41 protein-coding genes and 3 pseudogenes (2 of these 44 only partly in view) are annotated in these 57,671 nt (G+C 72.8%); 29 read left to right on the forward strand and 15 right to left on the reverse strand.

Going from position 1 to position 57,671, the window contains the following annotated elements:
- The 4 genes from ACIRB7_RS22200 to ACIRB7_RS22215 form a co-directional block, all read left to right on the forward strand.
- A protein-coding gene (locus ACIRB7_RS22200; protein WP_403601286.1) for a non-ribosomal peptide synthase/polyketide synthase crosses the window boundary here: on the forward strand, window positions 1-6,510 show its 3' end. It extends 14,139 nt beyond the left edge of the window; only the last 6,510 of its 20,649 coding nucleotides appear in the window; its start codon lies beyond the left edge, outside the window; its stop codon occupies window positions 6,508-6,510.
- Window positions 6,510-13,997, forward strand: a complete 7,488-nt coding sequence (locus ACIRB7_RS22205; protein WP_403601289.1) for an amino acid adenylation domain-containing protein — start codon at window positions 6,510-6,512, stop codon at window positions 13,995-13,997. The genes ACIRB7_RS22200 and ACIRB7_RS22205 overlap by 1 nt, the downstream gene beginning before the upstream one ends.
- A gap of 77 nt (window positions 13,998-14,074) precedes the next feature.
- Complete coding sequence (locus ACIRB7_RS22210; RefSeq protein ID WP_403601293.1) at window positions 14,075-14,299, forward strand: MbtH family protein; 225 nt, start codon at window positions 14,075-14,077, stop codon at window positions 14,297-14,299.
- A 95-nt stretch (window positions 14,300-14,394) separates the two neighbouring features.
- Complete coding sequence (locus ACIRB7_RS22215; RefSeq protein WP_403601296.1) at window positions 14,395-15,207, forward strand: alpha/beta fold hydrolase; 813 nt, start codon at window positions 14,395-14,397, stop codon at window positions 15,205-15,207.
- A 108-nt stretch (window positions 15,208-15,315) separates the two neighbouring features.
- Here ACIRB7_RS22215 and ACIRB7_RS22220 read toward each other — a convergent pair whose 3' ends face one another.
- Window positions 15,316-17,739: an MMPL family transporter gene (locus ACIRB7_RS22220; protein ID WP_403601299.1), complete on the reverse strand. Its 2,424-nt coding sequence runs from the start codon at window positions 17,737-17,739 to the stop codon at window positions 15,316-15,318.
- 379 nt (window positions 17,740-18,118) lie between these two features.
- Between ACIRB7_RS22220 and ACIRB7_RS22225 the strand changes: the two genes are divergently transcribed.
- Window positions 18,119-19,078, forward strand: a complete 960-nt coding sequence (locus ACIRB7_RS22225; protein ID WP_403601301.1) for an ornithine cyclodeaminase family protein — start codon at window positions 18,119-18,121, stop codon at window positions 19,076-19,078.
- Between the two features lie 123 nt (window positions 19,079-19,201).
- On the opposite strand, the gene ACIRB7_RS22230 is transcribed toward ACIRB7_RS22225, so the two are convergent.
- The 3 genes from ACIRB7_RS22230 to ACIRB7_RS22240 all read right to left on the reverse strand — a co-directional run bounded on the left by ACIRB7_RS22230 (window position 19,202) and on the right by ACIRB7_RS22240 (window position 21,815).
- Window positions 19,202-19,846, reverse strand: coding sequence for a response regulator (locus ACIRB7_RS22230; RefSeq protein WP_403601303.1), 645 nt, complete (start codon window positions 19,844-19,846; stop codon window positions 19,202-19,204).
- Window positions 19,837-21,063 (reverse strand): sensor histidine kinase, encoded by a 1,227-nt coding sequence (locus tag ACIRB7_RS22235; protein ID WP_403601306.1) that lies wholly within the window; start codon window positions 21,061-21,063, stop codon window positions 19,837-19,839. The genes ACIRB7_RS22230 and ACIRB7_RS22235 overlap by 10 nt, the downstream gene beginning before the upstream one ends.
- A gap of 92 nt (window positions 21,064-21,155) precedes the next feature.
- Window positions 21,156-21,815, reverse strand: coding sequence for a DedA family protein (locus tag ACIRB7_RS22240; protein ID WP_403601307.1), 660 nt, complete (start codon window positions 21,813-21,815; stop codon window positions 21,156-21,158).
- A 612-nt stretch (window positions 21,816-22,427) separates the two neighbouring features.
- Between ACIRB7_RS22240 and ACIRB7_RS22245 the strand changes: the two genes are divergently transcribed.
- The 6 genes from ACIRB7_RS22245 to ACIRB7_RS22270 all read left to right on the forward strand — a co-directional run bounded on the left by ACIRB7_RS22245 (window position 22,428) and on the right by ACIRB7_RS22270 (window position 29,248).
- Window positions 22,428-24,122, forward strand: a complete 1,695-nt coding sequence (locus ACIRB7_RS22245) for an acyl-CoA dehydrogenase family protein (protein ID WP_403601309.1) — start codon at window positions 22,428-22,430, stop codon at window positions 24,120-24,122.
- Window positions 24,123-24,280: 158 nt separating this feature from the next.
- Window positions 24,281-26,014 carry an acyl-CoA dehydrogenase family protein gene (locus ACIRB7_RS22250; protein WP_403601312.1) on the forward strand — a complete coding sequence of 578 codons (1,734 nt, stop codon included), beginning with the start codon at window positions 24,281-24,283 and terminating at the stop codon, window positions 26,012-26,014.
- Window positions 26,011-26,424 (forward strand): acyl carrier protein, encoded by a 414-nt coding sequence (locus ACIRB7_RS22255; protein ID WP_403601314.1) that lies wholly within the window; start codon window positions 26,011-26,013, stop codon window positions 26,422-26,424. The genes ACIRB7_RS22250 and ACIRB7_RS22255 overlap by 4 nt, the downstream gene beginning before the upstream one ends.
- Entirely contained in the window at window positions 26,421-27,803 is a 1,383-nt protein-coding gene (locus tag ACIRB7_RS22260; RefSeq protein ID WP_403601317.1) for a condensation domain-containing protein, read from the forward strand. Before ACIRB7_RS22255 ends, ACIRB7_RS22260 begins: the two co-directional genes overlap by 4 nt.
- Window positions 27,800-28,474, forward strand: a complete 675-nt coding sequence (locus tag ACIRB7_RS22265) for a 4'-phosphopantetheinyl transferase (protein ID WP_403601320.1) — start codon at window positions 27,800-27,802, stop codon at window positions 28,472-28,474. Before ACIRB7_RS22260 ends, ACIRB7_RS22265 begins: the two co-directional genes overlap by 4 nt.
- 126 nt (window positions 28,475-28,600) lie before the next feature.
- Complete coding sequence (locus tag ACIRB7_RS22270; RefSeq protein ID WP_403601323.1) at window positions 28,601-29,248, forward strand: NADH oxidase; 648 nt, start codon at window positions 28,601-28,603, stop codon at window positions 29,246-29,248.
- Here the strand turns inward: ACIRB7_RS22270 and ACIRB7_RS22275 are convergent.
- Both ACIRB7_RS22275 and ACIRB7_RS22280 read right to left on the reverse strand, forming a co-directional pair.
- On the reverse strand, window positions 29,245-29,856 hold the full coding sequence (locus tag ACIRB7_RS22275) for a response regulator transcription factor (protein WP_403601326.1): 612 nt from the start codon (window positions 29,854-29,856) through the stop codon (window positions 29,245-29,247). The two genes, ACIRB7_RS22270 and ACIRB7_RS22275, sit on opposite strands and share 4 nt — an antisense overlap.
- Window positions 29,857-29,933: 77 nt before the next feature.
- A complete protein-coding gene (locus tag ACIRB7_RS22280) occupies window positions 29,934-31,214 on the reverse strand; it encodes a sensor histidine kinase (protein WP_403601329.1) in 1,281 nt (426 codons plus the stop codon).
- Between the two features lie 137 nt (window positions 31,215-31,351).
- On the opposite strand from ACIRB7_RS22280, the gene ACIRB7_RS22285 reads away from it, so the two are divergent.
- Window positions 31,352-31,708, forward strand: coding sequence for a transposase (locus tag ACIRB7_RS22285; protein WP_403601332.1), 357 nt, complete (start codon window positions 31,352-31,354; stop codon window positions 31,706-31,708).
- A gap of 117 nt (window positions 31,709-31,825) precedes the next feature.
- Here the strand turns inward: ACIRB7_RS22285 and ACIRB7_RS22290 are convergent, their stop codons facing one another.
- The 5 genes from ACIRB7_RS22290 to ACIRB7_RS22310 all read right to left on the reverse strand — a co-directional run bounded on the left by ACIRB7_RS22290 (window position 31,826) and on the right by ACIRB7_RS22310 (window position 37,943).
- Window positions 31,826-34,312, reverse strand: coding sequence for a TOMM precursor leader peptide-binding protein (locus ACIRB7_RS22290; RefSeq protein ID WP_403601334.1), 2,487 nt, complete (start codon window positions 34,310-34,312; stop codon window positions 31,826-31,828).
- On the reverse strand, window positions 34,309-34,503 hold the full coding sequence (locus ACIRB7_RS22295; protein ID WP_403601337.1) for a hypothetical protein: 195 nt from the start codon (window positions 34,501-34,503) through the stop codon (window positions 34,309-34,311). Before ACIRB7_RS22295 ends, ACIRB7_RS22290 begins: the two co-directional genes overlap by 4 nt.
- Before the next feature lie 220 nt (window positions 34,504-34,723).
- Window positions 34,724-35,782 carry an ArsR/SmtB family transcription factor gene (locus ACIRB7_RS22300; protein ID WP_403601340.1) on the reverse strand — a complete coding sequence of 353 codons (1,059 nt, stop codon included), beginning with the start codon at window positions 35,780-35,782 and terminating at the stop codon, window positions 34,724-34,726.
- Window positions 35,783-36,010: 228 nt separating this feature from the next.
- A complete protein-coding gene (locus ACIRB7_RS22305) occupies window positions 36,011-36,631 on the reverse strand; it encodes a pyridoxamine 5'-phosphate oxidase family protein (RefSeq protein WP_403601343.1) in 621 nt (206 codons plus the stop codon).
- Between the two features lie 70 nt (window positions 36,632-36,701).
- Window positions 36,702-37,943, reverse strand: a complete 1,242-nt coding sequence (locus ACIRB7_RS22310; protein ID WP_403601345.1) for a globin domain-containing protein — start codon at window positions 37,941-37,943, stop codon at window positions 36,702-36,704.
- Between the two features lie 502 nt (window positions 37,944-38,445).
- On the opposite strand from ACIRB7_RS22310, the gene ACIRB7_RS22315 reads away from it, so the two are divergent.
- A complete protein-coding gene (locus tag ACIRB7_RS22315; RefSeq protein ID WP_403601348.1) occupies window positions 38,446-39,174 on the forward strand; it encodes a DUF4097 family beta strand repeat-containing protein in 729 nt (242 codons plus the stop codon).
- A 69-nt stretch (window positions 39,175-39,243) separates the two neighbouring features.
- Here the strand turns inward: ACIRB7_RS22315 and ACIRB7_RS22320 are convergent, their stop codons facing one another.
- Both ACIRB7_RS22320 and ACIRB7_RS22325 read right to left on the reverse strand, forming a co-directional pair.
- Window positions 39,244-39,906: a response regulator gene (locus tag ACIRB7_RS22320; RefSeq protein ID WP_403601350.1), complete on the reverse strand. Its 663-nt coding sequence runs from the start codon at window positions 39,904-39,906 to the stop codon at window positions 39,244-39,246.
- Window positions 39,903-40,853 (reverse strand): histidine kinase, encoded by a 951-nt coding sequence (locus tag ACIRB7_RS22325; RefSeq protein WP_403601828.1) that lies wholly within the window; start codon window positions 40,851-40,853, stop codon window positions 39,903-39,905. The genes ACIRB7_RS22320 and ACIRB7_RS22325 overlap by 4 nt, the downstream gene beginning before the upstream one ends.
- Before the next feature lie 279 nt (window positions 40,854-41,132).
- Between ACIRB7_RS22325 and ACIRB7_RS22330 the strand changes: the two genes are divergently transcribed.
- On the forward strand, window positions 41,133-41,603 hold the full coding sequence (locus tag ACIRB7_RS22330) for a cation:proton antiporter regulatory subunit (RefSeq protein ID WP_403601352.1): 471 nt from the start codon (window positions 41,133-41,135) through the stop codon (window positions 41,601-41,603).
- Window positions 41,604-41,610: 7 nt separating this feature from the next.
- Window positions 41,611-42,948 carry a cation:proton antiporter gene (locus tag ACIRB7_RS22335; RefSeq protein WP_403601355.1) on the forward strand — a complete coding sequence of 446 codons (1,338 nt, stop codon included), beginning with the start codon at window positions 41,611-41,613 and terminating at the stop codon, window positions 42,946-42,948.
- Between the two features lie 62 nt (window positions 42,949-43,010).
- On the opposite strand, the gene ACIRB7_RS22340 is transcribed toward ACIRB7_RS22335, so the two are convergent.
- Window positions 43,011-43,469, reverse strand: coding sequence for a carboxymuconolactone decarboxylase family protein (locus tag ACIRB7_RS22340; protein WP_403601358.1), 459 nt, complete (start codon window positions 43,467-43,469; stop codon window positions 43,011-43,013).
- Window positions 43,470-43,555: 86 nt separating this feature from the next.
- Here ACIRB7_RS22340 and ACIRB7_RS22345 point away from each other — a divergent pair, with 86 nt between their 5' ends.
- The 13 genes and pseudogenes from ACIRB7_RS22345 (at window position 43,556) to ACIRB7_RS22405 (ending at window position 56,516) form a co-directional block, all read left to right on the forward strand.
- Entirely contained in the window at window positions 43,556-44,431 is an 876-nt protein-coding gene (locus tag ACIRB7_RS22345) for a sigma-70 family RNA polymerase sigma factor (protein WP_403601360.1), read from the forward strand.
- A gap of 270 nt (window positions 44,432-44,701) precedes the next feature.
- Entirely contained in the window at window positions 44,702-47,032 is a 2,331-nt protein-coding gene (locus ACIRB7_RS22350) for a collagenase (RefSeq protein ID WP_403601363.1), read from the forward strand.
- Window positions 47,033-47,177: 145 nt separating this feature from the next.
- A pseudogene (locus tag ACIRB7_RS22355) lies at window positions 47,178-48,293 on the forward strand (NAD(P)/FAD-dependent oxidoreductase); the annotation flags it as partial.
- Between the two features lie 189 nt (window positions 48,294-48,482).
- Window positions 48,483-48,740: pseudogene (locus tag ACIRB7_RS22360) on the forward strand ((2Fe-2S)-binding protein); the annotation flags it as partial.
- Between the two features lie 256 nt (window positions 48,741-48,996).
- Window positions 48,997-50,427 carry an FAD-dependent oxidoreductase gene (locus ACIRB7_RS22365; RefSeq protein WP_403601830.1) on the forward strand — a complete coding sequence of 477 codons (1,431 nt, stop codon included), beginning with the start codon at window positions 48,997-48,999 and terminating at the stop codon, window positions 50,425-50,427.
- 88 nt (window positions 50,428-50,515) lie between these two features.
- Entirely contained in the window at window positions 50,516-51,430 is a 915-nt protein-coding gene (locus tag ACIRB7_RS22370) for a dihydrodipicolinate synthase family protein (protein ID WP_403601366.1), read from the forward strand.
- A 50-nt stretch (window positions 51,431-51,480) separates the two neighbouring features.
- Window positions 51,481-52,485 (forward strand): proline racemase family protein, encoded by a 1,005-nt coding sequence (locus ACIRB7_RS22375; protein WP_403601368.1) that lies wholly within the window; start codon window positions 51,481-51,483, stop codon window positions 52,483-52,485.
- 88 nt (window positions 52,486-52,573) lie between these two features.
- Window positions 52,574-53,284, forward strand: coding sequence for a GntR family transcriptional regulator (locus tag ACIRB7_RS22380; protein WP_403601371.1), 711 nt, complete (start codon window positions 52,574-52,576; stop codon window positions 53,282-53,284).
- A gap of 51 nt (window positions 53,285-53,335) precedes the next feature.
- Window positions 53,336-53,485, forward strand: a pseudogene (locus tag ACIRB7_RS22385) (MarR family transcriptional regulator); the annotation flags it as partial.
- Between the two features lie 76 nt (window positions 53,486-53,561).
- A complete protein-coding gene (locus ACIRB7_RS22390) occupies window positions 53,562-53,993 on the forward strand; it encodes a cell division protein SepF (RefSeq protein WP_403601373.1) in 432 nt (143 codons plus the stop codon).
- Between the two features lie 55 nt (window positions 53,994-54,048).
- The gene (locus ACIRB7_RS22395) at window positions 54,049-55,440 is read left to right on the forward strand and encodes an ATP-binding protein (protein ID WP_403601375.1); all 1,392 of its coding nucleotides are present in this window, start codon (window positions 54,049-54,051) and stop codon (window positions 55,438-55,440) included.
- A gap of 82 nt (window positions 55,441-55,522) precedes the next feature.
- The gene (locus tag ACIRB7_RS22400; RefSeq protein WP_403601376.1) at window positions 55,523-55,903 is read left to right on the forward strand and encodes a nucleotide pyrophosphohydrolase; all 381 of its coding nucleotides are present in this window, start codon (window positions 55,523-55,525) and stop codon (window positions 55,901-55,903) included.
- 127 nt (window positions 55,904-56,030) lie between these two features.
- Window positions 56,031-56,516 carry a DUF6099 family protein gene (locus ACIRB7_RS22405; protein ID WP_403601379.1) on the forward strand — a complete coding sequence of 162 codons (486 nt, stop codon included), beginning with the start codon at window positions 56,031-56,033 and terminating at the stop codon, window positions 56,514-56,516.
- 35 nt (window positions 56,517-56,551) lie between these two features.
- Here the strand turns inward: ACIRB7_RS22405 and ACIRB7_RS22410 are convergent, their stop codons facing one another.
- Window positions 56,552-56,917, reverse strand: coding sequence for a hypothetical protein (locus tag ACIRB7_RS22410; protein ID WP_403601381.1), 366 nt, complete (start codon window positions 56,915-56,917; stop codon window positions 56,552-56,554).
- Window positions 56,918-57,168: 251 nt separating this feature from the next.
- Between ACIRB7_RS22410 and ACIRB7_RS22415 the strand changes: the two genes are divergently transcribed.
- A protein-coding gene (locus ACIRB7_RS22415; RefSeq protein WP_403601384.1) for an LLM class F420-dependent oxidoreductase crosses the window boundary here: on the forward strand, window positions 57,169-57,671 show its 5' portion. Its footprint extends 421 nt past the window's final position; 503 of the gene's 924 nt are visible here — the first part of the coding sequence; the start codon lies at window positions 57,169-57,171; its stop codon lies beyond the right edge, outside the window.

The raw sequence follows: 57,671 nt of genomic DNA on the forward strand, positions 1-57,671 counted from the left end.
CGTGGTGTGGTGGCGGAGCGGTTTGTGGCGGTGGCGTTGCCGAGGTCGGTGGATCTGGTGGTGGCGTTGCTGGCGGTGTGGAAGGCGGGGGGTGCGTATCTGCCGTTGGACACGGAGTATCCGGCGGATCGGCTGGCGTACATGCTCGCCGACGCCGACCCCGCGCTCGTCGTCACCACGAGTGAACTCGCCGCCGAGCTCCCGGACTTCGCTGTTCCGAGACTTCTGCTCGACGACCCGTCGCTTCCCGCGGAGCTCGACACCGCCGAGGCGAACGCGCCGACACTCACCGGATCCGCATCCGACAACTCCGCGTATGTGATCTATACGTCGGGGTCGACGGGTCGGCCGAAGGGTGTGGTGGTTCCGCAGGGTGCGTTCGTGAACTTCCTGGTGTCGATGGGTGACCGGTTCGGTCTGGGGTCGGGTGACCGGCTGCTTGCGGTGACGACGGTCGGTTTCGACATTGCGGGTCTTGAGTTGTTCGTGCCGTTGCTGAGTGGTGCTGCTGTGGTGGTGGCTGCTCGGGATGTGGTGCGGGATCCGGCGGGTCTGTGCCGTCTCGCGGTCGAGGCGGAAGCGACGGTGATGCAGGCGACGCCTTCGTTGTGGCGTGCGGTGCTGGCGGAGGATCCGTCGGTCGTGGAGCGGCTGCGGGTGTTGGTCGGTGGTGAGGCGTTGCCGTCGGACCTGGCCGTTGGTCTGGCTGAGCGTGCGGTGTCGGTGACGAACCTGTACGGGCCGACGGAGACGACGGTGTGGTCGACGGCGTGGGAGGTGACGAAGGACAACGCGAGGGCTCCGAGGATCGGTCGTCCGATCGCGAACACGCAGGTGTTCGTGCTGGACGGTGGTCTGCGGCCGGTGCCGGTGGGCGTTCCCGGTGAGCTCTACATCGCGGGCGAGGGTGTTGTGCGCGGTTATCACGGCCGGCCGGGCCTGACGGCGGAGCGGTTCGTGGCTGATCCGTTCGGGTCGGCGGGGTCGCGGATGTATCGCACGGGTGACCTGGTGCGGTGGACCAAGGACGGAGAGCTGGAGTATCTCTCCCGGGTCGATGACCAGGTCAAGCTGCGTGGTTTCCGTATCGAGCTCGGCGAGATCGAAGCGGTGCTCGCGGCTCACGAGAAGGTCGCTCAGGCGGCGGTGCTCGTACGGGAAGACCGCCCGGGTGACAAGCGCCTCGCCGCATACGTCGTCCCGGCTCAGAATGGCAACGGCCCGGTGGTCGCGGAGCTGCGTGCGCTGGCGGCCGAGCGGCTGCCGGAGTACATGGTGCCGTCGGCGTTCGTGACGCTCGACGCGTTCCCGCTCACCCCGAACGGGAAGCTCGACCGCCGCTCCCTTCCCGCGCCCGACTACGGAACCGAGTCCGCCGGCCGTGCGCCGCGTTCCCCGCGCGAGGAGATCCTCGCCGGGCTGTACGCCGAGACCCTCGGACTGACCGGTGGCGTCTCGATCGACGACGACTTCTTCCAGCTCGGCGGGCATTCCCTCCTCGCGACGAAGCTCGTCAGCCGCATCCGGAGCGTCCTGGACGTCGAACTCGCCGTCCGGCAGATCTTCGAGGCGCCCACGATCGCCGCACTCGCCACCGTGCTCGACGCGGCCACCGGCGCGCGCGGCAGGGTGGTCCGTGCCGTGCGGCCGGCACACGTGCCTCTGTCGCACGCCCAGCAGCGGCTGTGGTTCCTCCAGCACCTGGAGGGGCCGAGCGACGCGTACAACATGCCGGTCTCGGTGAACCTGACCGGTCAGGTCGACGAGGAGGCCCTGCGCCTCGCCCTCGCCGATGTCGCGGCCCGGCACGAGAGCCTGCGGACCGTCCTCGCCGAGGGCAACGACGGCTCCGCCTACCAGATGGTCCTCGCTCCCGCGCTGGTGCGGGTGCCGCTGGTCGTCGAGCACGCCGCCGACGAGGCGGCGGCCGACCGGCTCATGCGGCGCGCGGCCGGCTACGTCTTCGACCTCGGCTCCGAGGCGCCCCTGCGGGCCTGGCTCGTCCGACTCCCCTCGGAGACCGGGGACGGTACGACCGACGACGGTGCCACCGGGGAAAGGGGGGAGCGCGAGCGCAGCGCCCTGCTGCTCCTCACGCACCACATCGCGGGTGACGCCTGGTCGCGCGGCATCCTGGTCCGCGACCTCACGGCGGCCTACTCGGCCCGTGTTCTGAGCGGTACGGCCCCGGTGTGGGAGCCGCTGCCGGTGCAGTACGCGGACTACAGCCTGTGGCAGCGTGAACTCCTCGGTTCGGAGGAGGACGCGGACAGCGAGGTCTCGCGGCAGCTGGCGTACTGGAAGGAGACCCTGACGGGTCTTCCCGAGGAGCTGGTGCTCCCCTTCGACCGGCCTCGGCCGGCGACCGCCTCGTACGAGGGCGACCGGGTCACCTTCACCTTCCCCGAGGGGCTCCACGAGCGCCTCACGGGAGTCGCCCGCGAGCACCGCGCCAGCCTCTTCATGGTCCTCCAGGCGGGTCTGGCGACGCTGCTGAGCAGGTTGGGCGCGGGCGAGGACATCCCCCTCGGCACCCCGATCGCGGGCCGTACCGACGACGCCCTCGACGACCTCGTCGGCTTCTTCGTCAACACCCTCGTCCTGCGGACCGACACCTCCGGCGATCCGACGTTCGCCGAGCTGATCGCGCGTGTACGGACACGGAACCTGGAGGCGTACGCCCATCAGGACCTGCCGTTCGAGCGGCTCGTGGAGGTGGTGAACCCCGAGCGGTCCCTGGCCCGGCACCCCCTCTTCCAGACCATGCTCAGCTTCGACAACGGCGCCCGCGGAAGCGCCGGCACCGCACTTGCCGGGCCCGCCGGACTCACCGTCGGCGGACGCCAGGTCGGCGCCCCCTCCGCCAAGTTCGACCTGTCCTTCGAGATCGTCGAGCACACCCCGGAGACGGCCGGCACCGCCCCCGCCCTGAGCTGCGCCCTGGACTTCAGCACCGAGCTGTTCGACCGGGACACCGCACAGGGCATCGCCGACCGCTTCGTCCGCGTCCTCGCCGCGCTCGCCGCCGACCCCGGCTCCCGGGCCGGTGACGTGGAGATCCTCGACGAGGCCGAGCGGCGCCGGATCCTCGTCGACGGGAACGCCACGGACGTCGACCACCGCGACCGCACACCGGTGCACGTGCTCTTCGCCGAGCAGGCCGCCGCCCGGCCCGACGCCGTCGCCGTCACCTGGTCCGGCGGCACGCTCACCTACCGTGAGCTCGACGAGCGGTCCAACCGGCTCGCCCACCACCTGACCGGCCGGGGAGTCGGTGCCGAGACCCGGGTGGCGGTGCTCCAGGAGCGTTCGCCGGAGCTGGTCGTCTCGACGCTCGCCGTTCTCAAGGCGGGCGGCGTGTACGTACCGATCGACCCGAACCAGCCCGCGTCCCGCTCCGAGTTCATCCTGCGCGACACCGGAGCGGCGGCCCTGCTCACCGACCGGGAGCCGGGGGAAATCGGGTTCGCCGTCGGCGTGGACGTCCCGGTCCTGCGCGTCGGACCCGGCACCGGAGCCGCACCCACCGGCCCCGGCGCGGACGGCACGCCCGGAAGCGGAAGCCGCAGCGGCCTCGGGATCGACCTCTCCGCCGAGCCCGCCGACGACCCCGGGGTCGCCACGGACGCCGAGCAGCTCGCGTACGTCATGTACACCTCGGGCTCCACCGGCACCCCGAAGGGCGTCGGCAACACCCATCACAACGTCGTCCACCTGGCCGCCGACCGCTACTGGCGCGGGGGCAACCACGAGCGGGTCCTGATGCACTCGCCGTACGCCTTCGACGCCTCGACCTTCGAGATCTGGACCCCGCTCCTCACCGGAGGCGCGATCGTCGTCGCACCGGCCGGCCGGCTCGACGCCGGGGACCTCGCGACGGCCATCGCCGACGGCGGGGTGACCGGACTCTTCGTCAGCGCCGGACTCTTCCGGGTCCTCGCCGAGGAGCGGCCCGAGTGCTTCCGGGGCGTACGCGAGATCTGGGCCGGCGGTGACGTCGTCTCCCCGGCGGCGGTCCGGCGGGTCCTGGAGACCTGCCCGGGCACCGTCGTCGCCAATGAGTACGGCCCCACCGAGACCACCGTCTTCTCCACGGTCAACCAGCTGCGCACGCCGGAGGAGGTGCCCGAGGCGGTCGTGCCGATCGGCCGGCCCCTGTGGAACACCCGGGTGTACGTGCTCGACGCCCGCCTCCGGCCGGTGCCCCCGGGCGTCGCGGGCGAGCTGTACATCGGCGGCGCCGGCGTCGCGCGCGGCTACCTCGGCCGGACCGGCCTCACCGCCCAGCGGTTCGTGGCCGACCCGTTCGCGGGCGGCGGCGAGCGGATGTACCGCACGGGTGACGTCGTACGCCGACTCGGCGACGGACGCCTGGAGTTCCTCGGCCGCGTCGACGACCAGGTCAAGCTCCGCGGCTTCCGCATCGAGCCCGGCGAGGTCGAGGCGGTCCTCACCGGCCGCCCGGAGGTCGCCCAGGCCGCGGTGATCCTGCGCGAGGACCGGCCCGGCGACAAGCGCCTCGTGGCGTACGTCGTCCCGGCGGCCGCCGGGAACCAGGACGCCCTCCTCGCCCCCGTCACACAGGAGGCACCGCCCGTCGACCACGACGACCTGCGGGCCCACGTGGCGGCCGCCCTCCCCGAGTACATGGTCCCGTCGGCGGTCGTCACGCTCGACGCCCTGCCGCTCACCCTGAACGGCAAGCTCGACCGGCGCGCCCTGCCCGCCCCCGCCTACGGCGCGGACCGGGACGGCGCGGACCGGCGCGGCCCCCGCACCGAACGCGAGAAGGCCCTGTGCGCCCTCTTCGCCGACGTGCTCGGCCTCGACGACGCCGGGATCGACGACAGCTTCTTCGACCTCGGCGGCGACAGCATCATGTCGATCCAGCTGGTCAGCCGGGCCCGCCGGGCCGGACTCGAACTGTCCGTACGGGACATCTTCGAGCAGCGGACCGTCGCCGCCCTCGCCGAGGTCGTCACGGAGACCGGCGGCACGCCCGCCGAGGAACCGGGCGCCGGCATCGGAGACGTACCGCTGACGCCGATCATGCACTGGTTCCTCGAACGCGGCGGGCCCTCCGACCAGTACAACCAGTCCCGGCTCGTCCAGGTCCCCGCGGCGCTCACCCACGCGCAGCTGCGCGCCGCCCTCGGCGCGCTCGTCGACCACCACGACGCCCTGCGGGCCCGGCTCTCCCCGGCGCCCGAACGGCGCCTGGAGTTCCGCGCGCCGGGAGCCGTGGACGTGGACGCGGTCCTGCGCCGCGTCGACGCGGCCGGACTCGACGATGCGGCGCAGCGCGAGCTGGTCGGCAGCGAGACCCGGGCCGCCCGCGAGCGGCTGGACCTCGCCACCGGTGACGTCGTCCAGGCGGTCTGGTTCGACCGGGGCCGGGAGCTGCCGGGCCTGCTGCTCCTCCTCGTCCACCACCTGGTCGTCGACGGGGTGTCCTGGCGGATCCTCGTACCGGATCTGGCGGAGGCGTACCGGGAGGTGAGCGGCGGCCGCACCCCGGCCCTCCAGGCCGTCGGCACCTCGTTCCGTCGCTGGTCGCAGCGGCTGACCGAGGAGGCGGCGCGGCCGGCGAGGGCCGCCGAGGCAGGCTGGTGGCAGCAGGTGCTGCGGCCCGGCGACCCCCGGATCGGCGCGCGGGCGCTCGACCCGGAGCGGGACACCTACGGGACGGCGGAGCACCTGACGGTGACGCTGCCCGAGGAGGTGACCGAGCAGCTCCTGACCCGGGTGCCGGCCGCGTTCAAGGCCGAGGTCAACGATGTGCTCCTGGCCGCGTTCGCCCTCGCGTGGGCGCGCTGGCGGGGCACGCCCGCCGCAACGGCCCTGATCGACCTGGAGGGCCACGGACGCGAGGAGGAGCTGGTCGGCGACGCCGACCTGTCCCGTACCGTCGGCTGGTTCACCAGCCTGTACCCGGTGCGGCTCGACCCGGCGACCGCCGATCTGGCGGACGCCTTCGCGGGCGGCCCCGCCGCCGGCGCGGCGCTCAAGCAGATCAAGGAACAGCTGCGCGCCGTCCCCGACAAGGGCATGGGCTACGGCCTGACGCGTCACCTCGACGCGACGACGGCCGCCGGCTTCGCCGGACTGCCCCGGCCCCAGGTCGCCTTCAACTACCTGGGCCGCTTCACGACGGCCGGCACCCGGGACGCGGGCACCGCCGCCGTGCCCGACTGGACCGTGCTCTCGACCGCCGCCGGAGCCGGCGGCACCGACCCGAGGGTGCCGCTCGCGCACCCCCTCGAACTCAACGCCCGTACCAACGACGGGCCCGCCGGGCCCGAACTGTCGGCCACCTGGACCTGGGCGCGGGAGATTCTCGGCCGCACCGAGGTCGGGGAGCTGGCGGACCTGTGGTTCCAGGCCCTGAGGGCGCTGACCGAGCACGTGGAACGCCCCGACGCGGGCGGACTGACCGTCTCGGACGTGTCCCTGAGCCTCCTGAGCCAGGACGAGATCGAATTGCTGGAAGACGAGTGGAGGACCTGGTGATGGCGACGCAGGCGATGACGAAGACGCCCGCGCGGACGAAACCGCAGTCGGGGCTGCAGGACATCCTGCCCCTGGCCCCTCTCCAGGAGGGACTGCTGTTCCACAGCGTGTACGACGAGGCCGCACCGGACGTGTACCTCGTGCAGCAGGCCATCGACCTGGCCGGTGACCTCGACACCGAGGCCCTGCGGGCCGCGTGCCGTGCGCTGCTGCGGCGCCACGGCAACCTGCGGGCCGCCTTCCGGTACGCGGGGCTCCAGCGGCCCGTGCAGATGATCCCGCACGAGGTGCGGCTGCCGTGGGAGGAGGTGGACCTGACCGGTCTCCCCGAGGCCGAGCGGGCGGCGGCCGCGGACCGGGCCGTCGAGGAGGACCGGGCCCGCCGGTTCGACCTCGCCAAGCCCCCGCTGATGCGGTTCACGCTCATCCGGCTCGGCGGCGGACGGCACCGCTTCGTCCTGACGAACCACCACATCCTGCTCGACGGCTGGTCCCGCCCGATGCTGGTGCGCGAACTCCTCGCGCTGTACGCCTCCGGGGGCGACGACAGCGCCCTGCCCCGGATCCGTCCCTTCCGCGACTACCTCCAGTGGCTCGCGGGCCAGGACAAGGGAGCCGCGCTCGACGCCTGGCGCGAGACCCTCGCCGGGCTCGACGGCCCCACCCTCGTCTCCCCGCAGGCCGGGGAGCGGACGCCGGTCGTCCCCGGGCGCCTGGAGACCGAGGTGGACCGGCCCACGTACGAGGCGCTCACCGCCCTCGCCAGGGAGCGGGCCCTCACCCTCAACTCCCTGGTGCAGGGCGCCTGGGCGGTCGTCCTGAGCGGTCTGACCGGCCGCGACGACGTGGTCTTCGGCACCACCGTGTCCGGCCGGCCGCCGGAGATCCCCGGCATCGAGACGATGGTGGGCCTCTTCATCAACACCCTGCCGGTACGGGTCCGGCTGCGGGCCGACGAGCCCCTCGTCGACACCGTGCGGCGGGTCCAGGACGAGCAGACCCGGCTCCAGCCGTACCAGCACACCGGCCTCGCCGAGGTGCAGCGGCTCGCCGGGTCCGGCGAACTCTTCGACACCACCATGGTGTTCGAGAACTACCCGGTCGACATCGGCGCCGAGAACGACCGGCCGGGCGGCATCCGGGGCGTCACCGTCACCGGCAGCCGCAACCGCGACGCCACCCACTACCCGCTCGCCCTGGTCGCCGTCGGGCGCGGCGGACTCCGGCTCCGGCTCGACCACCAGCCCGACCTGATACCGGAGGAGACGGCGCGGTCCGTCATGGACCGGCTGGTGCGCGTGCTGCGCTCCGTCGCCGCGGATCCGGCCCTGCCGCTGGGCCGCCTGGAGCTGCTCTCCGCCGGCGAACAGCGGGCCGTCCTCGACCTCGGCCGGGGCGCGGACACGCCCGTACCGGAGACGAGCCTGCCCCAGGCGTTCCGCGCCCAGGTCCGGCGCACCCCGGACGCCGTCGCCGTACGCTGCGGGACCACGGCCTACGACTACGCGACGCTCGACGTCCGCTCCGACACCCTGGCGCGGCGGCTCGTCGGCCTCGGCGTGACGGCCGAGACACCCGTCGCGCTCCTGATGGAACGCTCCGCCGAACTGGTGGTGGCGGTGCTCGCCGTCCTCAAGGCGGGCGGGACGTACGTACCCCTGCGGCACACCGACCCCGCCGACCGCCTGCGTCAGGTGGCCGACCTCGCCGGAGTCGGTCTTGTCCTGACGGACGGGGAGCACGAGTCGCGCGCGGCGGAACTGGGCGTGGCCCGGCTGACACTGGGGGAGGAGCCGACGGAGGCGGCGGCCCCGGCGCCGCCGGGCACGGCGGAAGTCGCGCCGGGCGCCCCGGCGGCCCTCGTCGCCGAGACGGCGCTTCCCCATGACCTCACGGGCGACCGGCTCGCCTACCTCATGCACACCTCCGGGTCGACCGGCACGCCCAAGGGCGTCGCCGTCAGCCACCGGGCCGTGCTGGAGCTCGCGCACGACCGGTCGTTCGCCGGTGACGCGCACCGGCGGGTCCTCGTCCACTCGCCGCACGCCTTCGACGCCTCCACCTACGAGCTGTGGGTGCCGCTGCTCTCCGGCGGCACCGCCGTCGTCGCCCCGCCCGGGGACCTCGGCACCGCGCGGCTCGGCGAGCTCGTCGACGAGTTCGGGGTGACCGGGCTGTGGCTGACGTCCGGCCTCTTCCAGCTCGTCGCCGACGAGGCCCCCGAGGTGCTCGCCGGCGTGCGCGAGGTGTGGACCGGCGGTGACGTCGTGCCCGCCGCGGCCGTGCGCCGGGTCATGGCCGCCTGCCCGGAGACCTCCGTCGTCGACGGCTACGGCCCCACCGAGACGACGACGTTCGCCGTCCGGCACCGGCTGCCGGCCGGCGGCCCCGTCCCGGCGGCCGTCCCGATCGGCACCCCCCTGGACAACACCCGGCTGCTCGTCCTCGACGCCGGACTGCGTCCCGCCCCGCGGGGCATGGCGGGCGAGCTGTACATCGCCGGAGCGGGCCTCGCCCGCGGCTACTGGCGGCGCCCCGGACTCACCGCGGAACGGTTCGTCGCCGACCCGTACGGCCCGGCGGGCGCACGGATGTACCGGACGGGCGACCTCGTCCGCTGGACCCCCGCCGGCACCCTCGAATACCTCGGGCGCGCCGACGAGCAGGTCAAACTGCGCGGGTTCCGCATCGAGCTGGGCGAGATCGAGGCCGTCCTCGGACGCCATCCCGGTGTCGCCCAGGCCGTCGTCACCGTGCAGGAGCCGCGCCCCGGCGACAAGCGGCTCGTCGCCTGCCTGGTCGCCGAGCGGGGCACCGACCCCACCCCGGCCGAGCTGCGGGCCCATGTCGCCGCGGAACTCCCCGACTACATGGTGCCCGGCGTGTTCCTGACCCTCGACGCGCTGCCCCTGACGGGCAACGGCAAGGTCGACCGGCGGGCCCTGCCGCAGGCGGAGGCCGCGCCGGTGACCGGCGGGACCCGGCGACTCCCGCGCACCCCCCAGGAGGACATCCTGTGCGGGCTGTTCGCGGAGCTCCTCGGCGTGCCCCAGGTCGGCGTCGACGACGACTTCTTCGAGCTCGGCGGCCACTCGCTGCTCGCCACCCGGCTCGCCGGGCGGGTCCGCTCGGTGCTGGGCGCGGAGATCGCCGTACGCCAGCTCTTCGAGAACCCCACCGTGGCCGCCCTGGCCCGCGCCCTGGACACCGCCGGTGCGGCCCGGCCCGCCCTGGAGCCGGCCCGTCCGCGCCCCGAGCGGGTTCCCGCCTCCTTCGCGCAGCGCAGGCTGTGGTTCCTGCACCGGTTCGAGGGGCCGAGCCCCACGTACAACATCCCCTTCGCGATGAAGCTCACCGGCCGGCTCGACCCGGCCGCGCTGCGGGCCGCGCTCGCCGACGTCGCCGAACGCCACGAAGCGCTGCGGACCGTCTTCGCGGAGGACGCCGAGGGCCCGTACCAGATCGTGCGGGACAGCGCCGACGCCCACCCCGAACTGACCCGGGTACCGGGGGTCCTGGCCGCCGACCGGATCGACGCGGAGCTGGCCGCCGCGGCCGCGTACCCCTTCGCGCTCGACCGTGAACTCCCGTTGCGCGCATGGCTGTTCGAGACGGGCTCCGAGGAGCACGTGCTCCTGCTGCTCGTCCACCACATCGCGGGCGACGGCTGGTCCGTCCCGCTGCTCGCCCGCGACCTCGTCACCGCGTACGCCGCCCGGCACGCCGGCGACGCCCCCGGCTGGGCCCCGCTGCCCGTCCAGTACGCCGACTACAGCCTCTGGCAGCGCGCGGCACTCGGCACGGAGGACGAGCCCGACAGCCCGGTCGCCCGCCAACTCGCCCACTGGAAGCGGACCCTGGCCGGGCTCCCCGACGAACTGCCGCTGCCCACGGACCGGCCCAGGCCCACCGTCGCCACGCACCGCGGGGACCGCGTCCTCTACGAGGTCCCCGAGGCGCTGTACGGGAAGGTCCGCGCCCTGGCGCGCTCCGTGCAGGCCAGCCCGTTCATGGTGCTCCAGGCCGCCGTCGCCGCCCTCCTCACCCGGCTCGGCGCCGGCACCGACATCCCGCTCGGCACCCCGATCGCGGGCCGCACCGACGACGCCCTCGACGACCTCGTCGGCTTCTTCGTCAACACCCTCGTGCTGCGCACCGACACCTCGGGCGACCCCACGTTCAAGGAGCTGATCGGCCGCGTCCGCGAAACGGACCTGGCCGCCTACGCCCACCAGGACCTGCCCTTCGAGCGGCTCGTCGAGGCGCTCAACCCCAAGCGGTCCCAGTCCCGGCACCCGCTGTTCCAGACGATGCTCACCTTCAACAACACCGACCGGAGGCCCGGCACGGAAGGGGAGGCGCTCCGGCTCCCCGGTCTCACCGCCGCCGCACTGCCCTCCGCCACCGGCTCGGCCAAGTTCGACCTGCTGCTCTCCTTCGCGGAGCGCCACACGCCCGACGGCACCCCCGACGGACTCGGCGCCGGCCTCGAGTTCAGCACCGACCTGTTCGACCCCGACACCGCGCGCACCCTCGTCGACCGGCTGCTCCGGCTGCTCGACGCGGTGACCGCGGAGCCGCAGCGCCGCCTCGGCGAACTGCCGCTGCTCAGCGCGGCCGAGCGGGATCGGGTGCTCGCCACGGGTGCCGGGCCCGACCGTCCCCTCGCCGAGGACGGCGGGCTCGCGGCGCGCTTCGAGGCCGCCGCCGGACGCGCCCCGGAGGCCGTCGCGGTGGACACGCCCGAGGGCGCGGTCGACTACCGGGAGCTCAACTCCCGGGCCAACCGCCTCGCCCGGCTGATGGCGGCCCGGGGCGTCGGCCCCGAGAGCCTCGTCGCCGTGGCCATGCACCGCTCGGCCGACCTGGTCACCGCGCTGCTCGCCGTCCTCAAGACCGGCGCGGGCTATCTGCCCGTCGACCCCGGCTACCCGGCCGACCGCATCGCGTACATGCTCGCCGACGCCCGCCCGGCGCTCGTCCTCACGACGACCGACCTCGCGGGCCCGGACGGCCTGGGTGAGGCCCTGACGGGCGCACTCCCCGCTCCCGGCCTGACGCCGGACGCAGACTTGTCGGCCGCCCGCGGCCTGACGCCGGACGCCGAACGGTCGGCCGCCCGCGGCTTGACGCCTGACGCCGACGCGCGGGCGCACCCCGCCCCCCGTCGCCCTCTCCTCGTCGACGCCCCCGGCACGCTCGCCGCCCTCGCCCTCCTGGACGACGGCGACCTCGCGCCGGGCGAGCGCGTCGCCGCGCTCGACCCCGCCCACCCGGCGTACGTCATCTACACCTCCGGGTCGACCGGCCGCCCCAAGGGCGTGACCATGCCGGCGGGGGCCCTGCTCAACCTGCTCGACTGGCACGAGCGGGAGATCCCCGGCGGTCCCGGCACCCGGGTCGCCCAGTTCACCGCCGTCAGCTTCGACGTCTCCGTCCAGGAGATGCTGTCCGCGCTCCTCGCCGGCAAGACCCTCGTGGTCTGCCCCGAGGACGTCCGCCGCGACCCGGCCCGGCTGGCCCGCTGGCTCCAGGACCGCCGTGTCCACGAGCTGTACGCCCCCAACCTCGTCCTCGACGCGGTGTGCGAGGCGGCCACCGCGCAGAAGCTGCCGCTGCCGGACCTCACCGACCTGGTCCAGGCCGGCGAGGCCCTCACCCCGCACGGCGCCATCCGGGCGTTCTGCGCGGCCCGGCCCGGCCGCCGGCTGCACAACCACTACGGTCCCGCCGAGACCCATGTCGTCACCGCCGCCCGGCTCCCCGAGGACCCCGCCGACTGGGCACCGGGCGCGCCGCCCATCGGCGGGCCCGTCGACAACACCTCCGTACGACTGCTCGACGGGTGGCTGAACCCGGTGCCCGAGGGCGTCCCCGGCGAGCTGTACATCGCGGGCGCGGCCCTGGCCCGTGGCTACGTCCACCGGCCCGGTCGCACGGCGGAACGGTTCGTCGCCGATCCGCACGGCCCGGCGGGCGCCCGCATGTACCGGACCGGCGACCTCGCCCGCTGGAACCGCGCGGGACAACTCGTCTACCTGGGCCGGGGCGACGCCCAGGTCAAGATCCGCGGGTTCCGCATCGAGCCCGGCGAGGTGGAGGCAGTCCTCGGCACCGCCCCGGGCGTCGCCCAGGCAGCGGTCGTCGTACGGGAGGACCGGCCCGGCGACCGGCGCCTGACCGGCTACGCGGTCCCCGCCGACGGGGCTCGACCGCACCCCTCCGAGCTGCGCGAGCACCTCGCGCGCCGGCTGCCCGAGCACATGGTTCCGGCCGCGTTCGTCCTCCTCGACGCCCTGCCCCTCACCCCGAACGGCAAGCTCGACCGGGCCGCGCTCCCCGCCCCCGACCTGAGCAACGCCACCCGGTCGAGGCCGGCCACCACGCCCGAGGAACACGCCCTGTGCACGCTGTTCGCCGAGGTCCTCGGCGTCGAGGAAGTGGGCGCGGACGACGACTTCTTCGAACTCGGCGGCCACTCCTTCCTCGCCGCCCGGCTCGTCGGCCGGGTCCGCGAGGAACTCGCCACCGATCTGCCGGTCCGGGCCGTCTTCGACACCTCGACCCCCGCCGGTCTGGCCCGGGTCCTGAACGGCGGGGCACCGGGCGCCGAAGGCGAGAACGGCACGGACGGCTCGACCGGCTCGGACGGCTCGGCCGGCGAAGGGGGCGCCGCCGGGGGCCGCCGCGCCACCCGGGGCCTGCTGCCGCTGCGCACCCGGGGCACGGAGGCACCGGTCTTCTTCCTGCACCCGGGCGGCGGCTTCAGCTGGTGCTACGCCGGACTCGTCCGCCATCTCGGCCCCGACGTCCCGGTGTACGGCATCCAGGCCAGCGGCCTCGACGGCTCGGGCGCGCTGCCCGCCTCCATGGACGAGATGACCGAGGACTACCTGGCCCGGATCCGCTCCGTCCAGCCCCATGGGCCCTACCGGCTGGCCGGCTGGTCCTTCGGCGGCCTGGCCGCGCACGCCCTCGCGACCCGGCTGCGGGCCGAGGGGGAGCGGATCGGACTCCTCGCGCTGCTCGACGCCTACCCGCCGGGTGAGGACGCCGTCACCGCCGACCCCGTGGAGCACGAGGTCGTCGCGCACAACCTTCAGGCGATGGGCTTCACCTTCGACATGGCGGAGCTCGTAGCAGACCAGAAAGCCGTTCTGCTGCGTTTCCGTGAGTTCCTGCAGAGCGGAAACCAGAACCTCCGGCATCTGGAGGCCCAGGACATCCTGGCGCTCAAGGACGTGTATGTGAACAATGTCCGCCTCATGCGGCGTTTCAAGCCGGAGTTCTTCGACGGCGACCTCCTCTTCGTCTCCGCCGAGAAGAAGTCGGAGGCGGACAGGTCAAGCCGTCTGAATGTCCACTTGTGGCAACCCCTCACCGGGGGGTCGATGGAGGTCTGCGCTATAGAATCGACCCACGGAAATCTGATGACGGACGCCCGTCACATGGCCCGCATCGGGCGTTTCCTCGCAGAGCGACTGTGACGCGCGAGGGAATTCGAATGGCGCGAAGAATCCCCACGACAGATCCCTGGACACATCCTTCGACAAGGAGCGATCGCATGAGCAGCAACCCCTTCGAGGACCCGGAGGGCACCTACCTCGTCCTCGTCAACGACGAGGGTCAGTACTCCCTGTGGCCGGCGTTCGTCGAGGTGCCGGAGGGGTGGCGCACCGCCCTGGCGGCGACCACGCGTGACGCGGCGCTCGACCACATCAACACCCACTGGACCGACATGCGCCCCGCCAGCCTGGTGCGGGAGATGGAAGGCGCGGACGCCGCCTGACCCCACCGTGTGGCCCGCCCTCCCCACGCCGACCGGCGTCCGGAGGGCGGGCCACACGCTTTTCCGCACAGCCACCCGAGAAGAGGGGAACGAACATGCCTGTCGTGCCGGTCAACGGAATACGTCTGAACTACGAGGACACCGGAGAGGGCGACCCGGTGGTGATGATCCAGGGAACCGGTGCCGGACGCACCGCCTGGCACCTGCACCAGGTGCCCGCGCTCACCGCCGCGGGATTCCGCGTGATCACCTTCGACAACCGCGGAATTCCGCCCACCTCGGAATGCCCCGAGGGCTTCACCGTGCAGGACATGGTCGGCGACGTCGCCGGGCTCGTCGAACGCCTCGCTCTCGGCCCCGCCCGGATCGTCGGCACCTCCATGGGCGCCTTCGTCGCCCAGGAGCTGTCCCTGGCCCGGCCCGACCTGGTCCGGCAGACCGTCCTGATGGCCACGCGCGGCCGGACCGACGCCCTGCGCGCCGCGCTCACGCGCGCGGAGACCGAGCTGCACGACTCCGGGGTGATCCTGCCGGCCCGCTACGCGGCCGTCCTGCGCGCCCTGAAGTTCCTGTCGCCGCGGACCCTCGACGACGAGCGGGAACTCACCGACTGGCTCGACCTGTTCGAGCTGGCCCCGCCCGCGGGCCCCGGCCTGCGGGCGCAGATGGAGGTGAGCCGCCTCGAGAACCGGCTCGCCGCGTACCGGGGGATCCGTGTGCCCTGCCAGGTGATCGCCTTCGCCGACGACCTGGTCACCCCGCCGCATCTGGGCCGGGAGGTCGCGGACGCGATCCCGGGCGCCGTGTTCGAGCTGATCGAGGGCTGCGGGCACTACGGCTACCTGGAGGACCCGGCCGCGGTGAACAAGGCCATGGTGCAGTTCTTCACCGGGCCGACGGCCGGCTGAAACGCCTTCGTCCGGGCCGCGATGAGCGGCCCGGACGGAGAAAAGAGGAGGGAGAGGTGCCCGACGGGGGATTGCGGGCACCTCTCCCTCCTCGTCGGAGGGACCCTCCTACCGCTGGTAGGGGTCGGGTCGGCCGTCGTGGCCCTGCTGCTCCTGCTGCGTCCAGCCCTGCGGCGGGCCGTACGAGCCCTGAGAGCCGTACGTCTGCTGGGGGGTGTACGCCTGGCCGTAACCGGACTCCTGCCCGTAGCCGGACTCCTGGTTGTAGGACGGCCCCTGGCCGTAACCGGAACCCTGGCCGTAGGACGGCCCCTGGCCGTACTGCGTCGCACCCGCCGGTACCGGCTGCGGGAGGCGAAGCTGCCGGGTCTCGTCGGAGCCGGCCGCGTGCTGGCCGCGGCGGGCGGAGTTCAGGTTGCCCGGCCACCAGTTCCACCGGCCGAGGGCCGTCATCAGGGCCGGCAGGACGAAGATGCGGATCACCACGGCGTCCAGCAGGATCGCCGCCGCCAGGCCCACGCCCAGCTGCTTGAACTCCACCATGCTGAGGGTGCCGAAGATCGCGAACACGGCCACCATGACGATCGCCGCACTGGTCACGACGCCGGCGGAGCGGGTGATGCCCTCCCGGACGGCGTCGCGGACGTCTGCCCCGTCGAGGGCGGCCTCCCGGATCCGGCTCACGACGAACACGTGGTAGTCCATCGAGAGTCCGAACAGCACCACGAAGAGGAAGAGCGGGAGCCAGGAGACGACCGCCCCGGAGCTGTGGAAGTCGAGCAGGCCCTCCGCCCAGGTGTTCTGGAAGACCGCGACGAGGACACCGAAGGAGGCGGCCGCCGACAGCAGGTTGAGGAGGATCGCGGAGAGCGCCACGGCGAGAGAGCGAAAGATGATGATCATGGTGGCGAAGGTCAGCAGCAGGATGAAGCCGACCACCCACGGCATCCGGTCCTCCAGGTGGCCGGTGAAGTCGGTCCCCTGGGCGACCTTGCCGCCGACCGCGCCCTCGGCGTCCTGGACGGGTGCGATCGCCTCGGGCACCCAGGCCCGCAGCAGTTCGAGGGACTCCCGTGCCCCGTCGCTCTTCGGTGAGTGAGGGGTGCCGACGGCGACGGTGTGCACGCTCTTGTCGGCCGACGCGCGGATCGTGGGCGTCTGGTCGTGGGCGAACAGCTCCTGACCCTCGGTGCGGCTCAGCAGGGTCTTGAGCGCGGCCTGGACCTCACCGGCCCGCTCGGCGGGGGCCCGGACGGCCACCTGGTGCACGGTGCCCTTGCTGGGGAAGGCGGAGGTCAGCCGGTCCATGGCCTGGACGACCGGGATGTCGCGCGACAGGTCGTCCGAGCCGGGCTGCTTCAGCTTCATGTCGAGGGCCGGCAGGGCGAGGGCGAGCAGCGCGCCGACGGAGACCACGAGGGTGAGCACCGGCCGTACGAGGGCGGGGCGCAGCAGCACGGGCCAGAGCCGGGATTCGTTGGAGCGCATCGTGAGCCGCCACAGCAGCGGCACCTTCGGCCGGTCGACCCAGCGGCCGAGCTTGGCGAGGAGCGCGGGGAGCACGGTCAGCGAGGCCAGGACGGCGACGGACACGACGATGATCGACCCGGTGGCCAGGGAGGCGAAGGTGGCCTCCTGGGCGAGGTAGAGGCCGGCCATGGAGACGATGACGGTGGTGCCGGAGACGACGACCGTGTGCCCGGAGGTCTCGGCGGCGATCTCGATGGCGTCCAGGTGCGAGGCGCCCTTGTGGCGCTCCTCCCGCTCCCGCTTGAGGTAGAAGAGCGAGTAGTCGACGCCGACGGCCATGCCCATGAGCAGGATGACGTTGCTCACCGCGCTGGTCTCGGGCAGGACGTGCGAGGCCAGGGTCGACAGGCCGATCGCGGCGCCGACGCAGGACATGGCGAGCAGGACCGGCACACCGGCGGCGATGACCGCGCCGAAGACGACGAGCAGGATCAGCAGGGTCAGCGGAAGGCTGATCAGCTCGGCCTTCTTGAAGTCCTCGCCCAGGGTCTCGCCGAGCCCCTTGGCGGTGGATCCGGTGCCGACCTGGTCGATCCTGATGCCCTCGTGGGCCTTCTCGGTCGCCGCGCTCGCGTCGAGCAGCGGCTGGACCCGCGTGTCGGCGTTCTCGGTGTCGCCCTTCATGGTCACGGGGAGCAGCAGGGCCTTGCCGTTGGGGGAGGGGAAGGCGGTGCCGACGCTCTCCACCTCGGGCAGGGCCTTCATCTTCCCGGCGAGCTCCTCGGCGGCCTTCCGCCCGGTGGCGAGGTCGAGCTTCCCGCCGTCCGCGGCGCTGATGAGGACGTTCTCCTCGGGCTTCTCGGTGAAGTGCCCCGAGGCCGTGATCCGGCCGGCCCGGCCGGACTCGCCGACTCCCGACTCCTCGTCGCTGATCTTGTTCGTGCCGGCGGCTCCGCCCAAGAAGAGACACAGCGCGACGAAGACCACCCACAGGCCGATGGCGGACCACGGATGCGTGGCGCTCCATCGCGCGATCCGTACCGTTGCCGGTTTCTTTCGCACCTTCTGTTTCCTTCCATTGCTGCGGAAACCGCTGGGGCGGCTGCCGTTGTGATGAGTGGAACGCTAGTCACGGGCGGAGGCCGAGGACACGAGGTAAACCGCCTGGGTAGGCCCAGTTTTCCGCACCCTCAGCCCTGCGGGTTCCCGTAACGAGGGCCCTGCGGTTTCCCGTAAAACTCTGAACAAAAATCTTGACCTGAGTAAAAGCAGGCGGCTAGCTTCATTTTCCGATTCACCCTTCGGGGCCGCACGGCAAATCGAGTCCGGCGGCAGGAAAATGCCATCTCGTGGCGTTAGTCAAGGGGAAATAATGGAAACTGTTGTCCTCACGCGGCAGCATATTGCCAAGATCGTCAATGAAAAGGGATTCGACGATTTCATGGACCGGATGATCGCCCGCCTGGGCGAGGCCTTCCGGGAGGGCGGTTTCGGGGGAGTCACCCCGGCCCGCGACGGGTTCGTGCGAGGCCCGGGGGACACGGCCATCCTGGAGTGGATGCCGCATCACCGGCCCGGTGAGTCGATCACCATCAAGACCGTGGGCTACACGCCGTCCAATCCGACGGAGTTCCGGCTGCCCACGATCATCGGGACCATGACCCGGTACGACGACATCACGGGCCGGCTGCTCGCGGTCTGCGACGGCATCCTGCCGACGGCGATCCGCACCGGCGCCGCCTCCGCGATCGCCAGCGGGCTCCTCGCCCGCCCGGACAGCCGGGTCCTCGGACTCGTCGGAGCGGGTGCGCAGGCGGTGACCCAGGCGCACGCGCTGAGCCGGGTGTTCCCGCTGGAGCGGATCGTCGTCCACGACATCGACCCGGCGCACGCGGAGTCCTTCGCCGAGCGGGTGGAGTTCCTCGGGCTCGACGTGAAGGTGGGCTCGGTCGCCGACGTCGAGGCCGAGGCGGACATCATCTGCACGGTCACGTCGGTGGCGGTCGGCGACGGCCCGGTGCTGCTCGGCGAGAACCTTCGCCCGCACGTGCACATCAACGCCATCGGCGCCGACCTCATAGGCAAGTTCGAGGTGCCGCGGCGCGTGCTGAAGTCGGCGTTCGTCACGGCGGACCACCGGGGCCAGGCCCTGCGCGAGGGCGAGGCCCAGCAGCTGGTGGAGTCCGACCTCGGACCGGACCTCATGGAGCTGTGCGCGCGACCGGAGCTCGCGGCGGAGCACCGGGACGGCATCACCGTCTTCGACTCCACCGGGTTCGCGCTCGAGGACCACGTGGCCTTCGACGTCCTGCTCGAACTCGCCGCCGAGGCGGGCCTGGGGGACCACCTCCAGATCGAGCAGCTGCCGGAGGACGCGCTCAACCCCTACGCCTTCGCGTAGGCGTGCCGCGGGCCGTCCCCACCGCCGCCATCGGCGGGGACGGCCCGTTCCGCACCGGCGACCGGGCTACGACTCCGGGCGACGGAGCACCCGGCCCACGACTCCGGCGACGGAGCACCCGGCCTACGACTCCAGGTAGCGGAGCACGGCCAGGATCCGCCGGCTGTAGCCGGTCGTGTGGGACAGCTCCAGCTTGTCGAAGACGGTGTTGAGGTTCTTCTCCACCGAGCTCAGCGAGATGTGCAGCTTCTGCGCGATGGCCGTGTTCGTGTGGCCCTGTGCCAGCGCCTCCAGGACCGTGCGCTCCCGGGGCGTGAGGCGTGCCAGCGGGTCGCCGTGCGTGGTCCGGATGACCAGTTGCCGTACGACCTCCGGGTCGATCGCCGCCCCGCCGGCGTGGATCCGCTCCAGGGCGTCGAGGAACTCCTCGACCTGCGCCACCCGGTCCTTGAGGAGGTAGCCGACCCGCTCGGCGTTGGACGCGAGCAGCTGGGCCGCGTAGTTGCGCTCGATGTGCTGCGACAGGACGAGCACGCTGACCTCGGGGAAGCGCTCCCGGATCTCGACGGCCGCCCGCAGCCCCTCGTCCGTGTGCGTCGGGGGCATCCGGATGTCGACGACGACGATGTCGGGCCGCTGCTCCTCGACCTCCTTGAGCAGGGTCACCGCGTCCCCCAGCGCCGCCAGGACCTCGTGGCCCTCCTCGACGAGCAGCCTGACCAGGCCCTCGCGCAGCAGGGTCGAGTCCTCGGCCAGGATTACGCGCATGGAAGCTCCGCGGTGATGGTGGTCGGTCCCCCGAGGGGGCTGTGGATGTGCAGGACGCCGTCGAGCGCGGCCACCCGGCTGCGCAGCCCCGTGAGACCGCTGCCGGTCTCGTTCGCGCCGCCCGTGCCGTCGTCCTCGACCCGTACGGTGAGCCGCGGCCCGTCGAGCGTCACCGCCACGGAGATCGCCGAGGCGGCGGAGTGTTTCGCCGCGTTCGTCACGGCCTCCGACACCACGAAGTAGGCGGCGGTCTCGACCGGCCGGGGCAGCGGGGCGCCGACGTCGAAGCGGGTCCGCAGCGGAATGCTGCACCGCTCGGCGACCCCGCCGATCGCCTCTTCGAGCCCGAGGCTGTCGAGCGCCGACGGGTACACCCGCCAGGCGACCTCGCGGAGTTCGGTCAGGACGCCCTGGGACTCCTCGTGCGCCTGGAGCAGCAGCGCGTCGGCCTGCTCGGGGTTGCGGCCCCGGCGTGCCCGGCCGATCAGCATGGCGAGGGCGACCAGGCGCTGCTGGACCCCGTCGTGCAGATCGCGCTCGATGCGCCGCCGTTCGGCGTCCACGGCCTCGACGACCGCCGCCCGGCTGGTGGCGAGTTCGTCGATACGGCGCTGGAGCAGTTCCCGCTCGGAGGGGCCGAAACACTCGCGGGCGGTACGGGTGTCGAGGGCGGCCAGCGAGTACAGGCCCTGGACGTTGAGGAAGAGCAGCACGCTGCCGAGGAGGACCTGGGTGAGCAGCTCGTCCCAGCCGAGGGTGCCCCGGACCGCTCCGTTGACCAGGAGGCCGGCCAGGGCGGCGCCGAAGACCAGCAGTCCGATGACGAATCCGCAGAGCAGACCGGTGTAGCTGCGGATCGCGAGGTAGCGGAGGATCTTCTGGTCGGAGGCCTTGTAGTGCTCCGGGAAGAGGTCGCCGTAGAAGGCGGACCGGCGGACCCGTTCGAGGCCGACCAGGCGCCGGGCGCCGGCCATCAGGATCTCCAGGGCGCCTGGCCGGGTGCGCGGCCACAGCAGGAACGGGCCGAGGGACACGCCGACGACGAGGAAGTAGAGGGCGCCGACCAGAGCGGTCGCGCAGCCGACGAGGGTCCCCAGGCCGCGTCGCGGCCAGGACGGGGTGGTCGTACGGGTGACGGTCTCGTCCTCACCGGAGCCGTTCCCGCCGGGCTCGGCCGGCGGTCGGTCGGACGCGGTGCTTGCTAAATCCCCTTGCACGGGGCCCGAGACTAGTGCGCCCGTACGGCCCGGGCAAGATCGCCCGGGCCGTACGGGGAGCGCGGTCCTGCTGTGCGGCTGGGTGTCGGGAGTCATGAGGTGCGTCGGTGGGTCTGGCCGCGGCTGCGCAGCCGGACCGCCACGTAGGCCGCGATGGCGACGACGACGAGGACCAGGACGGCCTTCGACAGGACACCGACGTAGGTTTCCACGACGTCCCACTGGTCGCCCAGCCAGTAGCCGGCCATCACCAGGATGGTGTTCCAGATGAGGCTGCCGAGGGTGGTGAGCATGATGAACAGGGGCATCGGCATCCGCTCGACCCCGGCGGGTACCGAGATCAGGCTCCGGAAGATCGGCACCATCCTGCCGAGGAAGACGGCCTTGGTGCCGTGCTTGGCGAACCACTCCTCGGTCCTGACCAGGTCCGAGGCCTTCACCAGGGGCAGCTTCCCCCAGATCGCGTGCATCCGCTCGCGGCCGAAGAGCACTCCGATGTAGTAGAGCGCCACCGCGCCGACCACCGAGCCGAGCGTCGTCCAGAACAGCGCCGAGGCCAGGCTCAGTACGCCCTGACCGGCGGCGAAGCCGGTCAGCGGCAGGATGATCTCGCTGGGCAGCGGCGGGAAGAGGTTCTCCAGGGCGATGGCCAGACCGGCTCCGGGGCCGCCCATCGTGTCGACGAGGTCCGCGGCCCAGCCGGCGACGCCGTCCGCGGGCTCCTTGGCGAGTGCCATGGTCGTGAGGTTCATGAGGGACTCCAAGCTGGCGGGGACGGTGGGGCGGGGGCCCCGTTCTTCTTCCTCCACGCTAGAAATCGCTGACCGGCGCCGGTATGAGGGTTGCCGCCCACCCCGGTGGTGTTCTCCGCACTTCCCACCCTGCGGAAAACCGCAGGGTCGGGGTGCGGGGGCCCCGCCGGAGGTCCCCGCCGAGGTCCCCGCCGGAGGTCCCGTCGGTCGGCGGTCTCAAGGACGGTCCGACGGCCGCGCCGGCGGCCGACCACAGCCCGTGCCGACGGCCGCGCTGACCCGTTCCTGCCAGGTCCCCGGGAATCCCTGTTCCTTCCCGCGGGGCCGGGTCTACGTTGAATCCCGTTCGAGCCGCACACGGCCCGCACGCCGGATCACCACCGCAGTACGTCTCGAAGTGCCCCGGATCCCCGCCGGGCGCGGACGACACCGGAGCCCGCCCTGGCCACCACCCCCCGAACGGCGACGACGGTCAAACCCCCCCGACCGCCGTCGTCCCGACCGCCGGGGTCTTCGCCGCAGCGCCGCCCGCGCACCCCCACAGCGGCGAAGACCCCGGACGTCCCCCTTCCACAGCGGCCCGGCAGGCCCACGACTCCCGGGGAACCCACCGTGTCCCATGTCTCCCTCACCGCGTTCGACACCCTCCTGGACGGCTCCGACCAGGCGTTCGGGCCGTTCGGCGCCGCCGTCAACGCCGAGCTCGACCGGCGGGAGGACTTCCCCGCGGAGGCCTGCGCCGCGCTCGACGCCCTGGGCCTGCCCGCCCACTACGTCGACGTCCGGCACGGCGGCCGGCTGCGCGACATGCCCGAACTGGTCGGCCTCCAGCGGGCCGTGGCCCGCCGGGACCTCACCGTCGCCGTCGCCCACGGCAAGACCTTCCTCGGCGCGGCCCCCGTCTGGCTCGCGGGCCGCCCCGACCAGGCCACCCGGCTCGCCGAGTCCGTCCGGCACGGCGCCGTCGTCTCCTGGGCGCTGACCGAACGCGACCACGGCGGGGACCTCCTCGCGGGCGAGCTCACCGCCCGGCCCGTCTCCGGCGGCTGGCGTCTCGACGGCGAGAAGTGGCTGATCAACAACGCCGGGAGGAGCCGGTACGTCTGCCTCCTCGCCCGCACGCGGGACGGCGGCGGGCCCCGTGGCTTCAGCGTGTTCCTCGTCGACAAGTCCCGTCTGGCGCCGGGCTCGTACCGGATTCTGCCCAAGGTCCGGACCCACGGCATCAGGGGCGCCGACATCAGCGGCATCGCCTTCGACGGGGCGGTCATCGACGACGACGCCCTCGTCGGCGAGGCCGGCACCGGTCTCGACACCGTCCTGCGGACGCTCCAGCTCACCCGCATCCTGTGCACGGCGCTCTCCCTCGGCGCCCTCGACCACGCGCTCGACGTCGCCGTCCCCTACGCCCGGGGCCGCAACCTCTACGGACGCGACCTCGCGACGCTGCCCCGGGTGCGCCGCACCCTGGGCGAGGCCGCGGCCGCGCTCGACGTGGCCGAGACCGTGGTCGACGTCGCCGCCCGCTCCATCCACACCCTCACCCCGGAACTCGCCCTGGTGTCCGCCGTCACCAAGGCCCTCGTGCCGAACCTCGTCCAGGACACCCTGGACCGGATCACCGAACTCCTGGGTGTACGGGGCTTCCTGAGCGAGGGATACCTGGACGGCTCGTTCGCCAAGCTGGAGCGGGACCACCGGATCGTGGCGGTGTTCGACGGCAGCACCGCCGTCACCCGCAACCTGACCGCCGACCACTTCCCCTCCCTGGCCCGGGCCTGGCGGACGGGTCGCGCGGACCGGGCGGCACTCCCCGCCACCCTCACCGGACCACTGCCGCCCTTCACTCCCGAGCGGCTACGACTCCTCTCCGGCGGCAGCACCCTCGTCGAACTCCTCCCGGAGGCCGCGGGCACGGTCCGCCGGGCCGCCCGACAGGGGCTGCTCCCCAGGGAGACGGCCAGGATGGCCGCGGACCTGGAAGCGGTGACCCGGTCGGCGCACCGGAGCATGGAGTCCCTCGACCGCACCCCGAGAGACGTCCCCCAGACAGCCTTCGACCTGGCCGAACGGTACGAACTGTGCTTCGCGGGAGCGGCGGTGCTGCACCGCTGGACGTCGGGCCCGCGCACCGCCGAGGACGGCCTCCGCCTCCGCGCGGGACTCGCCCTGGTCCTCACCCGCCTCGGCGTCCCCTGCGACGAACGCCGCTCGGAGGCCCACGACCGGCTGGCCGACGGCCTCCTGGGCCAGGCCCACCACTCGCCGACACTGCCGTCACCGCGACCCCAGGGGAGCGCACGATGAGCCCGACGCGGCCCCCAGGAGCCGCGCCCGGCACCCCGGCACGACCGGCTCCCGCTCCTGCCGTCCCTCCGGCTCCCGCTGTCCCTCCCGCTCCTGCCGTCCCTCCGGCTCTCGCTCACTCTCCCGCGCCCGCTGTCCCCGCCCCCTCCGTTCAGCCCGTGCCCGCCCGGCTCCGCGCCCTTGAGCGGCTCCTCGGCGATCCCGGCGACCCCACGAATCCCGTCGGCCGGCACGCCGTCCTCGACGCGGACGAGCGCGGCGAGATGCTGGCCGCCGGCGAGGACGCCCTCCACGCGTACGGCCTGCACGCCGAGTTCGTGCCCGCCGAGCTCGGCGGGCGGCTCACCCGGCTCGACCACCTCGTCGACGTCATGCGGGCCGTCTACCGCCGCGACCCCTGCCTCGGACTCGGCCACGGCGCCGCCTCCTTCATCGCCGCCGTCAACATCTGGACCGCCGGAGACGCCGAACAGCGCGCGGACGCGGCCCGGGTGCTCTGCCGCGGCGGGCGGATAGCCGTCGGCTACCACGAGCTCGCCCACGGCAACGACATGGCCCGCACCGAGTTCACCGCCCTGCCCCGGGGTGACCGGCTCGTCCTCGACGGGCGCAAGGAGGTCATCACCAACGCCCGGCGCGCCGACGCCCTCGTCCTCCTCGCCCGCACCTCCACCGCCCCCGGCAGCCGCAGCCACTCCCAGGTCCTCGTCCCCGTGGCGGACGTTCCCGAGGGCCGCCTGACCCATCTGCCCCGGTACCGCACCACGGGAATGCGCGGGGTCCAGCTCGGCGGCTTGTGGTTCGACTCCTGCCCGCTGCCGGCCACGAGCGTCCTGGGCGGCACGCCGGGCCGCGGCCTGGAGACCGCGCTGCGGTCCTTCCAGATCACCCGCACCACCCTCGTGTCCATGTCCGTCGGCATCGTCGACACCGCCCTGGACACGGCGCTGCGCCATGTACGGAGCCGCCGGCTCTACGGCCGGACGGCGGCCGACCTCCCCCATGTGCGGTCCGTCCTCACGGGCGTGTACGTCGACCTCCTCACCGCCGACTGCTTCGCGACGGTCGCGACCCGGGCCCTGCACCTGCTGCCGGGCGAGACCGCGATCCACGCGCAGGCCGTGAAGTACGTGGTCTCCGGGATCCTCATGGATGCCATGAACCGGCTCTCGGGAGTCCTCGGCGCCCACTTCTACCTGCGGGAAGGCCCCAACGCCCTGTTTCAGAAGCTGCTGCGGGACATCCAGCCCGTCGGCTTCGGGCACGCCGCCCGCGCGGCCTGCCAGACCTCGCTGCTGCCCCAACTGCCGCTGCTCGCACGCCGGGCCTGGCGCGAGTACCGGACACCGCCGGCGGCGCTGTTCGCGGCGGGGGAGGAGCTGCCGCCGCTGGATCCCGGGGCGCTCGCGCTCAGTGCCGGCGGGCGCGAGAGCCTCAGCACCTCGATCGCGGCCGGGCTGGGCGACCTGCCGGACGGCGGAGGACCCGCGTACGGCCTGCTGCGCGCCCACGCGGAGCGCTTCGCGCGCGAACCGGCCCGCCTCGCCGAGGCCTGCGCCGCGCTCGATCCCGGTGAGCTGTCGGTGGCGGCGAGCCCGTACGCGTACGACCTGACGAGCAGGTACACGACGCTCCTGACGGCCGCCGCGTGCGTCGGGACCTGGTCGTGGGCCCGCCGCGCGGGTACCCCCGAACTCTCGGAACCGGACTGGGCGGCGGCGGCGCTCCACCGCCTGAGCACGCCGCGGGGCGTGGCACCGCGTGCCCTGCCGCGTCCGCTGGAGGACGCGCTGTGGGAGCGGCTCGTCGAGCGCCACCGGACCGGCGGCGGGTACACGCTCCTGCCGCGCGCCCCTCATCACCCCGCCGACGCAGAAGGAAGTACGCCGTGAGCCCCACCTGGAACGACACCTCGAGCCACACCCGTGACGTCGCCGTGAGCGACACCCGTGACGACGCCGAGTACCGCACCGAGCCGGAGACGGCGGCCACCCGGGCCTGGCTGGCCGGGCGGCTGGCCGAACACCTCGGCATGTCCCCGGCGGACCTGTCCTTGGACACCCCGCTCAGCGAGTACGGCCTGGACTCGGTCTACGCCCTCTCCGTGGCGGCGGACCTGGAGGACCGGCTGGGCGTCCTGGTCGACCCGACGGTCCTCTGGGACAACCCGACCCTGAACGCCCTGTGCGAGGCGGTCGAGCGATCCGCCGCGCCCGCGACTCCTCCTCCCGCGACTCCTCCGCCGGCGGGTCCGGCCGTGTCCGCCGTCGAGGCGCCCGGCGCCCGCGTGGCCGTCCGGTGACCGGCGCGACGACACCCGCGGCGCCGACCACGACGGCCGGTGGCCCCGCGGCCGTGCCGACCCTGGCCCGGGGGCGACCCCAGCCCCTGGCCGCCGCGCAGCTCGGGATCTGGGAGAGCCTGCGGCACGCGCCCGAGGCCCCGCTCCACGAGTGCGGCGTCGCGCTCACGCTCACCGGCGCGCTCGACCCGCTCGCCCTGCTCCGGGCCGTCACGCGCGCGCTCGACGAGTCGGAGACCCTCCGTACCCGCTTCCACCCGACGCCGGACGGGCCGCGCCGTACCCCGGGTCCGGTGCCCGCTCCGGCCCTCACGGTCACCGACCTCCGTCGCGCGCCGGACCCCGGGGCGGCGGCCGACGCGCGGATGCGGGCCGCCCTGGCCACGGCGACCGACCTCGCCCGGCAGGACCCGTGCGCGCACGAGCTGTTCCTGCTCGGTACGGACCGGGCGGTGCTGTTCCTCCGCTACCACCACATCGCCCTCGACGGTTTCGGCCAGTACCTGTACCTGCGACGGCTCGCCGAGCTGTACGAGGCCTTCGAGAACGGCCGGACCCCGCCGGTCACCGCCGCCGTACCCCTCGCCCGGCTCGCCGCCGACGAGGCGGCCTATCGGCGTTCGCCGCAGCACGCGGAGGACGCCGCCTACTGGCGCGCCCAGTACGCCCGACCGCTGCCGCCGCCCCGTGCCGGCGACCAGGGCGCGCCGCCCGGGCCCGCCGTGTCGGACACCGTCGTCCTCGACGCCCACCGGCTGTCCGACCTCCTCGGCGAGGGGCCCGCGCCCTTCGGCCGCGAGGCGGCCACCCTGATCGCCGCCACCGCACTGTGGCGGTACGACCGGCACGGCCGTACCGACCTGGTCGTCAACCTGCCCGTGACGGGACGCCGTTCACGTGCCGAGCTCGACACACCCGCCCAGCTCGCCAACGAACTGCCCCTCCGGCTCACCGTCGACCCCGCGGCGGGGTTCACCGATCTCGTACGGCACACCGCGACGAAGGTCCGCGAGGCCCTGCGCCACCAGCGTCACCGGGGCGCCCTGCCGCCCCGTACGGCCGGAGCGCCGACCGCGCCGCAGGTCAACGTCATGACCTTCGGCGCCCTTCCGGGCTTCGGCTCGTGCCGGGTGACCTGCCGCCAGTGGCCGGTGGGGTTGGTCGCCGACATCGACCTCAACGTGTACCGGGAGCCGTCCCCGGCCGGGGACGGCGACGCCGCCCCCGGCGGCCTCCCGGCGCCCGGGCTCCGTCTCGAATTCCGCGCGAACTCCCATCGGTACGGCCCCGACGACGTCTCCCGTCACCGGCGGCGGTTCCTCGAACTCCTCGGCGCCGCCGGCGGCCGGCCCGACCTCCCCCTGGCCAGGCTCCTGTGATCGGAACTCTTCTGCCGCCCCCGGTGTCCGTGGCCGAGAGCTTCGGAGACCCGCCCGGACTGACCCTCCTCGGCCCGGAGCGCGAGGCGGTCCGCACCGCCGCGCCCAAGCGGCGGACCGAGTTCACCACCGCCCGCTGGTGCGCCCGCCGCGCGCTCGCGGGCCTCGGCATGCCGCCCGTCCCCATTCCACGGGGGCGGCGCGGCGCGCCCGTGTGGCCGCCCGGCATCGTCGGCAGCATGACCCACCACGACGGCTACCGCGCCGCCGCCGTCGCACGGCGGGCCGACGCCCACTCCCTCGGCATCGACGCCGAACCCCATCTGCCCCTGCCCGACGGAGTCCTGGAGCTCATCGCCCTGCCGACCGAGCTGCGCAGGATCGCCGAGCTGTCCGCCCGTCACCCTCTCGTCCGGTGGGACCGGCTGCTGTTCAGCATGAAGGAGTCGGTCTACAAGGCCTGGTTCCCGCTGACGGACCGATGGCTCGGGCACGAGGACGCCGACATCGCCATGGATCCCGCCGGAAGCTTCACCGCACGCCTCTTCGCCTCCCATCCCAGGGTCCCTCCCGAGGGGTTCACGGGACGCTGGACGGTGGACCGGGGGCTCGTCGTCACCTCCGTCCTGGTGCCTCCGTACCCGACGGCGTCGGGAGGAGAGCCGAGGTGAGCGGCCCGGACAAGTAGGGAAACCCGTATGAGATCTTCATGCGCGCGGTGTGTTCACTGACCTGTCCCGCCGGCGCCGGTCCGCCGATACTTGCAGGAGGCATCCGTCTGGACCGGGAAGGTCTCATTGAGCGACACGGATGAGCATCAGGTGGTGCACCTCTGGTCGTTGGACGAGGACGTGGTTCTCCTCGGGGGAGACAACGACTCCGTGACCGTCCTCAGCGGACGATGGGGTGCCCAGCGGCTCAAGACCGACGGTCTCGTACGCGAGGCCCTGCGCCGTATGCAGCTGGGGCCGGTGCGGCTGACCAACGTGGGTCGGACATCCGACTCCGGCGCCCCCGGCCATCTGGTCCTGCTCCCCGTCCTGCGGGAGCTCGCGCACCTGGTCGTGCGCACCATCGCCATGGACGACCTCCTTGGCCCGCTTCTCTCGGTGCACCCGCTCCACAGGGACGCCGCGTTCCGGCTCGGCACGGTGCCCGCGGGCCTGCGGTTGCGGCTGGTCGTCGGCACCTCTCTGGTGCTGCGCTCCGACGGCCTGGCGATGGAGGTGCGGGACAGTCCCTACCGGGTGGTGGTGCACCGCCCGGAGGCGGTGTGGGTCGTGGGCATGCTGACCCTGCCCTGCCGGCCGGAGGACGCGGTGGCCGCGCTGCCGCTGGCGCCGGGCATCACCCGCGGGGTCATCGGGTACCTGCTGGCAGCGGGCATGGCGGTCCCGGTGGACCCGCCGGGACCGCCCGCGCCACCACCCCCGGACAGGCCCTAGACCAGCCAGCCCGCCTCCCGCGCCGCGCGGATCGCGTCCACGCGGTTGCGCGCGTTGAGCTTGGAGACGATGGTCGTCAGGTAGTTCCGTACGGTCCCCAGGGAGAGTCGCAGCACCTTGGCGATCTCGGCGGGGTCGCGCCCCTCGGCGGCCAACTGGAGTACCTCCGTCTCCCGTTCGGTGAGCGGGGTCTCCTCGCTGTTCCAGGTGTCGAGGGCCAGCTGCGGGTCGATCACCCGCTGGCCCGCCGCCACCCGCCTTATCGCACTGGCCAGTTCACCCGGCGGCGCGTCCTTGAGGAGATAGCCCGACACCTGCGCCATCAGCGCGCGGCGCAGTGTGCCGGGGCGCCCGAGGTTGGTGAGGATCAGGATGCGGCACTCCGGCATCCGTTCCCGCAGCCGCGCGGCCGCGCTGAGGCCGTCGAGGCCGGGCAGGTCGATGTCGATCACGGCGACGTCGGGGCGGTGTTCGAGCGCGGCCTGGACGATCTCGTCACCGCGCGCGAGCTCGCACACGACGGTGAGGTCCTCCTGGAGGCTCAGCAGCGCCACGAGCGCGCCGCGCACCATGTGCATGTCCTCGGCCAGCAGAATGCGGATGTCCATGGCGGTAACTCCTCTGGGCCTTGTGGGCCCGTGGTGACGGCGCGGAGGGTCTCCGCTGAGGGGCGGTGGGCGACGATTCAGGCGGCCGGGCCGGTACACGGCAGCGGGGACGACTCCTCGGCCAGGGGGCGGCGGCCGGTGCCCTCGCGTGACTCACGGGGAGCCGGGACGAAGTCGACGGGGGCCTCAGCGGTGAGCTGAAAGGTTCCTTCGGACCCATGGGCGACGGTGAGCCGGCCGGAGACGGAGCGCAGCCGCATCGCCAGGTTCTGCAGTCCCGCACCGCTGTCGTGCGAGGTGTCGCGGTAGACCGGGGCCACTCCGTCGTTGGTGACGACCAGCCGCACCCGTCCCGCGTCCTGCACCGCCTCGATGGAGCAGACGGTGGCACGGGAGTGGCGCAGCATGTTGGTGATCCCCTCGCGGAGCACGGCGGCCAGGACCGTGTTGACCTCCGGGCCCAGTTCGTCGAGGCGGACCTCCGTGGTCACCTTCACGTCGGTCGCCTCCAACAGTTCGGTGACCGAGGCGAGTTCGCTCTGCAGTGACATCTCGCGCAGTCCGCGCGAGACGCGCCGTACATCGGCGAGGGACTGGCGGGAGAGTGCCAGGACGTCCTCGACCTCCGCTTTGGCGCGCTGCGGCTGGGTGAGGACGAGCCGGTGGATGAGCTCGCTCTTCAGCGTGATGGCGGAGAGGCTGTAGCCCAGGAGGTCATGGAGGTTGCGCGAGATCCGCAGCCGTTCCTTCGTCACGGCCATCCGTGCCAGCTCGTTCTTCGTCTCGTGCAACTGGCGGACCAGTGACGCGAGTCGGGAGAGCCCGTAGACCACGAGGCCGGTGAGCAGGGTCGACTGGAAGAGATAGATGCTGTCGATCAGCGGCCGCCCGTCGATCGCGGGCGGTGCCAGCATGCTGAGGCCGACGGCCCCGTACATGGGCCAGGCGAACCGCGGGGACAGGAGCAGCAGGAGGGAGCCGGCGAGGAAGCCCGCCATGGCGCCCCACTGGGACTCGAAGGCCATGACCGGAAAGTAGGTGAGGACGGCCTGGGCGCTCAGTGTCACCCGCTTGCGGAGCGGGGACACCTGGTCGGCCCCCGGGCGGGAGTGCTGCAACTGGAGCGCGAAGATGGCGCCCAGGCACAGCAGGCAGATCGCCATGGGTAACGGCCCGAGCCCGGTGCCGGCGATGTTGAGGGCCGTGATGCCGAGGTAGCTCAGCAGCGCCGAGGTCAGGATGACCGTCGCGAATCTCGGAGCGATCGGGATGTGCTGGGCCGCCGCCCCCTCCGGTCTCTCCTCGCGGTCCCGTCGACCGGTGACGTCGTCATGGCTGAGCTCATCGGGAACTGGCATTGTCCTCGCGGCCTCTTCTGTTCGCACCCCTGTGCACACTCATGTTCGATCATAAGCCTCGTGGGTGAATTATGGCCGGAGCAAGGAGAGTTAGGGGTTGTCTCATGTGGTACCGGCGAGTACGGCATGATGCCTCCGTGCGCGCCGAACTGTCCTGCCGGCTGGTGCCGGACCCCCTGTGGGAGATGACGGCTCCCCTGCTGCCCCGGTTCTCCCTGCGCCCCCAGGGCGGCGGCACGGCGCCGCTGTCCGAGCGGGCGGTCTTCACCGCCGTGGTGTACGTCCTGGCCAGCGGCTGTCCCTGGCGGCTGCTGCCGGAGGGCTTCGGCGTGTCGTCCGCCACCGCGCACCGCCGTTTCACGGTCTGGTCGAACTCCGGACTCTGGGCCGCGCTCGACCGGACGGCCCTGGCGACCCTCGGTCCCGGATGCGAGGCCGCCTGGGTGGCGGCGATCGTCGACGCGGCCAACCTCCGCCGCTGCGAGGCCGGTTGAAATCCCCACATGCGATCAGGGACCATCAGAGGCCGACACAGCCCACCGGGAGGGGTCGACCGGTATGCCGGCCGGCCCCTTCACGGACACCGCTTCCGAGCCACGTGAGACGGACTCCTACACGAAGAGCGGTACCGGGTTGAGTTCTTCCCGGGACAGCGGAGATCTCCGGCGCCCGAGTGTGACCGGTACGTCGAACAGCCGCCCCGGAGCGAACCGGGCCCAGAATTGCCGCATCCCGGGAACGATGACCTTCACCACCGGAATATCGAGATCCGCTCTTGTCTGGTCGAGGACCAGGAGTTCCATGCCGCGCTCCCGGGTCAACTCCGTGATGAGGTGCACGTCGTCGAGGAGATCCCTGGTCGGGACGTACGTCCAGTCCTCGGGCCGGCGCGGCCGCACCACCGGATCGGGCGTGAGATAAGGCCGGTTCGCCGCCGTCGCGGTACGCCACCAGTCGAGTGCCTCGGGATCATCGACGCGGTATCCCGAGTTTTCTCGAGTAACCCCACTTACGGCCGGGAGGAGTTGTCCCATTTCGGTGAGAGCGCGCCGCAGGGCCACCTGCGGATCGAAGTGGGCACCGAATCCGAAAATCACGTCTTCGGCGGGCTTGTCCGTACGGCGGGACAGAGCGGCCATCACCGGAATGCCGAAATCCGAGGTGAGGTCGAGCACCCACACCGAGCGCTTGAGCGCCCGGTAACCCGCCAGCAATCCCGGCACGTATTCCCCGGGGAAAGCGGAAAGGTCCACGCCCGGCTGCCGGGTCCGGTTGTACCACCACAGGGCGACCGCGTCCCGCTCCACCAGCTCCAGGAAGCCCTGGACCAGCGCGTCCTCACGTGTGCTGCCCGCCGCGTTGCCGTTCGAGTCCGCCCACAGTCCGTCGGGACCCGCCTCGGGACCGAAGTACAGCATCGACGTCGGCAGCAGCCGCTGCGTCCGCCCGGTGAGCGACCAGACCGGGGTCCACTCGGTGGGGCGTGCCGGGTCGAACGGTTCGGGCACGAACTGGAAGCGCGACCGGCGCGCGTTCCACCGGGCGCGGTCCCTGAACTGCCCCTCGTCGTAGAGCTGGCAGTCGTTGGGATGGATCGCCACCGGACCCAGACCCCGCAGCGAGTCACGGACCACCGGCTCGTCGCCGTGCCGGGTGCCACTGTGCCGCTCCACCGCCTCGCACAGGGCACTGACCCGGGCCTCGGTCTCGGTCAGCCCCTTCCCGCCGCTCAGACTGCGCAGCCCGGCCCGCAGCCCCGCGAGCGAGCGGCCCGGCATCGCCAGGTTGTGACCCGAGAGGAAAGTCTGGAGGAAGGCCGGACTGCCCGGGGCGCGACGGATCTCCTTGACGACCCCCGTCACCGGATCGACCAGGTGCCCGTACCGCTCCAGCATCTGCTCCGGCGTCAGTGCCCGGTGCCCGTTGCCGGCGCCGGACACCTTCGGCTGCGACCCCGGTGTGAACGGGGCACGGACCCGCCGCGCCACCAGCCCCGGATCACCGCACGACCGGCACTGCGGGATACGGGCGACCGGATGGACGGTCGTCGTCAGCCGCGCGGTGTCGAGCGTGCGTACGGACGACTGCTCCGGACTCCGCAGCCCGCCCAGCCACTTGGCGGCCTCCAGGGCCGCGAGGTGCAGGGCGAGCGCGCGGACCACGGGCAGCGTCGCCGGAGGCAGCGGCACCGGGCCGGGCTGCCCCAGCGAGTGCTGGAGCAACCCCTCCGAGAGCCGGTGACCGCGCAGCCGGGAGGCGAGGCAGTGCCAGCAGGGCCCGTCCCCGGGCTGGAACACCGGCCCGATCCAGGGATCCGACCAGCCGAGCCGCACCGGAAGCCAGGCCGTGCCCGCCCGCCGGTGCGCGCCGTCCACCTCGGCGAGCCCGGGGGCCAGGAAGTCGTCGCAGAGGACGACCGACAGCTCCGCCGGGGAGGACGTGTCCGTCACCGGACTGAGCCCGGCACCGCGCAGCGCCTGGGCGAACTCGGTGGGCTCCGTGTCCGTCAGGGTCACGACCCGCACCCGCGCCCGGGCGAGTGCGTCCGGCACGCGCCCGCCGTCGAGCCCCAGCAGATCCCAGAACGCCTCGGCGGCGGCACAGGCCCCGTCGCGCCCGGCCCGCTCGGTGGCACCGGCCCCGTCGTGCCCGGCCCGCTCGGCGGCACCGTGACGCGAGCCCCCGGAGCCACCGAGCGCTGAACCCGTGGACCCGCCGATCGGCCCGACGACCGAGACCCGGCCGACGGGCGGCTCTCCGTCCGGCCCCCGCCCACCGGGCGAATCGGCCGCCGGTCCCGCAACGGCGGGGCGCACCCGGAGCAGCCCCGCCGATTCCAGCGCGCGCAGCGAGCCGAGGACCTCGTCGGCGGAGAGGACCCGCGAGGCCTCCCGCAGAACGGCCGCCGTGCTCCTCGTGCCGTCGAGCAGCGGCGCCAGTACCTCGGCGTGCTCCCCGCGCAGCGCCGTCAGCCCCCGCTGGGACACCAGATACACCGCCTGCCCGGGCACCGTCTCGGGACGCAGATGGCTCTTGAAGCCCACCCGGTCCGCGTCGGCAGCGCCCAACGGCAGTTCGTTCCCCCGTATGACGGTCATGCGCTGAGCCGTGGACCCGACGTCTGGACGGGGGCGGACTGGGCGGCCATGACGCAGATGGTGAACAGAGCCACGGACTGCGGCGCCACGGTGTCGATGTCCTCGATCACCAGACCGGCGGCACCGGCGCCGGAGGCCGAACCGAGGGAGGAGTCGCCGGCGAGGGGGCGGTTCGTGCGGATGTCGCTCATCGGAAAGGAATCTCCTTGGTCGAATCGTCGAATCGTCAGATCGCGATCGGCGCTGAGGTGCACCGTGCTGAGGCGCTGTGCTGAACCTTGGTGTGGTGTGGGTGTGGCGCCCGCCAAGATTCTGCAAAATGCGGTACGGCGCAGGACAGTGCTGCGGTCACTGCCCACATGTGAAGCTGTCACGCCCGGACGGTGAGCGAGGCCGCCGGACGGAGCGGACTCAGGCCGTACGGAACGCGCGCGGCACGGCCATGCCCCGGCCCGCACCCACCCCCGCGCCCCCGCGCCCGCCTCCCGATCTGGACGCCCGGGGGCCGCCGCTCCCGGCGCCCGCGCCGCCCCGCGCGTCACGGGCGGCGGTGAAGGACAGCACGTTGAGCGGCTGCCCGCCGAGCAGGGCCATGCCCAGCGGGGTCACGGTGTGCAGGGCGCTGCTGCCCACCCTGCGGGTGGTGATCAGACCGGTCTCGCGCAGGACGGCGGCGTGGCGGCTCGCCACCCCGGGCGAGACCCCGAGCCGGGCCGCGAGTTCCGAGTTCGTCGACGTGTCGGTGAGCACCCGCAGCGCCGCCGCCCGGGTCTGCCCCACGAGCGCGCTGAGCGCCCGGACCTCGCCGTCCTCGTCACCGTCGTCCGTGCCGGCCGCGGGCACGACCTCGTTCCAGCCCCCCGTCAGCTCCGGATCGGCCGCGAAGACGAGTACGGTCTGGCCGCTCTCCCGCTCCCGCACCAGGACCCGGCCCGCCTCGCCCGGCAGGAACACGGAGGGCTTGAGGACGAGCCCCCGGCCGTCCAGGTGGACGTCCCTGTCGGGCCCGCCCGCCACCTCCAGGACCGGGCCCCGCCAGGAGATCCGTGGGTGCAGCGTCGACAGGAGCCCTTCTACTCCGCCCGCGGCCGCCTCCCGGCAGTGCGCGTGGCACACGGCTTCCAGGCGCTCGAGCATGCGTTCCGCGTACGGGAGGACCCCCGCGCGCCACACGTCGAGGGCCAGCCGGTCGGCCTCCGTCCGCTGCGCCGGCACCCCCCGGTCCCGGCCCGCCGCTTCGAGGAGTCTCAGCAGCGGCGTCTCGAACCCGGGCGCGGGGGCCACGGGCAGCGCGGCCCGGCTGCTGCCCCGTATCGAGTTCCGCACCGCGATCCGCCACCGCGCGTACACGTCGCCGTGCGCCGGTCGTACGAGCAGTCGGGTCGCGAAGACCCCCTCCAGGAGCGACCCGAGACTGCTCCGCAACCGGACGCGTGCAAGGTCGGTCCCCGTGAAGTGAATCCGCTGCATCGATGCCGCCCCGTTCGGTGTCGTGTGAGAACACCACGACACTGCGCCGCCGACGCTCGCGGGGACAGTGCCTGCGTACCGGTGCCGGTGTGCGTGCGTCACCTGTCCCCACATGAGGACCTCAGGTCGCCGACGGCCGTTCATCTCCTGAAGTGCTGTATCAGCAGGGTCGGTTCAGTGGAAGCGTGCTGAACGATGCTGCGTCGCACCTGTGCCGTTCAGGTGAACTCACTGTGGGAAGGCCGCATCGGTGGCGTGGCGGGGCCCGGTGAAGTAGTGCGCGTCCTTGGGGCGGGCGGGGTCGTGCGGGGCGGGGTGGGAGGCCTGGGTGAGGTGGGGGATGTACTTGGAGCAGTGGATGTACGCCTCCTCGACGCTGAGGTGCACCCACAGCTCGGGGCCGCGCCCCGGGGCGACGTCGGAGGGCAGTTCGGGGTGGAGCGAGCGCAGGGTCGTGTCGGTGTAGAGGCGGGCCACGCCGTTGACGTGCAGGCCGATGCGGTCCTGGGTGAAGTCCACGAAGAGCATGCCGAGATGAGGGTTCTCGCTCATGTTGCCGGCGCTGGCGAGTACGCCGTTCCCCCGGAACTCCGGGTAGGCCAGGGTGTGTTCGTCGATCACGTGGACGAATCCCGGCGGGCCCGCCCGGAAGCTGGCATCGCACTCTCCCCGTGAGTCGGAGGTGGCGAGGAACACCATGGACTGGCGGCCGATGAACTCCCGCATGTGGGGCGTGAGGCAGGGTCGCACCTGCTGGTCGTAGAACCGGTGGGCGCGGTCGGCGGTGCCCAGCTGCTGCTGCAGAAGGTGTTCGCCTGCTGAACCGAAGGGCGTCGGGTGCGAAGACACGGGGATTTCTCCTGGCAGGGAGGGAGGGAAGGAAGGAGGGTGGGGGAGGGGGGCGGGGCCGGCAGGGGCCTCAGGTGGCGGCCAGGGCCGAGGTGTCGAACGGGTCGTGGTGGATGCGCTCCGGCGACGTACCGGTGTGTGTGAGCGTCTCTCTGGCGGACGTGACCATCGGGGCCGGACCGCTGAGGAAGACGTCGTGCTGGTACCACGGCCCGTACTCGGCGAGGACCTGCGGCAGGGACCCCCGGATCCCGGGGATGTACTCGTCGGAGACCGCGCCCCTGACCGTCAGCCAGTGATGCCGCTGGGCCATGCGCAGCATGTCGTCCACCCCGTACAGCTCGGCGCCGGTGCGGGCGCCGATGAAGAGGTTCACCTGGTGCCGGCCGCCGCGCCGGGCGACCTCCTCGATGAGCGCGCGGATGGGGGCGAGACCGGTGCCGCCCGCCACACAGAGCAGGTCGTTGTGGACGGCCACGTCGAGGACCATGTCGCCCATCGGCGCCCCCAGCCGGACCACGTCGCCCGGGGCCGCGTGGTGCACCAGCGCGTTGCTGACCGTGCCACCGGGCACGGCTCGTACGTGGAAGGTGAGGGTGCCGTCCTCGCGGGGCGCGTTGGCGGGGGAGTAGGAGCGCCACTGCTTGGGGTACCAGGGGGTCTCGACGCTGACGTACTGGCCGGCGGCATGCTCGTAGGGCATGTGGGGCTGCACGGTGACCGCGGCGATACCCGGCCCGCAGGGGACGCGGTGCACGATCGTGGCGGGCCAGACGGCGGGGCGCGTCTGCGCGTCCTGCTCGGCCGCGCCGATCATGACGTCGGCGACCACTCCGTACGCCTTGGTCCACGCGGCCGCCATCTCCTGGGTCCAGGCGGGGCCGGCGTAGCGGGCGAGGGAGGCGAGGAGGCATTCGCCCACGGCGGGGAAGTGGTCCCGGAGCGCGCCGAACTTACGGTGGTCACGTCCGAGGTGTCCGCAGAAGCGGACCAGGTTCTCGGGGTCGTCGACCAGGTCGACGATCCGCAGCAGCGCGCGCAGCAGGCGTCCGCGCTGGGCGTCCATCCCCGACGGGAACAACGGCCGCACCTGGGGGTAGCGGGCGAAGAGGATCGCGTAGAAGTAGACCGTCATGTCCGCGACCATCGGCTCGACCACCGTCGCGGAGGCGCGGACGAGCTCGATCTCGTACGCCGACAGGGGCGGCTCGGCGACCTCCGGCTCAAGGGGGTACTCGACCGGTGCGGGGGCCTGGTCCTCCGGGGAGGGGGGAACGGGCGTGCTGCCTGGGCGTCTGATCCGGAACCTCAAGGGACCAGAGCTCCGTCACCCGGTATTCGAGACGGCCGGGGCCGGGCGGGCCACAGGGTGGCCGCGCCGGCGGGTCGGCGCCCCCGACGGGCACGACGGGAGGGGACTTCACTGGCAGACATGGGTCCTCTAGACGGGACGGGGCATCGAAGCGGACTAAGCAGCTCCGGACGCTACCCGATCACGTAGGTGACTCAGAAGTAGGTTGGCGATATGGGGAAGGGACGACCTGTTCCGCCCCGAACGGGCACATCTTGTGGACTTGCCCCTTCCGGCGCCTCGGCTCTTCGGCAGAGAGCGGCAGGCGGGCCCGGCGGCGGCCTCCGGCACCGCCCGTGGTCACCGCTCCGGGGTACGGGCAGCCCGCTCCCGGAGCCGGGGGTTGGCCCCATGGCCGCTCCGTCGCACGTGCCATAGCCTCGCAGAGCGGCGGGACCACCAGGGGCCCGGACCGACTTCCCCCGTGCCCGTTCGGGCCACTCTCCAGAACTGAGGGACCTTCATGCGTCAGTTACTCCGTGGCGCCGGGATCTTCGCCGTGTCCGGCACCGCCGTCGTGTCGCTCGCCTCCTGCGGAATGGTGCAGGGGAAGACGTACGAGGACGACAGCACCCTCTCCGGCAAGATCACCTCGGTCCGCCTCGACAACGGGTCGGGCGGCGTCACGGTCAACGGGGTCAAGGACGGCGCCTTCGCGCTGCACCGCAAGATCGAGTTCCAGGGCGAGCGGCCCCAGGGAGCCACCCACCGGATCCAGAACGGTGTACTGGTCCTCGGCGGCTGCGGCAACCGCTGCTCGGTCAGCTACACCGTCGACGTGCCGGCCGGCATCCCGGTCAGCGGCGAGGTCTCCAGCGGAGCGATCCGCCTCGCCCAGGTCGGTTCGGTCGAGGTGACGACCAGCTCGGGCCGCGTAGAGATGACCGGGGTCACCGGCACCGTCCAGGTGCGGACCACCAACGGCCAGATCAACGGCACCGGCATCAAGGGCGACCGGATCCAGGCGCGGACCTCCAACGGCAAGATCAACCTGGCCCCGGACACCCCGGCCGACGTCCGCGCCCAGACCTCCAACGGCGACGTCACCCTCACCGTGCCGCGGGCCGCCTACAAGGTGACCGTCGACTCCGACAACGGCGACCGGACCATCGACGTGCCCAGCGACCCGGCCGGCACGTACGAGCTCGGGGTGCGCACCAGCAACGGCGACATCACCGTCAGGAACAACTGACAGGAACAGCTGGAAACGGGCGGCCCGGGTCGCGGGCATCAGTTCCTCGATCACGAGATCCCGGAGTGCCTACGGCTCGACCAGGCCCACCCGGATCGCGTACCGCGTGAGTTCCAGGCGGTCGCGCATGCCGAGTTTCTGGAGGAGATTGGCGCGGTGGCGTTCCACCGTCTTGGGGCTGATGACGAGGAGGTCGCCGATCTCCTTGGAACTGTGGCCCTCCGCCACGAGTTTGAGGATCTCCTCCTCACGTTCCGTGACGGCCTTGGCGGGGAGCGGTCTGCCCTGTTCCGCGTGGTCGAGGTAGGTGCGGATGAGGGCCGTCTCGGCGCCCGGGTAGATGAACGGCTCGTCGCGGACAACGGCCCGGCACGCCTCGACCAGGTCGCGGTCCGCCACCGACTTCGGCACGTAGCCGCTCGCTCCCGCCTTGAGCGCCTCGAAGAAGTACTGCTCGTTGTCGTACATCGTGAGCATCAGGATCCGCAGCTCCGGCTGGAGGCGGCTCAGTTCGCGGGCCGCCTGGAGGCCGGTGCGCAGCGGCATGGAGATGTCCAGGACGGCCAGGTCGATCCGCTCGGAGCAGGCGAGCGCGACCGCCTCCGCCCCGTCCGCGGCCTCCGCGACGACCGTCAGGTCCGGCTCCGCGTCGAGGATGAGGCGTATTCCTCCCCGTACCAGCGCGTGGTCGTCCGCGAGCAGGACGCGGGTGGGGGAGTTCGGGTCCTTCATGACGCCACCCTGTCGCTCGTGGTGTCCAGCCGGACTTCCGTCCCGCCACTCGCGCCCTCGCGGACCGACAGCTCCGCGCCGATCAGCAGGGCGCGCTCCCGCATCCCCCGGAGGCCCGCGCCGTCGGGCGCCCCGCCGATTCCCCGGCCGTCGTCCTCGACCAGGAGGCCCACCCCGCCGCCGGGCAGGCGGCGCAGGCTCAGGCCGACCCGGGTCGCGCCCGCGTGACGGGCCGTGTTGGTCAGCCCCTCCTGCGCCACGCGGTAGAGGACCAGTTCCGTCTCGTGGTCGAGCTTCGGGAGCCCGGACTCGATGTGCGGCCTGACCGTCAGGCCCCGCGTCGAGAACTCGGAGGCGAGCGACCTGAGCGCGCTGTGCAGGCCCAGCTCCTCCAGGACCCCCGGCCGCAGGCGCCGCGCGATGCGCCGGATCTCGTCCAGGCCCGCCCGCGTGGTCTCCTGCGCCTGGTGCAGTTCCGTCCGCAGCTCGGCGGGGGCGTGGTCCGCCGCGTGCTTCAGCTGGAGGAGTACCGCCGTGAGGGTCTGCCCGACCTCGTCGTGCAGTTCCTGCGCGATGCGGTGACGCTCGGCCTCCTGCGCGGAGAGCGCACGCGCGCTGCTGGCGGCCCGTTCCGCTTCGAGCCGGCCCAGCATCGTGTCGAACGTCCGCGTGAGGTCGGCGATCTCGCCGCGCCCCGCCACCGCCGACCGCCGCCCGGGCTTCGACAGGTCCGCCGTCCGCATCGCCCGGGTGAGGCGCTGGAGCGGCGCGAGGCCGACCCGCAGGAGGAAGGCGTTGGCGAGGAGCATCGCGACCAGGCCCGCCACGAGCACGACTGCCTCACCGAGGAGTACGGGTGTGGAGACCGTGACGGGGCCGAACAGGAGCAGGACGGCGACGAGGAGGACGGAGGCGTTGAGGAGGAAGATGCGCCAGTACAGCGTCACTGCCCTCGCCCCTCCGCCGTCTTCCTCGATGCCACCGTCGGCTGCGATGACGCCGCCTGCTTCGATGCCACCGTCTTCGTCGATCTGCGCCACGCGCCGGTCCCTTGTGCCTCTGACCTGCGGTGGGACTCTTCACCCCGGCCCATCCTGACCACTTTCCCGGGCCCTGTCCATCCGTGCCGACACCCATGTTCCGGAGCTCCGGACGGATGACACCATGGCCCGCGTCACGACCACTCACGTACGACAGGAGGGGACGGGCCAGTGCCTGCTCCGCGGATGAGAACGACACCCCTGCCCGGCATCGGGGTCCAGTACGACCTCACCACCCGGGAGCACCGCCAGCTGTCGGTCATCGCGCACCGCGACGGGACCCGCACCGTGAACGTGTACCGGGCCGACGACCCCGACGCCTGCGCGCAGTCCCTGCACCTCACCGAGGCCGAGACGGCCTCGCTGATCGACGCGCTGATGCCCGCCCACCACAGCCCCAACGTCCTGCACACCACCGACCTGGGGCTCGTCGCCGAACGCGTCGAGCTGTCCGCCCACTCGTACTGGAACGGCCGGCTCCTCGGCGAGACACGGATGCGTACCGAGGCCGGCGCCTCCATCGTCGCCGTACTGCGCCGCTCCGGCGCCGTACCGTCCCCGACGCCCGCCTTCCGGCTCGCCGGAGGTGACACCCTCATCGTCATCGGCACCCGCGAGGGCGTCGACGCGGCCGCCGCGATACTCGGCCGGGAGTGAGGGCGGCGTGCACTCCGCGGTCTTCCTGATCGAATTCGGCGCCATCATCCTCGGCCTCGGCCTGCTCGGCCGCTTCGCCGGCCGGTTCCGCTTCTCCCCGATACCCCTCTATCTCCTGGCGGGCCTCGCGTTCGGCAAGGGCGGTCTGCTGCCGCTCGGCGCCAGCGAGGAGTTCGTGGCCATCGGCGCCGAGATCGGGGTGATACTCCTGCTCCTCATGCTCGGCCTCGAGTACACGGCGAGCGATCTCGTCTCCAACCTCAAGACCCAATACCCCGCGGGGCTCGTCGACTTCGCCCTCAACGCCCTCCCCGGCGCCGCCGCCGCGCTGCTGCTCGGCTGGGGGCCGGTCGCCGCCGTCGTCCTCGCCGGCGTCACCTGGATCTCGTCCTCCGGCGTCATCGCCAAGGTCCTCGGCGACCTCGGGCGCCTGGGCAACCGCGAGACTCCGGTCATCCTCAGCATCCTGGTCCTCGAAGACCTCGCCATGGCCGTCTACCTGCCCATCATCACGGCCCTCCTCGCCGGTGTCGGCCTCGCCGCCGGCAGCGCGACGCTCGCCATCGCCCTCGGCGTGGCCGGCGCCGTGCTGTTCGTCGCCGTCCGCTACGGGCGCCTCATCTCCCGCTTCGTCTCCAGCGACGACCCCGAGAAGCTGCTCCTCGTCGTCCTCGGCCTCACCCTGCTCGTCGCCGGCGTCGCCCAGCAGCTCCAGGTCTCCGCGGCCGTCGGGGCGTTCCTCGTCGGCATCGCCCTGTCCGGGGAGGTCGCCGACGGAGCCCACGCGCTCCTCAGCCCGCTGCGTGACCTGTTCGCCGCGGTCTTCTTCGTCTTCTTCGGTCTGCACACCGACCCCGCCAGCATCCCGCCGGTGATCCTCCCGGCGCTCGCCCTGGCCTTCGTCACCGCGCTGACGAAGATCGCCACCGGGTACTGGGCCGCGCGCCGCGCCGGGATCGGGACCAAGGGCCGGTGGCGGGCCGGTGGCGCCCTGGTGGCGCGCGGCGAGTTCTCCATCGTCATCGCCGGGCTCGCCGTCACCGCCGGGGTGCAGCCGCAACTGGGCCCCTTCGCCACGGCGTACGTCCTGATCCTCGTCGTCATCGGTCCGCTCACGGCCCGCTTCACGGAGCCCGTGGCGGCCCGCCTCACGAGGCACCGGGCGCGGGCGAACACGGAGCCCCGGACGCGCGAGGGGGCACAGGCGCCCGAGGCGGGGCCGGCGCACGAGGCCGCGGCGCCCGGCACGGCATCGGCGCCCGAGCCCGTGGCGCCCGAGACCTCCGCTCCCGAGTCCGTGGCGCCCGAGACCACGGCGCCCGAGGCGGCCTCCGACCGCGTCTGACGAACCGGCCGGAGCCGCGCGGGGCTGCCCCCAAGGTCTGGCCGGCCGGAGCCGCGGCTGGCTCAGCCCCAGGTCCGGCCGGCCGGCTCCTTGACGGTGCGGTTGAGCCGGTTGAAGAAGTTGGTCAGCGCGATCTCCAGGTTGATCGCGCCGATCTGCTCCTCGGTGAAATGGGCGTTGACCTCCTCCCAGATCGCGTCGGTGACGCCCTCCGCACCGTCCTGCAGCCGGGTGGAGGCCTCGGCGAGCGCCAGGGCCGCGCGCTCCGCGCCGGTGTAGAACGGCGCCTCGCGCCACGCCGCCACGTTGTGCAGCCGCTCGTCGGTCTCACCGGCCTTCTTCCCGCCGGTGACGGAGGCGTAGACGCACGCCGAGCAGCTGTTGATCTGGCTGACGCGCAGGTGGACGAGGACGAGCAGCTTCGGGTCGACGCCCCCGGCGGCGATCGCCTTGTGGAGGTGGGTGATCGCGGTCCACAGATCGGGGTTGTTCGTGTTCTTGTTCTTGAGCCGGTTCTCCATGGGGAGTGCTCTCCTTGATCGGGGTTACGTTCCGGGGCTGGTGCCCGTCACCCCTATGACGGAGCAGCTTCCAGAGAGGTAACACCATGCCTGACGCCCATCCCACGGATCCGGTCGCCGACGCCTTCGAGACCCACCGCGAACGGCTCCGAGGCGTCGCCTACCGCGTCCTCGGATCACACGCCGACGCGGAGGACGTGGTCCAGGAGGCATGGCTGCGTCTCTCCCGCCAGGACAGCGACACCATCGACAACCTCGGCGGCTGGCTGACCACCGTGGTCGGCCGCATCAGCCTCGATGTCCTCCGGTCGGGCCGGACGCGCCCGGAACTCCTCTTCGGTGACGAGGCGGCCGAAGTCACCGTGACGCTCGACGACGCTCCCGCCCCGGAGGACCTCGTGGCGCTCGGGGACTCCGTCGGCCTGGCGCTCCTCACGGTCCTCGACTCGCTGCGCCCGGACGAACGACTGGCGTTCGTCCTGCACGACGTGTTCGCCGTGCCCCACGGGGAGGTCGGCACCATTCTCGGCAAGTCCGCCGACGCGACCAAGATGCTCACGAGCCGCGCCCGCAGGAAGGTACGGACCGCCCAGCAGCCGGCGAGCACCGGGCGGCAACACCGCGAGGTGGTCCAGGCTTTCCTGGCGGCGGCCGGCGAGGGCCGGTTCGAGCAACTGCTTGAGGTTCTCCACCCCGAAGTGAAGTTCACCGTCCACACGCCGAACGGCCGGTTCGTCACGCTCGGCGCCACCGAGGTCGCAAGTCGCGCGCGCGTGGCCGGCGCGGCGGCGCGAGGACATGCGGCGACCATCAACGGCCGCCCCGGTGTCATCGCCTGGAACGAGGACGGCACCCCGCTCTCCCTCCTCGTCTTCACCGTCGCCGACGGCCGCATCACCGAGATCACCGCCATGGTCGACCCGACCGAACTCGCGCTCATGGACCTGCCGGCCCCGGTGTGACAGCCCGTACGTCCTGGCGGTGACGGCCGCCCGGCCGGGTGCCGGGCGGCCGTCACCAGGTGGTTTCCCGGTCGCTTTCCGGTGGTTTCCCGGCGGCTTCCGCGCCGGAATGCCGCCAGACCCTTGCCAGTGCAATTTCACATTACTATGGTACTGCTCGCACCACAGCTGGAAAGAACGTCAACTCGGCCCACAAACAACTGAGTTGACTGGGAACCACCCCCACATCCCCCTCCCTTCACAGGAGTTCTGGTGTCCCAGCACAGATCAGTGCGCAGCACTTTGCTCGCCTCCGCACTCGCGGTCGGCCTGCTCGTACCGCTCGGACAGACCGTCAGTCAGGCGGCCGAACCCGTCAGTTCGCCGATCGCTCCCGCGACGGTCCCGCAGCCGCACCCCTACGACGAGGTCGACCGGCTCGCGACCGCGCCCCCGGCCGTCGCGGCCCCGGCGCCCGCACCGGGCGGTGCCGTCCCCGGCCGAATACCCGGCGCCGCCCCCGAGTCCTCGACCGACTCCGCGTCCGCGTCCGCGTCCGCCACAGGCCTCCCGCCTGCGCAGCGGCAGACCGCCGCCGCGCCCTGCACCCTCGACGGCGTCACCGGCCTCACCCCCGAGCGGTTCGCCGACTTCCTCGCCGATCCCGCCGTGACCGCCGACGACTGTCTGCGCGGACTCGTCTGGACCTGGGACGCCCGGCTCACGCCGGTCATGTCCGACGCCCACGTCCAGGCCGTCGCGCGCCGTGCCACCACCCTCGCGCCCGGCCACGACGGGAAGAACGCCTCCCACCTGGAGGAGATGTTCACCTACCTCCACGCGGTGGCGTACCACGACTTCTCGCGCGACGAGATCGACACCACCGACGCCCCGACCGTCGACGCCGTGCGGCGGGCCGTCGCCGCCTACGGCACGGCCCCGCGCACCTTCGACGTCACCGCCACCAACGCCGACACCCTCCGCGAGGCGCTGTACGCGGCGAGCGCCCCCGGGCTCCGCCAGCACCAACTTCCCCTGATCCGCAAGGTGCTCGCGACGATGGACGCCGCCCACCCGGCCACCCACCTCGACCCGGCCTGGGCGGGCGCCGCACTCGCCGGACTCTCCCTCAACTACCTCGGCGTCTACCCCGGCAACCAGGACACCGCCTTCCACAAGGCGGCGGCCGCCGACCCCGCGTACCGCGCCGCCTTCAAGGCCTTCTCGGGCTACGGGCACCTGAAGGGGACCGACAACAGCTGGGTCGCGCGCGACGCCCTGGGCGAGTACGGCCGCTTCGGCCAGATCGAGGGCCTGCGCCCGGCCGTCGTCGCCGACATCGGCGCCCTGCTCGGCCCGGTCGAGACCACCTTCGGAACCGGCAGCGCGCAGTGGGCCTCGCTGGTCTCCTGGCTCAACGTCTATGAGGCCTGCGCCCCGTACGGGGTGTGCAAGGCGGACATCGAACGCCGGATCTTCCCGTACACGTACACGTACGACAGCGGCGCGATCAAGGTCCGCACCGGCCTGCCGCGCACGACCGTCGACACGCTCTACTACGCGAGCAAGCAGGTCAAGGCGCACTTCCACCGGGTCCTCGGCACCTTGGAGCCGCTGGCCGGCGACCCCAACACCAGCCTGAACATCGTCCTGTACGCCTCGCGCGCGGACTACGAGAAGTACCACCCGATCCTGACCGGGATGGACACGAACAACGGCGGTATCTACATCGAGCGCGGCGCCACCTTCTACACGTACGAGCGGCGCGTCCCGCAGGACTCCTCACTGACGCTCGAGGAGCTGTTCCGGCACGAGTACACGCACTACCTCAACGGCCGGTACGCCGTGCCCGGCTTCTTCGGTGAAGGCCCCTGGTACCAGGACGACCGTACGACGGCGATGGACGAGGGCACGGCCGAGTTCTTCGACGGAGCCACCCGCGACAACGGCATCGCCGTCCGCAAGTCCCTTGTCCGCAGCGTCATCGCCGACACGGCGGGCGGCGGGCCGCGTATGACCGTGCGTCAGATCCTGAACGCCACGTACGACGGCGACGGCTTCCGCTTCTACGCGTACGCCGGCACGTTCTTCGAGTACCTCTGGACCGACAAGCCGGCCGCGCTGCGCGAGATGTACAAGCACCTGCGCGGCAACGACGTCGCCGCGTACGACGCCTGGCGCGAGCGGCTCAGCGCGGACGTGACGGTGCAGCGCGACTACGGCCGCTTCCTGGACGCGCGGATCGCCGAGGTCGAGAAGCTGTTCGTACCGGCGACCACGTTCACACCCGTCGACCGGCTGCGGGACTCCCGGGCCGTCGACGTGTCCGCCTCGTTCGCCGCGGCGACGTCCAGCACCCCCGTCTGCGCGGAGAGCGGCGCGCCGGGCGGCCGCCGCTTCACCTGCACGGGCCGGATCACGGCCAACCTCGCGAACGCGGGCAGCGCCGACCAGGTCTTCAAGGACATGTCCGAGACGGTCGACTACTTCCTCCTCGACCGGGCGGGCCTGGCCTCGAACAACCTGGCCGACATGAACTGCTCCTTCGGCCCGGTCGACATCTGGACCGGCGGACGCGCGGGAACGTCGAGCTACCACTGCGAGGGCCCGCTGCGCGGCTGACGCGACGGGGCGGCCTTGCTCAGGCTCTGAGTCGGAGCGAGGCCGCCAACGCCGACCTGCATCACTGGAGTTGACATCCACCGGCCCCCTGTTGGGCTCCGAGAGAATGTGACATATTACTGCTGTGTCCAAGAGACTGAGGAGCCTGGACGCCGTGATCATCGGCGCGGGCGTCGTCGGAGCGGCCTGCGCATACTTCGCCGGCCGCGCGGGACTGGACGTCGCCGTCGTCGACCGGGGTCCCGTCGCCGGCGGTACGACCGGCGCCGGAGAGGGCAACCTCCTCGTCTCGGACAAGGAGCCGGGACCCGAACTCGACCTCGCGCTGCTCTCCGTACGCCTCTGGAGGGAACTCGCCGCCACGCTCCCGCCGGACATGGAGTACGAGACGAAGGGCGGCCTCGTGGTGGCCCCGGACGCCGCCACGCTGAAGGCCCTGCGCGCCTATGCCGAGGGGCAGCGGGCGGCCGGGGTGGAGGCCGCCGAGATCGGGGGCGACGCCCTGCGGGAGCTCGAACCGCACCTCGCGGACGGTCTCGCGGGCGGCTTCCACTACCCGCAGGACGCCCAGATCCAACCGGCCCGCGCGGCCGCCCGCCTGCTCGCCGCCTCCGGCGCGTCCGTCCACCTCGGCGAGGAGGTCACCGCCATCCTGCGTACGTCCTCGGGCGCGGTACGCGGAGTCCGCACGGCCCGCCGTGAACTCGCGGCCCCCGCCGTGGTCAACGCCGCCGGTACGTGGGGCGGGGCGGTCGCGGCGCTGGCCGGTACGGAGCTGCCGGTGCGGCCCCGGCGCGGGTTCGTGCTCGTGACCGAACCGCTCCCCAGAGTCGTACGGCACAAGGTGTACGCCGCCGACTACATCGCCGACGTGGCCAGCGGCTCGGCGGCGCTCCAGTCCTCGGCCGTAGTCGAGGGCACCCCTGCCGGGCCCGTGCTCATCGGCGCCACCCGGGAGCGGGTGGGCTTCGACCGCTCCCTGTCCGTCGAGGCCCTGCGCAGGCTCGCCTCCCAGGCCGCCGCGCTCTTCCCGGTACTCGCCGACGTACGGGTGCTGCGCGCCTACCACGGCTTCCGCCCGTACCTCCCCGACCACCTCCCGGCGATCGGCCCCGACCCCCGCGTCCCGGGCCTCCACCACGCATGCGGCCACGAGGGCGCGGGAATAGGCCTGGCCCCGGCAACGGGCCTCCTGATCGCCGCAGCGCTGACGGGGGAGCAACCCCCGCTGGCCCGATATCCGTTCCGACCGGAGCGGTTCGGGGACGGGGACGGGGACGCCAGGCACAAGAGCGCCCCCGACCGCGCCGCCGGTCCCGGCCGCGGTCCTGACCCCCGCCCCCGCCTCCGGACCCCGGGAGACCGCACCATGAGACGACGCCGTACCGCGTCCGCAGCCCGCACCCCGCGTTCGCTCGTCGGCGGGTCGGCCACGGACGCGTTCACCGTGGCCTTCGACGGGCGCACGGTGCCCGCGCTGGCCGGGCAGTCCCTCGCGGCCGCACTGTGGAGCGCGGGCATCCTGACCTGGCGCACCACGCGCGTCTCGGGGGCACCGCGCGGTGTCTTCTGCGGGATGGGCAGCTGCTACGACTGCCTCGTCACTGTCAACGGGCGCCCCAACCAGCGTGCCTGCCTCACTCCCGCCCGCCCCGGTGACACCGTCACGACACAGGAAGGGACCGGCCGTGCCGACCTCACCGTCTGACGCCGCCCCTGCGGACCCGGCCGGTCAGGCAAGCCCGGCGGACCCAGCCGACCCGGCCTACCTGGCGGATCCGGCCTACCTGGCGGATCCGGCGAACCAGGCCGACCCGGCCAACCTGGCGGATTCGGCCGACCCTGCCGACCCTGCCGACCCGGCGGTCCCGGCCTACCCAGCCGACCCGGCCTACCCAGCCGACCCGGCCTACCCAGCCGACCCGGCCTACCCAGTCGGCCCGCCCAACCCACCCCACCTCGCCATCATCGGCGCGGGGCCAGCCGGCCTCGCCGCGGCCGTGGAGGCGGCTCGGCTCGGGCTTCGGGTCGTGCTGCTCGACGCCGGGGACCGGCCCGGTGGCCAGTACTACCGGCATCCCGCGCCCGAGCTCGGCGCGCTCCGGCCTGAGGCGCTCCATCACGGCTGGCGTGCGTTCGCCCGCCGGGCGGCGGCCCTGGACGGGCTCGTGCGTTCCGGGCGGGTGACCTATCGCCCGCGTTGTCACGTCTGGACCGTGGTGCCCGAGGGCCCCGCTTGGCGGCTGCACGCCGTCGTCACCGGCGACGACACCGCCGTGACCGTACGGGCCCGTGCCGTGCTCCTGGCCACCGGCTCGTACGAACGTCAACTGCCCTTCCCGGGCTGGACCCTGCCCGGGGTCGTCGCGGCCGGGGGCGCGCAGGCCATGCTCAAGAGCGGGCTCGTCCTGCCGGGGCGCCGCGTCGTCGTGGCCGGCAGCGGTCCGCTGCTCCTGGCGGTCGCGGGATCACTCGCGGAGGCGGGCGCACGCGTCCCCGCCGTCGTCGAGGCGGGGACGTACCGGGGGTACGCCGGATTCGCGCCCGCCTTGCTGCGTAACCCCGCGAAGCTCACCGAAGGCGCCCTGCACGGAGGCGCGTTGCTGCGGCACGGGGTCAGGCTCCTCACCCGCCACGCGGTCGTCGAAGCGCACGGTACCGACCGCGTGGAGGCGGTCACCGTGGCGCGGATCGATGCCGACTGGCGTCCCGTACCCGGCACCGGGCGGCGGATCCCGTGCGACGCGCTCGCGGTCGGCCACGGGCTCGTACCCCAGGTGGAACTGGCCACCACCCTCGGCTGTGCGACCCGGACAGCCGCCGACGGAACATCCGCCCTCGTCCTCGACACCGACCAGTCGACCTCCGTCCCCGGCATCTGGGCGGCCGGTGAACCCGGCGGCATCGGCGGGGCACGACTGGCGCTCCTGGAAGGCGAGTTGGCGGCCGCCTCCGTGGCCCGAACCCTCCTGGGAGTCCGGCCGCCGAAGCTCCCCGCCGACCGCCCGACGGCGGCCGCGCGGCGACGCCACCGCGACCGACTGCGCGGGTTCGCCGAGGCGATGGGGGCCGTGCACCGGCCGGGCGCGGGGTGGGTGGACTGGCTGCGGGAGGACACCGAGATCTGCCGCTGCGAGGAGGTGCCCGTCGCCCGCGTCACGGAGGCCGTCGAGACGCTCGGCGCGCGGGACGCCCGTACGGTCAAGCTGTTCACCCGCGCCGGGATGGGCTGGTGCCAGGGCCGGATGTGCGGCCCCGCCGTGTCGGCCCTCGCGGGGCGGCAGCCGGGTGCCGCCCCTGACGGGCCCCCGGAGCGACGCCCGCTGTCCTGCCCCGTACCCCTGCGACACCTGGCCGAACTGCCGGAACCGGCGACGAGCCGCGACGAGATCTGATCAATCGTCAAATTCCCCTCGTGCACGGGCCCTTGTGGCTCCTCCGCCCATCAGTAAAATGTCACACACCACACAAGGGAGTTCCTTCATGTCCCACGAGCAAACCCCTGTGCACCGCGCCCACCCCTGGCACGGAATCATGGTCGCCACCGCCCTCCCCCTCCGCGAGGACGGCTCCGTCGACCACGGCGCCTACGCCCGCCACGTCGCCTGGCTGATCTCCCAGGGCTGCGACGGCGTCGTACCGAACGGCTCGCTCGGCGAGTACCAGACCCTCACCGACGCGGAGCGCGCCCACGTCGTACGGACCGCCGTCGAAGCGGCCGGGGACGGCGACCGGGTCATGCCCGGCGTCTCCGCGTACGGCAGCGCGGACGCCCGGCGGTGGGCCGAGCAGGCCGCCGAGGCCGGGGCCGGTTCGGTGCTGCTCCTGCCGCCCAACGCCTACCGGGCCGACGAGCGTTCCGTACGCGCCCACTACGCCGAGGTCGCGGCGGCCGGGCTGCCCGTCGTCGCGTACAACAACCCCCTCGACACCAAGGTCGACCTCACCCCCGCCCTCCTCGCCCGCCTGCACGCCGACGGCAGCATCGTCGCGGTGAAGGAGTTCAGCGGGGACGTCCGCCGCGCCTACGAGATCGCCGAACTCGCCCCGGGCCTCGACCTGCTCGTCGGCGCGGACGACGTCCTCCTCGAACTCGCCCTCGCCGGAGCGGTCGGCTGGGTCGCCGGCTACCCCAACGCCCTGCCGCGCACCTGCGCCACGCTCTACCGCGCGGCCGTCGCCGGAGACCTCGAAACGGCGCTTCCGCTCTACAAATCCCTGCACTCGCTCTTCCGTTGGGACTCGAAGATCGAGTTCGTCCAGGCGATCAAACTGTCCATGGACCTCGCGGGCCGCCCCGGCGGCCCCACCCGGGCGCCGCGCGTCCCGCTGACACCGGAGCAGGAGGCGGTCGTACGGGCCGCGACGGAGAAGGCCCTCGCGGAGGGCCACGCGTAGCTTCCGGCAGCCCGGCGCCCATACTCCGTACACAGACCCGAAGGGGACCCATGCGCACCCGTCACGTCTACCACGCTGTGGACTCCCACACCGAAGGCATGCCCACCCGGGTGATCACCGGCGGCGTCGGGGTGATCCCCGGCGCCACGATGGCAGAGAAGCGGCTCCACTTCGTCGAGCACCTGGACCACGTCCGTACCCTCCTCATGTACGAGCCGCGCGGCCACGCGGCGATGAGCGGCGCGATCCTCCAGCCGCCCACCCGCCCCGACGCCGACTACGGCGTCCTGTTCATCGAGGTGTCCGGGCTCCTCCCGATGTGCGGCCACGGCACCATCGGCGTCGCCACCGTCCTCGTCGAGACGGGAATGGTGCCGGTCGTCGAACCGGTGACCACCGTCCGCCTGGACACCCCGGCGGGCCTGGTGAGCGTCGACGTCCGTGTCGAGGACGGACGGGCGTGCGCGGTCACCCTCACCAACGTGCCCTCCTTCGCCGCGGGACTCGACCTCAAGGCGGACGTGCCCGGGTACGGCACCGTCACCTACGACCTCGCCTACGGGGGCAACTTCTACGCCTTCGTCGCCCTCGAATCCCTGGGGCTGCCGTTCGACCGCGCCCACAAGGACGAGCTGCTCGCCGCGGGCCTTGCCGTCATGGAGGCGGTCAACGGGGGCCCCGACCGGCCCGTCCACCCGGAGGACCCGGGCATCGCCGGGGTGAAGCACGTCTACCTCGCCGCGCCCGGCTCCGACGCGGCCCGGTCACGCCACGCCATGGCCATCCACCCCGGCTGGTTCGACCGCTCGCCGTGCGGCACCGGGACCAGTGCCAGGCTTGCGCAGTTGCACGCCCGTGGACTGCTCGCCCCCGGCGTCGACTTCGTCAACGAATCCTTCATCGGCACCGAGTTCACGGGGCGGATCGTCGAGGAGACGGAAGTGGCCGGCCGGCCCGCCGTCGTGCCGACGGTGACGGGCCGCGCCTGGATCACCGGCACGGCCCAGTACTTCCTCGACCCCGAGGACCCGTTCCCCGCCGGCTTCCTGCTCTGACCGCGAAGGAACGCGGTAACTCCCGTACCCCGGAAGGAGAAACGTGACATTGTACGATGCTCCTCCCTGACTTCTCGGAGGACGCACGATGGGTGACCTGAAGCAGTACGGCCTCGTCAGGGCGCAGGAGAGGCTCCGTGACCAGGTCGGGCACGCCCTCCGCGCGGCCCTGATCGCCGGTGAACTGCGGCCCGGCCAGGTCTACTCGGCCCCCGGGCTCGCGAGCGACCTCGGCGTCTCGGCGACGCCCGTCCGCGAGGCCATGCTCGACCTGGCCCGGGAGGGCCTGGTCGAACCCGTCCGTAACAAGGGCTTCCGTATCACCGAGGTCAGCGAACGGGACCTCGACCAGTTCACCGAACTGCGCACCCTCATCGAGGTCCCCACCATCGGCCGCGTCACGAGGAAGGCCGACCGGGAGCAGCTGGAGGCACTGCGCCCGGTCGCGGAGGAGATCGTCTCCCGCGCCCGGGAGCACGATCTCATCGGCTACCTGGAGGCGGACCGCCGCTTCCATCTCGCGCTGCTCGCCCTCTGCGGCAACGAACGCCTGGTCGAGACGGTGGGGGAGCTGCGCAAGCGCTCCCGCCTCTACGGTCTGACCGGCCTGGACGAGGCGGGCAAACTCGTCTCCTCCGCCGAGGAACACCTCGAACTCCTTGACCTGATGCTCGCCGGCGACGCCCGCGGCGCGGAGGCGTGCATGCGCCGCCACCTCGGCCACGTACGGTCCCTGTGGGCCGACGCCCGCGACGCACCGCCCGGCCGCGCGCGAACTGCCGGAGCCGGAGGAAAGTAGCGCAGTGATCACGGACTCGCAGACTCCCGCAGCCCTCACGCCCACCGCCACCAGGCAGCCCGGGTCAGGATCCGGGCGCTTGCGACCGAGGTGCGTGCCGTGGTCCACGAGGGCATCAGCGACGAGGAGTACGTGACCGCGCTCAAGGTGCTGCGCAGAATGGTGGCCGATGCCGAGGCCGACAAGAGGTCCGACCACTGACCCCTCACCTCCGTCATCCGGGCATCACCTCGTGTCGTTGTTGGGCCGAACGGGTGAGGAGCGGGAGGATGGGGTCATGAGTAGGTACGAGAGGTACGACGTCACCGACGAGCAGTGGGAGGGCCTCGCCCAGGTCGTGCCCCTGCGCGGCCGTGACGAATGGCCGTCCAGGGTCGACCACCGCACGATCCCCGAGCAGTACGAATCCGTCGAGCAGCGCCGTATGGTCGTGCTCCGCGTCCAGGTGTTCGCCGACGCCCGTGAGGTCGCCGACTACCTCATCGCCCAGATCCCGGTGCTCCTGGACCTGACGAGCGCCGACACCGAGGTCGCCAAGCGCATCCTCGACTTCAGCAGCGGCGTCGTCTTCGGACTCGGCAGCGTGATGCACCGCGTCGACCGGAACGTTTTTCTTCTCGCCCCGGCCGGCACGGAGGTCGAGGGCGCGGAGGGCGAGGACGAGGAGGGCGCCGTCGGCGGCAGGACCGCCGGGGTCCCCCGTTCGTAGGAAGGTCATCTCGACGTAACGGTTCGTCACGGAATGAACTGCGTACGGTCCGGGCATGGACCTCACCGGCGGCTTCACGCTCGACCACTCCACGACCGTTGCGCCTTCCTCCGGCACGCACGCGGGTACGCACACGGGCACGTACACCGGCTCTCCCAACGGCGGAGCCCTTTCCGCCGTGGCCCCCGCCCGAGCCGGTGCGCCGTCCGGTCCGCGTGTCTCCGTCCCCGAGGCGCGGGGGCCGGCCGCGTCGGAGAACCGGCCTCGGGGCGGGCCCGGGCGGAGGGCCGACGGGGAGGCCGCCCGTGGGGGTGGAGGCGGGCGGCTCCAGGCACGGCCCGCCGTCACCGAGCTGCGCCTGTCCGCGTTCGCGGGACACCGCGCCGCCGTGCACCCGCTGGGACCGGTCACCCTCTTCACCGGACCCAGCGGCAGCGGCAAGTCCACCACCCTGCGGGCGTACGAGGCACTGGCCCGGCTCGGCGCGGGCGACCCGCTCGACGAGGTGTTCCCCGACGCCGCCGACTGCGTCCCCGAGCGGGCCCGGCCCGACGCCCAGGGCAGGCGCGGCTTCCGGATCGGATGCACGGTCGACGGACCGGAAGGCCCGGTCCACCTGGACCTCGCCGTCCAGGCCGAACCCCGGCTCCGTATCGTCGGCGAGCGACTCACCGGACGCGGCCGCACCCTGCTCGCCACCGCCCTCCGCGACCCCGGCCGCACCAGCGTCCAGGCCGAGTGGCACACGGCCGGATCCACCCCCGTCACCCGGGCACCGCTCCCCGACGACCTCCTCGGTACGGCGCTGCTGCCGCTGCGGGTCGCGGGGAAGACCCCCGGGCAGCTGGAGGTCCTGGCCGCCGCCGAACAGATGGTCATCGGGCTGCGGTCCGCCTTCGCCTGCGACCCCCGGCCCGAGCGGATGCGGGCCCCCGTCCTCCCCGGCGAGGGACGGCTGCGGCGGGGCTGCGGCAACCTCGCCGAGGTGCTGCACCGCACCCACACGGAGTGCCCGCGCCGCCACCACCGCCTCGCGGCCGTGGCGGCGGCTGGCTGCGCGGGATCTGTCGCCGGTCTCGGGGTGCGGGAGCTCCCGGAGGGCACGGTCCTCGCGGTCCTCGAACGAGGGTCCCGGCCCGCGACCCCGCTCGGCCGCCTCGGCGACGGGGAACTGCGCTATCTGGCGCTCGCCCTCACCCTCCTCACCGGCCCGGGAGTGCTGGCGATGGACCAGCTCGCCGAGGTGCCCGACGCCATGCAGTCCCTGACGCTGCTCGCCGACGGCCTCGACCGGGGGCTCGACGGGCGGCAGGTGGGCGAACTGCTCCGCCTCGCCACGGGCATCGCCGCCGACGGACACATCCGGGTCGCGGGAACGGTCGGGTCCGGGGCGGCGGAGGAGGCGCGCCGGGTGCCCGGGGTGACGGTGGTGGACCTGAGTGCCTGAGGGGGACGAGGGTGGACCTGAGTGCCTGATGGTGACGGTGGTGGTCTGAGTGCCTGATGGTCACGGTGATAGACCTGAGCGCGTGACGGACAACGACGTAGCGGGACTGCAGCGCAGGTTGGTCGAGTTCGCGGCCGCCCGCGACTGGCAGCCCTACCACACGCCCAAGAACCTGGCGGCGGCGCTCAGCGTGGAGGCATCCGAACTCCTGGAGATCTTCCAGTGGTTGACGCCCGAGCAGGCGGAGCGGGTCATGGACGAACCCGGTTCCGCGCACCGGGTCGCCGACGAGGTGGCGGACGTCCTCGCCTACCTGCTCCAGTTCTGCGCGGTGCTCGGGGTCGATCCGCTGACCGCGCTCGCGGCGAAGATCGACCGGAACGAGGTCCGATTTCCCGTCCGGAGGCGGGGCGGAGGGGGTGAGAAGGGGGATGCGGCCGACGATCGTCACTCTTCGGAGTGAGGAACTTTTCCCCGTCGAGCTTCCTGTCCACAGATTTCCGAATTCCCCTGGTGACGGGGCTCAGGCGGCTTCACTCTGGGTAGTGGACTCAGTGGGCAGATAAGTCGTACGAACGGGGGCGGCGTTGATGGAAGCGGAGCGACTCATCGCGCTTGGCCGGCAGGCGCTGGCCGAGAGCGGAACGGCACAGGACATCGTGGTGGAGGCCTGGCAGGCCCAGGCGCTCGCCCAGGCGATAGGGAACCATCTCGCGCTCTGCGGACCGCAGGAGCTGCGCGGCGAGGCGCGGGGGCTGAGCGAGACGGGAGAGTACCCGACGTGGGGCGCCGGAGGGCCGCGAGCGACCCAGCTGTCCGAAGTGGCGGACCCGAGTGGGGCGTTGACCCTGCTCGGGGAGCTGCTCGGGGAGGTGGGCATCGCGCTGGTCGGCGTGGCGTGCGCCACCGACGAGGAGGGGCTCTACTGGCAGTGCATCGAGGCCATCGACGCCGCCGACGAGTCGAGCGACCGGGTGCGCGGGATGCTGCGGCGTCTCGCCGTGCGGGACGGGGAGCGGGCCCGCCCTCCCGACGCCGCCCGAGGCCGCGCGGGCCCCGGACGGGGCCGGTGGTGAGCGGCGCGCGGCGACCGGCCGGAGACGCGGGACTTCTAGAGGCCGGGACGCTCCGGGCGGACCTGCTCGCGCTGGGGCTGGTGGCGCTGCTGGGGCTGGTGGTCGCGCTCGCGCGGATGCATCTGCGACTGCGGCTGGTGCGGCTCGTGCTGGGCCGGCTCGTGGCGGTCGGGCGTGGACCGGAGGCCGGGCGTGGGCCGGAAGTCGGGCGGGGACTGCGCGTCGGACGTGGACTGAAGGTCCGCGTCCAGCTGGGAGAGGTCGGCGGAGAGCGCCGCCATCAGCTCCTCCATCTGCTGGAGCAGACCCTTGGGGGCGCCGGTTCCCTTCTGCTCGGGCACGGACTGCGGTACCGGCTGCTGCTCGGGAACGGCCCGCTCCGGCGCGGCTTCCTGGGACATGGGGACCTCCTCGGCCCGGACCCCGCGCCGCCGAGGGCGGGGTCACGAGTGAGAGCGACGCACCGGCAGCGGCCGCCGGCACGTGGGCCGGGCGGTCCGGCTCCGCCCGAGCCAACGACGGGCGCCGGGCCCCGGTCACTGGCCGGGGAGGACGCGGCCCGCCAGGGGGCCGGATATTCACCCGACCGAGCCGGGGCGGACAACGCGCTGACGGACAGGTTGACACGCACCCGACGGTGCAGGATGGAGGCATGGATCTTCGCATCTTCACGGAACCCCAGCAGGGAGCCGACTACGACACCCTCCTCACGGTGGCACGGGCCACCGAGGAGCTCGGATTCGACGCCTTCTTCCGCTCCGACCACTATCTCAGCATGGGCTCGGCCGACGGGCTGCCCGGACCGACGGACGCCTGGATCACGCTCGCCGGGCTCGCCCGGGAGACCAAGCGGATCCGCCTCGGCACGCTGATGACCGCCGGCACCTTCCGGCTTCCCGGTGTCCTCGCCATCCAGGTCGCCCAGGTCGACCGGATGTCCGGTGGCCGGGTCGAACTGGGCCTCGGTGCGGGCTGGTTCGAGGAGGAGCACAAGGCCTACGGCATTCCGTTCCCGAAGGAGAAGTTCGGCCGCCTCGAGGAGCAGCTGGCGATCGTCACCGGCCTGTGGGAGACCGAGGTCGGCAAGACCTTCAGCTACGACGGGGAGTTCTACCAGCTCACCGACTCTCCCGCGCTGCCCAAGCCCGCCCAGGA

Source organism: Streptomyces sp. NPDC093795 (assembly GCF_044764665.1).
GTDB lineage: Bacteria > Actinomycetota > Actinomycetes > Streptomycetales > Streptomycetaceae > Streptomyces.

Bases quoted from the DNA above. Each gene is read 5' to 3' on its own strand.
- ACIRB7_RS22205 (WP_403601289.1), top strand. From the start codon at position 6,510: ATGGCGACGCAGGCGATGACGAAGACGCCCGCGCGGACGAAACCGCAG.
- ACIRB7_RS22210 (WP_403601293.1), top strand. From the start codon at position 14,075: ATGAGCAGCAACCCCTTCGAGGACCCGGAGGGCACCTACCTCGTCCTC.
- ACIRB7_RS22215 (WP_403601296.1), top strand. From the start codon at position 14,395: ATGCCTGTCGTGCCGGTCAACGGAATACGTCTGAACTACGAGGACACC.
- ACIRB7_RS22225 (WP_403601301.1), top strand. From the start codon at position 18,119: ATGGACCGGATGATCGCCCGCCTGGGCGAGGCCTTCCGGGAGGGCGGT.
- ACIRB7_RS22230 (WP_403601303.1), bottom strand. From the start codon at position 19,846: ATGCGCGTAATCCTGGCCGAGGACTCGACCCTGCTGCGCGAGGGCCTG.
- ACIRB7_RS22240 (WP_403601307.1), bottom strand. From the start codon at position 21,815: ATGAACCTCACGACCATGGCACTCGCCAAGGAGCCCGCGGACGGCGTC.
- ACIRB7_RS22275 (WP_403601326.1), bottom strand. From the start codon at position 29,856: ATGGACATCCGCATTCTGCTGGCCGAGGACATGCACATGGTGCGCGGC.
- ACIRB7_RS22280 (WP_403601329.1), bottom strand. From the start codon at position 31,214: ATGCCAGTTCCCGATGAGCTCAGCCATGACGACGTCACCGGTCGACGG.
- ACIRB7_RS22290 (WP_403601334.1), bottom strand. From the start codon at position 34,312: ATGACCGTCATACGGGGGAACGAACTGCCGTTGGGCGCTGCCGACGCG.
- ACIRB7_RS22295 (WP_403601337.1), bottom strand. From the start codon at position 34,503: ATGAGCGACATCCGCACGAACCGCCCCCTCGCCGGCGACTCCTCCCTC.
- ACIRB7_RS22300 (WP_403601340.1), bottom strand. From the start codon at position 35,782: ATGCAGCGGATTCACTTCACGGGGACCGACCTTGCACGCGTCCGGTTG.
- ACIRB7_RS22315 (WP_403601348.1), top strand. From the start codon at position 38,446: ATGCGTCAGTTACTCCGTGGCGCCGGGATCTTCGCCGTGTCCGGCACC.
- ACIRB7_RS22320 (WP_403601350.1), bottom strand. From the start codon at position 39,906: ATGAAGGACCCGAACTCCCCCACCCGCGTCCTGCTCGCGGACGACCAC.
- ACIRB7_RS22330 (WP_403601352.1), top strand. From the start codon at position 41,133: ATGAGAACGACACCCCTGCCCGGCATCGGGGTCCAGTACGACCTCACC.
- ACIRB7_RS22340 (WP_403601358.1), bottom strand. From the start codon at position 43,469: ATGGAGAACCGGCTCAAGAACAAGAACACGAACAACCCCGATCTGTGG.
- ACIRB7_RS22345 (WP_403601360.1), top strand. From the start codon at position 43,556: ATGCCTGACGCCCATCCCACGGATCCGGTCGCCGACGCCTTCGAGACC.
- ACIRB7_RS22370 (WP_403601366.1), top strand. From the start codon at position 50,516: ATGTCCCACGAGCAAACCCCTGTGCACCGCGCCCACCCCTGGCACGGA.
- ACIRB7_RS22375 (WP_403601368.1), top strand. From the start codon at position 51,481: ATGCGCACCCGTCACGTCTACCACGCTGTGGACTCCCACACCGAAGGC.
- ACIRB7_RS22380 (WP_403601371.1), top strand. From the start codon at position 52,574: ATGGGTGACCTGAAGCAGTACGGCCTCGTCAGGGCGCAGGAGAGGCTC.
- ACIRB7_RS22390 (WP_403601373.1), top strand. From the start codon at position 53,562: ATGAGTAGGTACGAGAGGTACGACGTCACCGACGAGCAGTGGGAGGGC.
- ACIRB7_RS22395 (WP_403601375.1), top strand. From the start codon at position 54,049: ATGGACCTCACCGGCGGCTTCACGCTCGACCACTCCACGACCGTTGCG.
- ACIRB7_RS22405 (WP_403601379.1), top strand. From the start codon at position 56,031: ATGGAAGCGGAGCGACTCATCGCGCTTGGCCGGCAGGCGCTGGCCGAG.
- ACIRB7_RS22410 (WP_403601381.1), bottom strand. From the start codon at position 56,917: ATGTCCCAGGAAGCCGCGCCGGAGCGGGCCGTTCCCGAGCAGCAGCCG.